This window comes from Mycobacterium sp. (assembly GCF_036488105.1).
Classification (GTDB): Bacteria; Actinomycetota; Actinomycetes; order Mycobacteriales; family Mycobacteriaceae; genus Mycobacterium.
Map to the genome: position 1 here is coordinate 1 of NZ_DASXHW010000466.1, position 40381 is coordinate 40381.

Annotated in this window: 32 protein-coding genes and 1 pseudogene; 17 read left to right on the top strand and 16 right to left on the bottom strand. The window is 63.5% G+C overall.

All coding sequences use genetic code 11. The annotated features are described in order from the left end of the window. Positions 1-501 precede the first annotated feature (501 nt). The 4 genes from VGH54_RS24395 (at position 502) to VGH54_RS24410 (ending at position 6998) form a co-directional block, all read left to right on the top strand. Entirely contained in the window at positions 502-3696 is a 3195-nt protein-coding gene (locus tag VGH54_RS24395) for an ATP-binding protein (protein WP_331514704.1), read from the top strand. A gap of 14 nt (positions 3697-3710) precedes the next feature. Further along, a complete protein-coding gene (locus VGH54_RS24400; protein WP_331514705.1) occupies positions 3711-3953 on the top strand; it encodes a hypothetical protein in 243 nt (80 codons plus the stop codon). A 607-nt stretch (positions 3954-4560) separates the two neighbouring features. After that, on the top strand, positions 4561-5793 hold the full coding sequence (locus tag VGH54_RS24405) for an acyl-CoA dehydrogenase family protein (RefSeq protein ID WP_331514706.1): 1233 nt from the start codon (positions 4561-4563) through the stop codon (positions 5791-5793). Next, positions 5793-6998, top strand: a complete 1206-nt coding sequence (locus VGH54_RS24410) for an acyl-CoA dehydrogenase family protein (protein WP_331514707.1) — start codon at positions 5793-5795, stop codon at positions 6996-6998. Before VGH54_RS24405 ends, VGH54_RS24410 begins: the two co-directional genes overlap by 1 nt. Positions 6999-7212: 214 nt before the next feature. Here the strand turns inward: VGH54_RS24410 and VGH54_RS24415 are convergent, their stop codons facing one another. Then, entirely contained in the window at positions 7213-10389 is a 3177-nt protein-coding gene (locus VGH54_RS24415; protein WP_331514708.1) for an ATP-binding protein, read from the bottom strand. Between the two features lie 323 nt (positions 10390-10712). Between VGH54_RS24415 and VGH54_RS24420 the strand changes: the two genes are divergently transcribed. The 3 genes and pseudogenes from VGH54_RS24420 to VGH54_RS24430 all read left to right on the top strand — a co-directional run. Further along, positions 10713-12029, top strand: coding sequence for a class I SAM-dependent methyltransferase (locus VGH54_RS24420; RefSeq protein ID WP_331514709.1), 1317 nt, complete (start codon positions 10713-10715; stop codon positions 12027-12029). 137 nt (positions 12030-12166) lie between these two features. Then, entirely contained in the window at positions 12167-13687 is a 1521-nt protein-coding gene (locus tag VGH54_RS24425; protein WP_331514710.1) for a CoA-acylating methylmalonate-semialdehyde dehydrogenase, read from the top strand. 17 nt (positions 13688-13704) lie between these two features. Continuing rightward, positions 13705-13797 (top strand): annotated as a pseudogene (locus VGH54_RS24430) (3-hydroxyisobutyrate dehydrogenase); the annotation flags it as partial. Between the two features lie 33 nt (positions 13798-13830). Here the strand turns inward: VGH54_RS24430 and VGH54_RS24435 are convergent. The 8 genes from VGH54_RS24435 to VGH54_RS24470 all read right to left on the bottom strand — a co-directional run bounded on the left by VGH54_RS24435 (position 13831) and on the right by VGH54_RS24470 (position 22848). Continuing rightward, positions 13831-14925: an aromatic ring-hydroxylating dioxygenase subunit alpha gene (locus VGH54_RS24435; RefSeq protein ID WP_331514711.1), complete on the bottom strand. Its 1095-nt coding sequence runs from the start codon at positions 14923-14925 to the stop codon at positions 13831-13833. Beyond that, positions 14922-15917: a PDR/VanB family oxidoreductase gene (locus VGH54_RS24440; protein WP_331514712.1), complete on the bottom strand. Its 996-nt coding sequence runs from the start codon at positions 15915-15917 to the stop codon at positions 14922-14924. Before VGH54_RS24440 ends, VGH54_RS24435 begins: the two co-directional genes overlap by 4 nt. A gap of 59 nt (positions 15918-15976) precedes the next feature. Further along, a complete protein-coding gene (locus tag VGH54_RS24445) occupies positions 15977-17434 on the bottom strand; it encodes an aldehyde dehydrogenase (RefSeq protein WP_331514713.1) in 1458 nt (485 codons plus the stop codon). 15 nt (positions 17435-17449) lie between these two features. Next, positions 17450-18781, bottom strand: coding sequence for a cytochrome P450 (locus VGH54_RS24450; RefSeq protein ID WP_331514714.1), 1332 nt, complete (start codon positions 18779-18781; stop codon positions 17450-17452). A 188-nt stretch (positions 18782-18969) separates the two neighbouring features. After that, complete coding sequence (locus VGH54_RS24455; RefSeq protein ID WP_331514715.1) at positions 18970-19299, bottom strand: hypothetical protein; 330 nt, start codon at positions 19297-19299, stop codon at positions 18970-18972. 56 nt (positions 19300-19355) lie between these two features. Then, positions 19356-20771 (bottom strand): wax ester/triacylglycerol synthase domain-containing protein, encoded by a 1416-nt coding sequence (locus tag VGH54_RS24460; RefSeq protein WP_331514717.1) that lies wholly within the window; start codon positions 20769-20771, stop codon positions 19356-19358. After that, positions 20764-21696 (bottom strand): alpha/beta fold hydrolase, encoded by a 933-nt coding sequence (locus VGH54_RS24465; protein WP_331514718.1) that lies wholly within the window; start codon positions 21694-21696, stop codon positions 20764-20766. Before VGH54_RS24465 ends, VGH54_RS24460 begins: the two co-directional genes overlap by 8 nt. A gap of 51 nt (positions 21697-21747) precedes the next feature. After that, complete coding sequence (locus tag VGH54_RS24470) at positions 21748-22848, bottom strand: NAD(P)-dependent alcohol dehydrogenase (RefSeq protein WP_331514719.1); 1101 nt, start codon at positions 22846-22848, stop codon at positions 21748-21750. A 533-nt stretch (positions 22849-23381) separates the two neighbouring features. Between VGH54_RS24470 and VGH54_RS24475 the strand changes: the two genes are divergently transcribed. From VGH54_RS24475 to VGH54_RS24505, 7 genes are all read left to right on the top strand, one after another. Next, the gene (locus tag VGH54_RS24475; RefSeq protein ID WP_331514720.1) at positions 23382-24890 is read left to right on the top strand and encodes an HAD-IB family hydrolase; all 1509 of its coding nucleotides are present in this window, start codon (positions 23382-23384) and stop codon (positions 24888-24890) included. Further along, positions 24851-26737 carry a 1-acyl-sn-glycerol-3-phosphate acyltransferase gene (locus tag VGH54_RS24480; protein ID WP_331514721.1) on the top strand — a complete coding sequence of 629 codons (1887 nt, stop codon included), beginning with the start codon at positions 24851-24853 and terminating at the stop codon, positions 26735-26737. Before VGH54_RS24475 ends, VGH54_RS24480 begins: the two co-directional genes overlap by 40 nt. Positions 26738-26848: 111 nt before the next feature. Next, a complete protein-coding gene (locus tag VGH54_RS24485) occupies positions 26849-27643 on the top strand; it encodes an enoyl-CoA hydratase-related protein (RefSeq protein WP_331514722.1) in 795 nt (264 codons plus the stop codon). Between the two features lie 42 nt (positions 27644-27685). Beyond that, positions 27686-28579 carry an SDR family oxidoreductase gene (locus VGH54_RS24490; RefSeq protein WP_331514723.1) on the top strand — a complete coding sequence of 298 codons (894 nt, stop codon included), beginning with the start codon at positions 27686-27688 and terminating at the stop codon, positions 28577-28579. A gap of 15 nt (positions 28580-28594) precedes the next feature. Beyond that, a complete protein-coding gene (locus tag VGH54_RS24495; RefSeq protein ID WP_331514724.1) occupies positions 28595-28819 on the top strand; it encodes a hypothetical protein in 225 nt (74 codons plus the stop codon). Between the two features lie 46 nt (positions 28820-28865). After that, positions 28866-29324 carry a MaoC family dehydratase gene (locus VGH54_RS24500; protein ID WP_331514725.1) on the top strand — a complete coding sequence of 153 codons (459 nt, stop codon included), beginning with the start codon at positions 28866-28868 and terminating at the stop codon, positions 29322-29324. Positions 29325-29489: 165 nt separating this feature from the next. After that, positions 29490-30260 (top strand): FadR/GntR family transcriptional regulator, encoded by a 771-nt coding sequence (locus VGH54_RS24505; RefSeq protein ID WP_331514726.1) that lies wholly within the window; start codon positions 29490-29492, stop codon positions 30258-30260. A gap of 3 nt (positions 30261-30263) precedes the next feature. On the opposite strand, the gene VGH54_RS24510 is transcribed toward VGH54_RS24505, so the two are convergent. The 6 genes from VGH54_RS24510 to VGH54_RS24535 form a co-directional block, all read right to left on the bottom strand. Beyond that, positions 30264-30905, bottom strand: a complete 642-nt coding sequence (locus VGH54_RS24510) for a CoA transferase subunit B (RefSeq protein ID WP_331514727.1) — start codon at positions 30903-30905, stop codon at positions 30264-30266. 19 nt (positions 30906-30924) lie between these two features. Then, complete coding sequence (locus tag VGH54_RS24515) at positions 30925-31668, bottom strand: CoA transferase subunit A (RefSeq protein WP_331514728.1); 744 nt, start codon at positions 31666-31668, stop codon at positions 30925-30927. A 22-nt stretch (positions 31669-31690) separates the two neighbouring features. Further along, positions 31691-32884 carry an acyl-CoA dehydrogenase family protein gene (locus VGH54_RS24520; RefSeq protein ID WP_331514729.1) on the bottom strand — a complete coding sequence of 398 codons (1194 nt, stop codon included), beginning with the start codon at positions 32882-32884 and terminating at the stop codon, positions 31691-31693. Then, positions 32884-34587, bottom strand: a complete 1704-nt coding sequence (locus tag VGH54_RS24525) for an AMP-binding protein (protein ID WP_331514730.1) — start codon at positions 34585-34587, stop codon at positions 32884-32886. The genes VGH54_RS24520 and VGH54_RS24525 overlap by 1 nt, the downstream gene beginning before the upstream one ends. A gap of 124 nt (positions 34588-34711) precedes the next feature. After that, a complete protein-coding gene (locus tag VGH54_RS24530; protein WP_331514736.1) occupies positions 34712-35497 on the bottom strand; it encodes an enoyl-CoA hydratase/isomerase family protein in 786 nt (261 codons plus the stop codon). 34 nt (positions 35498-35531) lie between these two features. Beyond that, on the bottom strand, positions 35532-36509 hold the full coding sequence (locus tag VGH54_RS24535) for a quinone oxidoreductase family protein (protein WP_331514731.1): 978 nt from the start codon (positions 36507-36509) through the stop codon (positions 35532-35534). A gap of 228 nt (positions 36510-36737) precedes the next feature. On the opposite strand from VGH54_RS24535, the gene VGH54_RS24540 reads away from it, so the two are divergent. Genes VGH54_RS24540 through VGH54_RS24550 form a run of 3 tightly spaced genes read left to right on the top strand, consistent with a single transcriptional unit; the run spans position 36738 to position 39874 of the window. Beyond that, entirely contained in the window at positions 36738-37871 is a 1134-nt protein-coding gene (locus VGH54_RS24540; RefSeq protein ID WP_331514732.1) for a LuxR C-terminal-related transcriptional regulator, read from the top strand. Positions 37872-37886: 15 nt separating this feature from the next. Continuing rightward, the gene (locus VGH54_RS24545) at positions 37887-38969 is read left to right on the top strand and encodes a LuxR C-terminal-related transcriptional regulator (RefSeq protein WP_331514733.1); all 1083 of its coding nucleotides are present in this window, start codon (positions 37887-37889) and stop codon (positions 38967-38969) included. A 2-nt stretch (positions 38970-38971) separates the two neighbouring features. Then, positions 38972-39874, top strand: coding sequence for a 1,4-dihydroxy-2-naphthoyl-CoA synthase (locus VGH54_RS24550; RefSeq protein ID WP_331514734.1), 903 nt, complete (start codon positions 38972-38974; stop codon positions 39872-39874). A gap of 35 nt (positions 39875-39909) precedes the next feature. On the opposite strand, the gene VGH54_RS24555 is transcribed toward VGH54_RS24550, so the two are convergent. Next, the coding region (locus tag VGH54_RS24555; RefSeq protein WP_331514735.1) for an enoyl-CoA hydratase-related protein at positions 39910-40381 on the bottom strand (472 nt) is incomplete at its 5' end.

Here is a 40381-nt window from a genome sequence, read left to right on the forward strand (position 1 = left end):
GACGAGTTGCGCCGACGTGGTCAGTGCGATGTGGTTCACCGAGCGGATCGGGTCAGTCCGGGGCTGGAGTGATGACGGTGTACAGATCGGTGATGCGCTCGTCGTGTCTTCTAGCTAGAGCTTCGTCGTCAGAGGGTAACGAACGAGACCGCAGAGCTCGACTCAGATGTTAGTGGCGTGCTGACGGTGGTCAGCACCTAGCTCATGTCCGTCCGTGTTTTCCCATGTCGCGCAGTGATGACGCATGTTTCATTATCGCAGCTCAACCGCGTTATATGCGTCTTCGATTCCCGGCAGCTCCACTGAGAAAGTGCTGGTCAGGCCATAAAACTGCCGCATACCGCGACTACGTCAAAAAGATTGTTCCATTAGTGGAGGTACAGGCCGAACGGCGGGGCGGTCCAGAACTGCGTGAACGCCACCGGCCCTCGTGAAAGGGGTCAACCGCCTATCCTTTAAGAACCCAGGAGTGGCTGGGGCCCAGGATCGGCGGAGGGTCGGATGACGGCCATAGCAGCGTGCCGGACGTGTGGCACTGAGCCTCTAGAGAACGCCCGGTTTTGTCATGGCTGTGGCTCACCAGTCAAAGACGGCGATACCCGGGCGGAGTACAAGCAGGTCACGATTCTGTTCGCCGACGTAGTCCATTCGATGGACATCGCTGCGGCGGTGGGCACAGAGCGGCTACGGGAGATCATGACCGAGCTGGTCACCCGTGCTTCGGTGGTGGTGCAGCGTTACGGCGGCACGGTGGACAAGTTCACCGGTGACGGCATCATGGCGGTGTTCGGTGCGCCAGTTGCCTTGGAAGACCACGCTCTTCGTGCCTGTCTCGCGGCGCTGGGCATCCAAGAGGAGACCATCCGGTTGGCTACTGAGGTCAAGGACCGCGACGGTATAGACCTGCGGTTGCGTGTTGGTCTCAATTCGGGTCAGGTCATCGCTGGCGAAGTCGGCTCAACGTCGTTGGGCTATACCGCGATCGGCGAGCAAGTGGGTATGGCGCAACGGATGGAATCGGTCGCTCCGCCCGGTGGAGTGATGGTGAGTGCGTCGACTGCGCGGCTGGTCGAAGACGCGGTCGCGTTGGGTGCGGTTGAGCTTGTGCACATCAAGGGCACCGATCGAGCCATTTACGCCCAGCGGTTGCTGAGCATGTCGGAAGAGCGTCGCCCTGTTGGTCGTGCTGAGTCGAAGCTGGTGGGTCGCGGGTGGGAAATGTCCACCGTAGAGGGCTTATTGGACCGCGCACTCGGTGGACATGGCGCTGTGGTTGAGGTGGTGGGCGAACCCGGCATCGGCAAGAGTCGTCTGGTGCGCGAGGTCGCCGCGATGGCAGCGGTCCGGGATGTGGAGGTGTTCAGCGCCTTCTGTGAATCACACACCAGCCAGGTCCCATTTCATGCCGTGGCGCGTCTGCTGCGGGCGGCCACCGGCGTCGAGGGTCTTGACGGGCAGGCGGCCCGCACCCGAGTGCGAGACCAAATTCCAGACGCAGACCCTGAGGACGTGCTGCTGCTTGATGATCTGCTCGGCATCGCCGACCCGATTACTGCCATACCGGCGATTGATCCGGATGCCCGTCGGCGGCGGTTGGCCGCGCTGTTGAAAGCCGCCAGATTGTCCCGCCAGAGGTTGGCGATCTATGTCGTTGAGGACGCCCACTGGATCGATGAGGTCAGCGAGTCGATGCTGACCGATTTCCTGATCCCTCAGACGCCTGCACTGGTACTGGTCACCTACCGACCCGAATATCAAGGCGCATTCACCAGAGTGGCCGGTGCCCACACCGTAGCCCTTGCGCCGCTGAGTGATTCAGAAACCGCGGCACTAGTCACACATCTGCTCGGCGCGGAGCCGTCGGTTGATGCACTGGGCCGAAGAGTCGCCGAAAGGGCCGGCGGTAATCCGTTTTTCGCCGAGGAGTTGGTGCGCGATCTTGCCGAGCGCGGTGTGCTGCAAGGGGAGCCTGGCGCCTACGCGTCGGCAGCGGAGGTCAGCGAGGTGAGCGTGCCCGCCACGTTGCAGGCGACTATTGCCGCGCGCATCGACCGGCTCGATCCGAAAGCCAAACGCACGCTCAGGGCGGCGGCGGTCGTCGGCTCGCGGTTCGGCCTCGACCTGCTCACGGTGCTGGGTGTTGAGCCGGTGACTGCTGACTTGGTGGCAGCCCAGCTCGTCGATCAGGTCGAGGTCACTGGACAACCGGAATATGTCTTTCACCATCCGCTCATTCGTGCGGTGGCCTACGAGGCTCAGCTCAAATCGGATCGCGCCGAGCTGCACCGGCGGCTGGCCGCCGCGATCGAAGCCCGCGAGCCGGAATCGGCCGACCAGAATGCGGCGCTCATCGCCGAACATCTTGAGGCCGCTGGCGATTTGCACGCCGCCTACGGCTGGCACATGCGGGCCGCAGCATGGGCGACCAACCGCGACATCGCGACGGCGCGGCTGAGCTGGGGGCGCGCCCAGAAGATCGCCGACGCCCTGCCCGCCGAAGACCCCAACAGGACAGCCATGCGCATCGCCCCGCGCACCATGCTGTGCGGGACCGCCTGGCGAGTGCATGTGAATGTGACCGGGGACCGCTTCGACGAGTTGCGTGAGTTGTGCGCTGCCGCCGGGGACAAGGCGTCACTGGCCATCGGCATGGCGGGGCTGGTGATGGATCACGCGCATCAGGACCGGATGCGTGAGGTGTCGCAGCTGACATCGGAAGCGATGGACCTCGCTGAATCGGTCGGCGATGCGACCTTGACAGTGGGACTGTCGTTTCCGCTGATTTACGGCAAGATCGAGAGCGCCGAGTGGTGTGAGGTGCTGCGATGGTCACAGGCCGTTGTCGACCTAGCCGACGGTGACCCATCTAGCGGCAACTTTCTTGTCGGGTGTCCATTAGCGCTGGCCATCACCACGCGGGGTATGGCCCGGTATTGGTTGGGTCGTCCCGGATGGCTCGACGACCTGCGCGACGGCCAGCCGATGGCCCGCGGCGCTGACCCCGCGTCCTACGCCGGGGTTGTCGGCTATACCTACTTGATGGGGATACCTCTTGGCGTGCTGACGCCCGATGACCGAGCGCTGCACGAGATCGAGGATGCGCTACGTATCGCCGAGCGATCCAGTGATGACACCGTGGTGGGCTACATCCGGGCGGCGTTGGCGCTTGCGCTGATGCACTGTCAAAAGGCTGCAGAGCGTGATCGCGGACAGAAGCTCGCGGCCGAGGTCGGCGAAGTGCTCCGCAACCAAGGACGCAACCTGTGCGATTTGCCGATCATCGAGGTCTACCTGGCACGCGAAAGGGCTAGAGCGGGGTACCGCGATGACGCAATAGCGCTCATGCGCTCCACCGTCGACCATCTGTTCCGCACAGGACGACTGCTGATGTGGGGCCTCGCTGCGACAGGTGTTCTGGTGCAGACCCTGCTAGACCGCGCGGGGGACGGCGACGCGGCCGAGGCCGAGGCCGCGGTCGAACGGTTAGCGGCAGCGCCAGCAGATGAGGGTCTGGTGATACGCGAGATCTGGCTGCTGCGGCTGCACGGTCTGCTGGCGCGGGCTCGCGGCGACGATTCCGTCTACCGCGAATACCGGGATCGCTATAGCGACATGGCGAGAACGCTTGGATTCGAGGGGCATTCCGCTTGGGCCGAGGCGATGCCGCGAGACGGGCAGACCCGAGGGCTGCCCTAGCGTCTCGGAACGCTGTGTTCGACCGGCTCGGACGCCGCGAGTTGGCGGCCACCATCGCCGGTTTCGCACTTAGCCCGCTCACCGCACTAGGAACCCCCGAAATTAACACCGCGATCACCTACCTCCGCGATGTTCTCGGCGACCAGACCTACGAACAACTCGCCCGCAAGGGCGAGACCATGACCACCGCCGAGATGGTGAGGTATGCCTACGACCAAATCGACCAGGCCCGAATAGAACTCGAACACCCTGGTTGAGTTGCGCGAGTTGCGTGTCCAACCCGAGAGCGGCGCAGCATGTTCTCAATCGCCTTCGTCGCTCCCGGTCGGGTCGGAGGCCGCGGTTTGAACGAGCGACCAGTAGTTTCTTTCGCGCTCGGTTAGCTCGTTTGACGTGATAGCAGCGAAGGCGGCGGCGTCGCGCTCGAATCGGTCCGGCGCATCGGGCAGCGCGTCTGGGCCCTCGAGTCGAAAACAGCTGTAATAATCACTCGCACAACATCTCTGAGTGAAGGTGAGGCGGGTTATCAAAAGCTCCCTGTGCAAACTGTGTAAAACGTTGGAGTTCAACAAGATTGGATACGCATGGGCGAGCAGTGCTGTAGGGTAACGGAAAAGGCCCCGGCGAATTTCACCGCGCCGGGTCGCAGGGTCAGAAAGTTTGAACCCCGACGCTGCTACGAACAACCCGGGGAACGCCCCGATCGAGAAGGGATCGGACAGGTGCAATCACTGCGCCAGCGCTGCTGTGGCAGACGCCAGGCGGTATCGGGGAACTGCGCGAGGTGGCTGGCCAACGGTCGGCTGCTGTAGCAACATTGAAGCCAGAGCGGGACAAACGGGGAGCGCACATAAAGGAGCGCACATGAATCTGGACTGGTCGGCGTCCGACCTGGCGTTCCGCGACGAGGTCCGCAGCTTCCTGGATGAGAAGTTGACGCCGGACTTGCGGCAGGCCGGTCGTTTGATGACAAGTTTTTATTCCGACCACGAGGCCAGCATGCAGTGGCAGCGGATCCTGCACGAGCGGGGCTGGGCAGCGCCGGCCTGGCCGGTCGAATACGGCGGGTGCGACTGGAGCCTGACTCAGCACTACATTTTCAGCCGCGAGTCGACGCTGGCCGGAGCTCCGGTGTTGTCGCCGATGGGGATTCGGATGGTCGCCTACGCGATCTTGGCGTACGGTACGCCGCAGCAGAAGGAGTTCTTTCTGCCCCGCATCCTGACCGGTGAGGTTTTCTTCTGTCAGGGCTACTCCGAACCCGAAGCGGGTTCGGATCTGGCCTCGCTGTCGATGGCCGCTGTCGATGACGGCGACAACCTGGTGTGCACCGGCAGCAAGATCTGGACGACACACGCACGCGAGGCGAACTGGATGTTCGGTCTGGTCCGTACCTCGCGCATGCAGCGCAAACAACAGGGCATCACGTTTGTGCTGATCGACATGACCTCCCCGGGCATCCAGATCCGCCCGCTGGTGATGACCTCCGGCGAGCAGATCCAGAACCAGGTGTTCTTCGACGGTGTCCGGGTGCCCAAGGACAACGTGGTTGGCGAGATCGACGACGGCTGGACCGTGGCCAAGTACCTGTTGGAGTTCGAACGCGGCGGAGGTGCGACCGCACCGGGGATGCAGGTGATGGCCGACGACATCGCTACCGTCGCCGCTGCGCAACCGGGACCCGCCGGCGGCGAGCTGCTCGACGACCCGGCCTTCGCGCACAAGCTCGCGGATGTGCGGATCCGGACCGAGGTGCTCGAGATACTCGAATACCGAACGTTGGCGACAGTGGCTGAAGGCAAGAACCCCGGCGCCGCGTCGTCAATGCTGAAGATCCTGGCTACCGAGCTGAGCCAGATGCTCACCGAACTCGCCCTGGAGGCGGCCGGGCCTCGTGGCCGGATATATCAACCGCATGCGACGCGGCCCGGCGGGCCGGTCTCCGAATTCGAGCCACCCGCCGACGGATACATCAGCGGGGAACCGTGGCAGGCGGTCGCGCCGCTGCACTACTTCAATGACCGGGCGGGCTCAATCTTTGCCGGCAGCAACGAAATTCAGCGCAACATTCTCGCCAAATGGGCTTTGGGGCTCTGATGGATTTCAACCTGACCAAGGAACAAGAACTGCTGCGCGACGGGCTCGGAAGGTTCCTCGCGACCCGCTACGACCTCGACAAGAGCCGCACTGCCGCCAAATCCGGCGCCGGTTGGCAACCGGATATCTGGCGAGGGTTTGCCGATGAACTCGGCATCCTGGGCGCCACCCTGCCCGAAGATGTCGGCGGAATGGGCGGCGGCCCAGTGGAACTCATGGTCATCACCGAAGCGCTGGGTCAGGCACTGGTCGTCGAGCCTTACGTCGACACCGTCGTGGTGGCGGGCGGACTGTTGCGCCGTGCCCGCGGGGAGGCAGCCACCTCGGTACTGCAACGGATCGTGGCCGGCACCGCGATCGTCGCCTTGGCCGCAGCCGAACCGACATCCGGCGATCGTTGGCAACACGTGGCGACCACAGCGGAACGTCACGGCGACGACTGGGTGCTGAATGGGACCAAGATCGTCTCCGTCGGCGCGCCCCTGGCCACACATCTGCTGGTAACCGCGCAGACCTCCAGCCCCGGGTTGCTTCCCGTCGGCATCTCGCTCTTCCTCGTCGATTTGGACAGAGCGGGTCCCGGCCTTGGGATCCACAGTTACCCAACGATCGATGACCGTCGCGCGGCCGACTTGGTGGTCGACGGTCTGCGGCTGCCCGCCGGCGCGCTACTCGGCGACGAGGGACAGGCCTGGTCGTCCGTTGCGCAGGCGCGTGATGAGGGAGCGGCGGCGATCTGCTCAGAAGCAGTGGGCTGCATGCGAAAAGTGTTGAACGACACCGTCCAGTACTGCAAACAGCGCCAGCAATTCGGGCAGCCGATCGGTAGCTTTCAGGTCCTGCAACACCGGATGGTTGACATGTACATGGAGCTCGAGCAGGCGATTGCGGCCGTATACCTCGCGATCCTGCACCTGTCGGCCGAGCCGGCCAGCCGCGCGCGGGCCGTTTCGGCCGCAAAGGCGACGATCGGGCGCGCGGCTCGCTTCATCGGGCAGAACGCCGTGCAACTGCACGGCGGCATGGGCATGACGGAGGAACTGGCGATCGGGCACTACTTCAAACGACTGACCGCCATCCAGTACGAGTTCGGATCAGCCGACTATCACCTCGCACGGTATGCAGAGCTAACCAACGCAACTGACGAAGTAGTCGGGGCACCTCACGCAGGCGGGGTCGAATCGGCGGGTGTGACGAACCGGTAGACCCGATCTGCGGTTACGACAGTTCCAATGACCGGGTCGGCGACATGCATGCCGAAGACGCTTATTTCCGCGTCGGCGAGCCCTATCAACAACTTCCGAAAACTGACCCCGAGATTCCACTCGGGAGCTTCGACCTCCTTCGCCAATTCGGCGCTATACGCACAGCGTTAGGCCAAAGCGCAAGAAGCCGTTCGCAGGGGGGTGCAACCCACCGTTATGGCATTGCCTGGGCCCAGGGAATGTGCCCCTCAAAGCCAAGCGATGTCGCCATGTCGCGGTAGCGATCCCGATCGTCTCGGTAGGCGGCCTCGTCACCGCGCGCCCGCGCCAGTAGAGCCCGCAGTCGCAACAGGGTGACTTCTCGTATAGCCAAGCCGTCGTCGGCTGGCGCCGCCGCTAACCGCTCGATCGCGGCGTCGGCTTCGGCCACGTCAGCGTCGGCCCCGCGGTCGAGCAGTGTTTCCACCAGAACACCCGTCGCAGGAACACCCCACATCAGCAGATGTCCATCGCGGAACAGAGGGTCGGTTTGGGCGCGCATGAGCGATATGGCGTCATCGCGATCTCCACCTCTCGCCCTCTCACGCGCCAAGTACATGTCGAGGGCCGGTAACTCGGCCAGGTTGTAACCGTCCTGGCGTAGGAACACGTCGCTGACCTCGGCCAGCAGCTTGTGTCCGCGGTCACGCTCGGCAGCCGTTGGGCGGTGCACCAGCGCAACGCCCAGCGTCAGCCGGGCGGCGGCCACCGCGAGTCCAGTAGCGGATCGTTCGGCAATCCCTAGGGCATTCTCGATCTCGCGCACCGCGCGATCGTCGGGCCTCAGCACGCCAACCGGTATTGCTAATACGTAGACGTAGGTGACGGCCCTGGCGTAGGACAGGGGGTCAGCACTGCGTGCCATGTCAAGGCCGTGGAGCAGGTCGTCTCGCCATCCGGGACGACCCAGGCAGTAACGGGCCATACCCCGCGTCGCAAAGGCGAGTGCTAACGGAGATCCGAAGATGAAGTCGCCTTTGGACGGGTCACCGTCGGCCAGGTCGATAACTGCCTGTGACCACTGCAGCACGTCACACCACTGGGTGCTCTCAACCTTGGCGTAGATCGGGGCGAAGGACAGCCCCACCGTCAAGGTCGGATCGCCGATGGACTCGATGAGGGCCATGGCTTCCGACGCCAGCTGCGACGCCGTGGGGATCCGGGCGTGATACGCGTGATCCATCACCAGCCCCGCCATGGCGATGGCCAGTGACGCCTTGTCCCCGGCGGCGGTGCACAACTGTCGCAATTCATCAAAGCGGTCACCGGCAACATTTACCTGGACGCGCCAGGCGATCCCGCACAACATGGTGCGCGGGGCAATGCGCATGGCCGCTCGGTTCGGGTCATCGGCGGGCAGGGCGTCGGCGATCTTTTGGGACCGCTCCCAACTGAGCCATGCTGCGGCGATGTCGCGGTTGGTCGCCCACGTCGCCGCGCGCATGTGCCAGCCGTAAGCGGCCCGCAGATCACCGGCGGCCTCCCGATGTTCGGCGATCAGCGCCGCGCTCTGGTCGGCCGATTGCGGCTCGCGGGCTTCGATCGCGGCGGCCAGCCGCCGGTGCAGCTGGGCGCGATCCGACTTGAGCTGTGATTCGTAGGCCACCGTGCGGATCAGCGGATGGTGGAATACATACTCGGGGTGCCGGGTGAAGCTGACCTGATCGATGAACTGGCCGCTCGCCAGGCTCTCAAGGACAGGATCAATCCCCAGCGTTTCCAGCAGTTCCCGGCTGAACCGTGAGCCGACGACCGCCGCAGCACTCAAGGTTCGCTTGGCCGCCGGGTCAAGGCGGTCGATGCGTGCGGCAATGGTGGCCTGCACGGTGGCGGGCACGCTGACCTCAGCAGCGCCGACGGTCGAAACGTAGGCGGTGTGGTTTCCGCGCAGGACACCTCGCTCGGCCAGTTCGCGCACCATCTCCTCCACGAAAAATGGGTTACCGGCAGCCCTTTCGACGATGATGGGGGCCAACCCCGCAACCGAGGAGTCCGACCCCAAAAGCTCGCTGACCAGTGCCGCGGTCTCCGGATCGCTTAGCGGCGCAAGGGCGATGCTCTGAGCACCGGGCACCCGGCTCAACGCGCCCCGATATTCGGGGCGGTAGCTGATCAGCACCAGCGAGTGCGTCTGCGGGATCACCGCCACAAAGTCGGCAACCATGGATTCGCTGACCTCGTCGATCCAGTGCACGTCCTCAACGACATAGACTGCCGGGGCGTGGCGGGCCAACGAGGCGGCATTGACCAGCGTGGTCAATCGCCGCCGCCGGGCATCGGGATCGATCTTGGGCAGCTCAACCTCGGGATCGGCGATGCCCAACAAGTCATCGAAGAGCAGCAAGTCCTCGGGGTCTGCACCCGGCACCCGGGAGCGCACTCGCTCACGAGCGGCCGGGGCGTCCAGGCCACGCACGCCGGTGGCCGCCCGCAGCAGCCGCGCCACGACGTGGAAGGCAATGTCGGTGGCATGCGATTCGCAAAAGGCGCTGAACACCTCGACTTTGCGCCCACTAGCGATTGCGGTCGCCTCACGCACGAGACGGCTCTTGCCGATACCCGGTGATCCCACCACGGTAACCACCGCGCCCTGGCCGTCGATAACACATTCCAGCAGTCCGTCGACGGCGGCCATCTCCCAGCGCCGACCCACCAGAGCCGATTGAGAAGCAGCAACAGGCCGATCCCGGTCCGCCACACTCAACAGCCGCCGGGCAGTCACCGGCGCGTCGGCACCCTTGATCTGAACCAACTCAGCGTCGCCGATAGTCGCTGCGCCCTCAACCAGTCGTGCGGTCGATGCGCTGAGCATCACCCCACCCGGCGGTGCCACCGACTCCATCCGCTGGGCCATGCCGACTTGTTCACCAACGGCCGTGTAGCCCAGTGCACCCGAACCGATCTCACCGGCGATCACCTCACCGGAGTTGAGACCCACGCGTAACCGGAGATCCACACCGTCGCGCTCTCGCACGGTGACAGCAATCTGCTTGGCGTCCTCCTGAACGCGCAGGCCCGCCAGGCAAGCCCGAACAGCGTGGTCCTCCAACGCTATCGGCGCACCGAACACCGCCATGATGCCGTCGCCGGTGAACTTGTCCACCGTGCCGCCGTACCGTCTCACCACCGCCGCGCACTGGTCGGCGAGTTCTGCCATGATCTCGCGCAGCCGCTCGGCGCCCACAAGTGCCGCGATGTCCATGGAGTGCACCACATCTGCGAACAGGACGGTTACCTGCTTGTACTCCGCGGGGGTGTCGTGCTCCGTGACGGGTGCACCACAGCCGTCACAGAATCGCGCATCCTTCCGCGGTTCGGTGCCACACGTGCGGCACGCGGTCGCTGCGGTCATCAGACCCTCCGCCGCTTGGCCTCAGCGTCTCCAGGACTCACTCAGGATAGGCCGATCGACTCACGGACAGGCGTTTTATCGAGTCAGCGATCGGGTGGGCTGGTCGCAGTCCGGAACCGCGGTTCGCACATTTCCGTGTCGCCTGCCGGTTGGTCGGACTACATTTTGTCATGAGTCCGAAATGATTAGTCACGAGGGATTTCACACAGCGAAACGAGATGGAGCTGGTTCCGTACCGGGAGGCTCGATACTTGGCACGACGAAGACGACTTACGATCCCGATTCCTGTCTCCTCGAGCTCCGGCAAAGGCGGTGCAACGACGATGGTGACGTTCAAGGAGCCGACCCGCACGGCGACCGGCAAGCTGAGCTTGGCGCAGATCCTGGCGATCTTCGCCGAAGGCAGTCAGCAGCCGCAGTTGAGGTTCACCGCCTTCGACGGCAGCATGGCCGGACCCGACGACGCCACTGTAGGCCTGAATCTGCTGACCCCGCGGGGCGTCACCTACCTCGTCACCGCGCCTGGGGAACTGGGGTTGGCCCGCGCCTACGTCTCGGGTGACGTGGAAGCCAATGGCGTGCACCCCGGCGATCCGTACGAGCTGTTAAAGGCGCTGACCGATACGCTCATTTTTGAGCGGCCCCCGGCGCGGGTGATGGCCAACATCATCCGGTCCGTCGGCTTGAGTCGACTGCTGCCCGTCGCGCCGCCGCCGCAGGAGGTGCTTCCGCGGTGGCACCGTATCGCCCTGGGGTTGCGGCACAGCAAGGCTCGGGACGCTGCAGCCATCCACCACCACTACGACGTCTCTAGCAGGTTCTACGAGCTGGTGCTCGATCCGTTGATGGCTTATAGCTGCGCGCTATACCCGACCGCCGATGCGACGCTGGAGGAGGCGCAGGAGAATAAGTTCCGGCTGATCTTCGACAAGCTGCGCCTGCAGCCGGGGGATCGGTTGCTCGACGTGGGTTGCGGCTGGGGCGGCATGACGCGCTACGCGGCTCGCCGCGGCGTCCGCGTAATCGGTGTGACGCTGGCGGCCGAACAGGCCAAGTGGGCACAAAAGGCGATCGAGGCCGACGGGCTGAGCGAGCTGGCCGAGGTGCGACACTGCGACTACCGCGATGTCGACGAGACGGGCTTCGACGCCGTCTCGTCGATCGGGCTGACCGAGCACATCGGCGTCGGACAGTATCCCGCTTATTTCGGCTTCCTCAAGTCCAAATTGCGCACCGGCGGGTTACTGCTCAATCACTGCATCACCCGGCACGACAACAAGTCCAAATTCGATGCAGACCCTTTCCTGGACCGGTACGTATTCCCCGACGGGGAAGAGACCGGCTCGGGACGCATCATCACTGAGATGCAGGACGTCGGCCTGGAGGTGCTGCACGTGGAGAACCTCCGGCACCACTACGAGATGACCCTGCGCGACTGGTGCCGCAAACTAGTGGCGCATTGGGACGAAGCCGTCGCCGAGGTCGGTCTGGGTACTGCCAAAGTGTGGGGTCTGTACCTGGCGGGGTCGCGATTAGGGTTCGAGCACAACGTTGTTCAGATACATCAAGTGCTAGCGACGAAGCTTGACGACCGCGGAATCGACACCGCTCTGCCGTTGCGGCAGTGGTGGCGACCGTAAGTCGTCAGTATGGAAGCTCAGGGCATCACTCCAAAGGAAGAGACAAATACCCTCCGTTGGGTCTATAGCCTCGGACGCTTCCATTACTAGGATGTCCCAGTAACCCATCGACACCTTTTGCGCATCCGAGGGCATCCATGACCGCACAGATCTCCCACTTTATCGACGGCCAGCGCACCGCCGGCAAGTCCGGTCGCACCGCCGACGTGCTCAACCCCAACACGGGCCAGGTCCAGGCAGTGGTGCCCATGGGCAGCAAGAGCGAGGTCGACGCCGCGGTGGCCTCCGCGGCGCGGGCGCAACAGGAGTGGGCGGCGTTCAACCCTCAGCGCCGGGCACGGGTGATGATGCGGTTTATCCAGTTGGCCAACGAGCATGTCGACGAACTCGCCGAGATGCTGTCGCGCGAGCACGGTAAGACGCTGCCGGACGCGCGTGGAGACATTCAGCGCGGTATCGACGTCATCGAGTTTTGTGTCGGCATCCCGCATCTGCTCAAGGGTGAATATAGCGAGGGCGCCGGCCCGGGCATTGACGTGTATTCGTTGCGTCAGCCGCTGGGTGTGGTGGCCGGCATCACCCCGTTCAACTTCCCGGCAATGATCCCTTTGTGGAAGGCCGGTCCCGCGCTCGCATGCGGAAACGCGTTTATCCTCAAGCCTTCTGAGCGCGACCCGTCGGTGCCGGTGCGCCTGGCCGAATTGTTCCTCGAAGCCGGTCTGCCCGCAGGCGTGTTCCAGGTGGTCCAAGGCGACAAGGAAGCCGTCGACGCCATCCTGACCCACCCCGACATTCAAGCCGTCGGGTTCGTCGGCAGTTCAGATATCGCCCAGTACATTTACGCGACGGCGACGAGCACCGGCAAGCGTGCGCAGTGCTTCGGCGGCGCGAAAAATCACATGATCGTGATGCCCGACGCAGACCTGAATCAGGCCGTCGATGCACTGATCGGCGCCGGCTATGGCAGTGCCGGGGAGCGGTGCATGGCGATCTCCGTCGCGGTGCCGGTCGGCGAGGAGACGGCAAACCGGTTGCGCAACAGGCTTGTTGAGCGCATCAAGCAGCTGCGGGTCGGGCACAGCCTGGACCCCAAAGCGGACTACGGGCCTTTGGTCACCGGGGCCGCCCTTAACCGGGTCCGCCACTACATCGGCCAGGGCGTCGAGGCGGGTGCCGACCTCGTCGTCGACGGCCGCGAGCGCACCAGCGACGATCTGACGTTCGGCGATGCCAACCTAGAGGGCGGCTATTTCATCGGGCCCACATTGTTTGACCACGTTAGCCCGGACATGTCGATCTACACCGACGAGATCTTCGGCCCGGTGCTGTGCATCGTCCGGGCCCATGACTACGAGGAGGCCTTGCGGCTGCCGACCGAGCATGAGTACGGCAACGGAGTGGCGATCTTCACCCGCGACGGCGACACAGCCCGTGATTTCGTCTCGGGGGTGCAGGTGGGCATGGTCGGGGTCAACGTACCCATCCCGGTCCCGGTGGGCTACCACACGTTTGGCGGCTGGAAGCGTTCCGGCTTCGGTGATCTCAACCAGCACGGCCCGGCTTCGATCGAGTTCTACACCAAGGTCAAGACCGTCACGTCTCGCTGGCCGTCGGGCATCAAGGACGGCGCGGAGTTCAGCATCCCGACGATGAAGTAGGGCACCATCAATTTCCGGTCAACTCGACCGGCTCAGCCGCGCCACTGGGTAGCCACGCCGCCGACATCTGCGCGAAATTCGCAACGACCCACGCCGACAAGGACTTCAGCAATATGACCGCGGCCTTCTCAACCGTGGATTCCTCAACCCTTCACGGGCTGACGCGGGCTGAGCGAGTCCTTCCTGCTGCTCGGAGCCAAACCGGGGCGTATCGTCGAGCGACCCGCTTCTTTGGCCAACATCACCCCAACGATGCGACGCGCCCGCAAGGCGGCGGCGTCCGCCTGAAACTCCACACCGCCTCTCCAACCGTCGTAGCCCGAGTGATTTGACGCCATCTCGAGTATGGCGGTATCGCGTTGAGAAACCTCAGCCAGGAACGATGCCAGCCGAGCGGTCACCGCACCACTATCGAGTCTGTAGTCACGCGATCCCTGCATGAACACATGAGTCGAAGTCTCCGTTTCGGGAGTAATGGCGTGAGTTCGGGTGGTGGTGTAGAGCTCGCCATCGGCAGCGGCGATCTCCCAATATTGGCGGTGCACCGCCGGAGAGACGAACGTGCCGCTCTCGCGACGCTTATAAGTAAGCCCGCGGTCGAGCCCGGTGGCGTCGGCCTCCCAGTCTGTGAGCTGAGCATCCGGTAGGAGTCGAGTGTAGGACACGGTGGTCTCGCTGACTTCGACATCATTGAAGGCGGGCATGCTGCTGATCTCTTCTGGCACATCACGCCTGTGCAGGATGGGAGCGTAGCTGAAGTCCAAGTAATGTTCGTGCACCATCATGTAGTTCGCGTTTATTTGCCAGGTGCTTGCGAATGTTGTCCACGCGGGGTCGTTGATCCATCTCAGGTTTGGCGGCTGGCCGCCCGCGGCGGCCGCAGGCGTTCCAAGCCAGATCCAGATGAATGGTGGCTGCTCGAGGACGGGGAAGACAGGCACCCTCATGCCCGTCGGGACTTGGGGTTGGGCGGGTGTGTATATGCACTTGCCATCAGGATCGTAGGTGCATCCGTGGTAGCCGCACACCAGTTGATCGCCTTGGATCGTGCTATGCGACAGCGGGAATGCTCGGTGTGCGCAACGGTTTTCGAACGCGTGGACGTCACCGTTGCCACTACGCCACAGCACGACCTCCTCACCGAGTAAACGACGCCCGAGCGGCGACATTCCGATCTCGTCGGAGGTGGCCGCGACGTACCAGCACTTCTTCGGGTAATTGGTCTTAACAGTCTTCACAGGTCCAGCACCAGCCTTTCGGTGCGAGAACGCGACACGCAGATCAACATGACTTCGCCGGCAGCTTTTTCAGCATCGGTGAGCACGGAGTCGCGGTGGTCGGGTGTTCCCTCCAGAACTCTCGCTTCGCAGGTGCCGCAGACACCTTCATAGCAGCTACCGAGAATTGGGATGCCTTCTTCCTCAAGGACTTCCAAAATTGACTGGTCCGAAGTTATCTCGAAGTTCGACCCTGACCGCTGGCATACGACCTCGAACTGGTCGAGCGCTTCGGCCGCCTCCTCGGCGGTTGGCGCCTTGGCGGCGAACCGTTCGATATGAAGGATCCCGGCCGGCCAGTGAGTGGAGTGCTGCTCGACCGCAGACAACAATGGCTCGGGTCCACAGCAGTAGGCCAAGGTGTTGTCTTCGGGCTCTTTGAAAAGCGATTCCAGGTCGAGAAGACCGCGTTCGTCCTGTGGCCACACAGTTACCCGCTCGGGATAGCGCTTGGCGAGGTCCTCCGCGAAGGCCATGGATGCCCTGGTTCGTCCGCCGTACAGCAACGTCCAGTCCCCGCCTGCTCGCTCCACGGCTTCGAGCATCGCGAAAATCGGTGTGATACCGATACCTCCCGCAATGAACCGATAGCGCGGCGCGTCAACCAAGGGAAAATGGTTGCGCGGGCCACGTACTCGCACCTTGGCACCTTCGTCGAGGTTGTCGTGAACGTAGCGCGAGCCGCCGCGACTGTTGGGATCGAGCAAGACCCCAATGCGCCACAGACTCGAATCGTGGGGGTCACCGCACAACGAGTATTGGCGCGTTAATCCGTCGTCGAGAATCAAGTCGATATGGGCTCCCGGTTCCCAGCGCGGCAGGTCTTCGTTTTCTGGATGGGCAAGGTCGAGCATCACCACGCCGTCTGCCGGTGTGCTACGGCGTCGAACGATCAAATCTGATGTGAACTCATGTACGTTGGCACCGGGTGTGGTGACGGCGGGCGCAGACATTGTTGACTTGCTCCGATCGTGGCACGAAATCAGTTCGACGCCAGTCGTATTGCCTGCGCTTAACCAGCGCTCGGCGGGGGCGGCAGGTAGATGGTCTTGTACACCTGAAACGCATTCAGACCCTCCGGACCCAATTCGCGTCCCATGCCGCTTTGCTTGATACCGCCGAACGGGGCGACAGGGTCATTGACGTAGTGATTGACCCCGACCGTTCCCGAGCGAACGCGACGGGCGACATTGGTCGCCCGTTCGGGATCTGATGACCACACCGAGCCACCTAGCCCGTAGATACTGTCGTTGGCGATCGCAACGGCTTCGCGCTCGTCGGAGTAGGGAATCAGCGACAGCACCGGCCCGAAGATCTCCTCGCGCGAGACCGTCGCGTTGTTGTCCAAGTCGGCGAATATGGTGGGTTCCAGGAACCAGCCTCGGTCAAATGGCCGCGAACCGCCGGTGGTCATTCGGGCACCTTCGCTCTTGCCTTTGGCGATGTAACCTTCGACGCGGTCGCGCTGGCGCTGCGATACCAACGGGCCGATCTTGGTCTCCGGATCGAGTGGATCGCCCACCCTCAGGGAGCGGGTGAAATCGGTTATCGCATCGACAATTTCGTTGTACCTACTACGCGGAGCCAGCACCCGGGTATTGAGCCAGCAGATTTGGCCATTGTTCAGCAGGGTGCACCCGAATAAGGACTCCATGGAGGAAGCCATATCGGCGTCGTCGAGAATAATGGCCGCGGATTTGCCGCCAAGTTCGAGGGTGACCGGTCGCAAGAGCCGCCCGCATGCTTCGGCGATCCAACGTCCCGCGCCGGTCGAACCGGTGAACGACACCTTGTCGACGCCTGGGTGCTCGACGAGGTAGGCACCCACTTCACGGCCGCCGGGAACCACATTGACGACACCATCCGGTATGCCGGCCGCGGCCGCGGCCTCGGCCATCAGGAACGCATCGAGCACCGTTTCCTCGGCCGGTTTGAGGACGAAAGTGCAACCAGCGGCCAACGCGGGAGCGATCTTCAGGAACGTAATCCCCTGCGGGACATTCCACGGCACGATCGCACCGACGACGCCGACAGGCTCCTTGGACACCAGCGAAACGCCGCCGAGCATGCCTGGACGTGACTCCTCAACGGGTGCGCTCGTCATCAGGTCGCTGTAGTAGCGCACCAGCAGCGGTGGGAAGCCAGCCTCGAACTGCTGCGCAAGCCAGATCGGCATCCCGTTCTGCATCGACACCCGTCTTGCCGTTTCAGCTCCGCGGGCTTCCAGTTCCACCGCGAATCGTTCGAGGACATCGGCGCGTTCCTTCGGATCCCAAGTCGACCAGCCGTCAGGGGCGTCGAACGCTGTCCTGGCGGCCGCAACGGCGGAGTCGATATCGGCCTCGGTGCCCCTGGGCACCGAACCGATGCGCTTCTCGGTAGCGGGGGAATGGACGCCGATGGTGTCGTGGCCAGCGGGCGCGGTCCACGTGCCGCCGATGTAGAGCTGCGGATAATCGATTGTGGTCATGGAGATCTCGCCCGTTCAGGAGATTGTGATCTTGGCGGGCAAGTGTTTCAGGCCGCCGACAAAGTTGGTCTGCGTGACACTGCCGGGTCCGCGGATCTCGATCGATTCCAGGCGGGGCAGCAGTTCTTCGAACATCACCTTCAGTTCTTGCTTCGCCAGGTGCTGGCCGACGCAGGTATGTGCTCCGAAGCCGAAAGCCAGGTGGTTGTTGGGCTTGCGGTCGATGTCGAATTCGTCGGGGTGGTCAAAGACGTCCTCGTCGCGGCAGCCCGACTGGAACAGCGGCATCACCCGGTCACCGGCCTTGATGGTCTGCCCGCGCAACGTGTAGTCCTTCACCGCTACGCGCATGAAGTGCTTAACCGGTGCCACATACCGCAAACCCTCCTGGATGAGGTCGGGCACCAAACTCGGGTCCGCTTTGACCCGCGCCAGCACGTCGGGGTGTTCAGCCAGAGCTTTGAGCGTGCCGGCCAGGGTTGCTGAGGTGGTGTCGTGACCGGCGGTGAAAATGGCTGTGTACCAACCGTAAACGAAGGTCTTGGGCCAGTACTCACCGTCGGCCAGCTTCGCGCAGGCGACCACCGTGGCCAGGTCGTCGCGCGGATTGGCGCGGCGGTCTTCGGCCAAGGTGTCGAAGTAGGCGAAGTAGTCCTGAATGGTGGCGGCGAACTGTTGGGCCATCGCCTCCGGGGTCAGCGCCTCGACGTCTTCGCGCTGATGCTCCGGATCGGCGGTGCCGAAGAACTCCTGGGTGAGCGCCATCATCCGCGGCTCGTCCTCGGGCGGTACCCCCAGCAGCGTCATTATCACGTGCAGCGGGAAGCCCAGCGCCCAGTCGTCGACGAGGTCAATTTCTCCACGGGCCGAAAGCGTCTTGAGATGGTCGACGGACTCCCCGGCGAGGTCGCGGATCTGGTCTTCCAATTTTCTGACCGACGGTGGCTTGAAATAGTTGAAAGCCATGTTCTTGGCATGGGTGTGCTCGGGCGGGTCGATATAGGGGAGGGCGTCAAGGATGCGCAAGCTGCCGCCGAGGAGCTGCTTGGTGAACGCGTCACCCGCGGCGTTCTGCAGGATCGGGTTGTGTGAGCCGGGGTGCTCTTCGCCGCCGCCGGCGGCGAAGACCTCCGACAGGCTCTCGACCTCCTGAATGTCAGCGTGTTTGGTGATCAGCCAGATGGGGTCGTAACCCTCGACTATGGCCTGTGCCACCGGCATGTTGTTGCGCATCCACTTGTAAGCGTCATATAGCGCGCCGAGGTCGGCGTGGCCCTCGGGGAGCACCAACTGCCGAGCGATTTTTTCGGGAAGAACTGCCGGTTCGGCTTGCTGAGCGGTCGTCATCGACGTCCTCTTTCTGTGTTCTTGGGTGCCCTACAGCCTTCGTCCACGAGCCGTTGTGGGCGAGGGTTCTGGTGACTCAAGTCTCATCGCGATAGGCTGCTTTGTGCGTCACCATGACGGGGGGTGATGGCTCCCACATTGGGGGTAATCGGTGCCGGTCGACACTCGAATTGACACTTCACGGTCGCTCAGTCGGCTGGGCAACCGTCGTCTATCCATTGCTCGATGGCCTTGACGTCGTCCGCCGGCATCGGATCGAGGTAGGCGGGCATGGCGGGCGTCACGGCTCCCGCGGGAGGGTCGTCCAGGTCGGAGCCAAATGGTGCTTCGCCTTTCAGCGACAACACCAGATTTGAGTTCGCCCCGTCACCGAGGCTCACGAGTCTGCGTCCGCCGACCTTCATGTCGACAAAGCGGTCTCGAGTGACGCCACGCCAGAAGGGACCGTGAGAAGCGACGTCGGCGTCCGCTCCCCCAACCGATTTATCAAGGAGTGCGACGACGTCATCAAATTTCATGACCCTGTCCTTTCGCCAGTCGTGTTCGTTAATTCATCCGCCTGTACAAATTCGCATTAAGCGGTTCGCGCGAGGGAAATCACCTCGTCGAAACCTTCGCGCAGGCAACTTGAGAATGCTGCTGCGTCGACGATGGCGTCTGGATCAAAGTTGACTGCGATGCAACAGGTTCCGTCGTAAGTCAACATCGCCACCATGGCCGGGATGCCGGGACGGGGTCCCATCGGGTAGACCCGTGTCACCCGCGCGCCTGCCAGATACAGCGGACGACCGATCGCGCCCAGGTTAGAAGCCTGCAGGTCGGAAAGTCCGGTCATCCCACCGGCGAGGCGAGAGAGCACAATCCCCGGTAGGCGGCTCAACACCGGCGCGAGGAGATCGAGAAATCCGAGCGCGGGCTCCATGCGCGCATCGGCGATGAAGTCGTGGATGGCGGCGATACGAGTTGCGGGATCGACTTCACCGACCGGTGCGACAAACCGTGCGCCGGCGAACTTGTTGGCGCCCATCGGATCGGCGTCGGTGCGCAGGCTCACCGGTATCGCCACGGGCATGGAATCGACTGAAAGAGAAAGCTTTTCATGGTAGCGCCGTACCCCGCCGAGCAGACTAGCCAGGAATGCGTCGTTGACCGAACCTCCGGCAGCTCGGCCCGCCGCTTTCAGGTCGTCGAACGCGACGTCGAAGGTGTCCAGCCGGTAACCCGATCCACTGCCGGTCAGCGCGGGGGAATGCGGTGTGTCTGGCGGTGTCAGCACGCGCCGCAGCGACATCGCGAATTTAACGGCTTCGCTCGTTGTTCCGATGGGATCGCCGACAAACCGGCCGGCGAGGCGGACGGTCTCGCGCAGCGCGTCCGCGGGAGCACCGGCGATCTTGCCTGCCAACCGGTTTACCAGGAGGCCCTCCGGTGATTCTGCCCGTCGCGGCTCGGGCATCGGCCGATCGTCGGCGGGTCCGGGATCCTGGCTGTGCCCGTGAGCCAGGTCCAGCAATTGCAGCAGACCGATTCCGTCGCTCAGACTGTGATGCGGCTTGAACAGGTAGGCGGCCCGACCTTCGGTTATGCCGAGCACTAGCAGCGCCTCCCAGGGTGGACGCTCGGGATCTAGCGGGCGCGCAGCGAATTGGGCGGCCAGATCGTGCAATTCGGCCATTGACCCGCCGCCCGGTAGTCGCACCCGCTGCAGGTGGTACTCCAGGTCGAAATGCGGGTCGGGTGACCATGCCGGTGCAACCAAGGGCACCGCCGGCTCGACGACCCGTTCCCGCAGCCGCGGCACTCGCTGGGTAAACCGATCATGGGCGGCCACCAATCGATCCCAATCGGGCTCAGTGTCGAGCAACTCGACCATGACACCGGTCGACCGCGTTCGGTAGTCGCCACCGGTGCGCCACATCAATGCTTCCCACGCGCTGAGGTCTTGTCCCCCTCCCCACGAGGCAAGCGTGTCGTCGTCGGCGTTAGGCATGGTCATCGCCCATTTCGGTTGACGCTGCTGCGTTGTCCACCGCACGTGTCACTTCAAGGATCAGTTTCGCGACGGTGACCGGGTCGTCGGACATCGGGACATGTCCAACGCCGTGAAGGTGGATCAGCTCCGCCCCGGGCAGCCGTTCCAGCATCGGCGCGCCGAAACCGTCGAACGGCAGCACCCGGTCCTGGCCGGCCCACACCAGCCGGACGGGGTAGTCCCGAACAGCTGGCAGGGGCTGTACCTGCTGAATCGGGAATTCCCGAAGTAAGGGAGCGACTACCGGCGCCAGGCCCCCGGCCCGGATGGAAGCCGCCAGCGCCTCGGGTAGGACGCGATCCGGGTGCGCGACCTGCCCGGCCAATAGTGATCGGCGCAGCACGCCATTTGCCGCGATCGCGTCGGCGCGCGACGCGTAGCGACTGAGCGCGCCGAGCGAGAGCCGTACCCCGGTTGCCCGTAACTCAATGCTGCGCTGTGAGCGCCAGGCCCCTGGGGGGCTGAATAACACCAGGGATCGCGCCCGGCCGCGGCGCGCGAGCTCGATTCCGATCCTCCCGCCCAGGGAATTGCCGGCGATGTGCACTTGCTGCAGACCCAGCCGGTCCAGATCGTCCTCGATGCGGTCGGTCAAGGCCTGAATCGAGGGCGCAGTTTGTGGATCCAATGGTGGCGCGCCGCCGTGGCCCGGCAGGGTCGGCGCGATGACGTCATGGTGAGGTTCGAGATACGGCAGTACCGGCGACCAGACCCGCCAGATGGTGCCTATGCCGTGTAGCAACAGCAGGGGCGTTCCGGTTCCACCGCGATGGCTAGGGGTCAGTTCCAGCACGGGCAACACCTCGCGAGGTCGCTGGTGTTCGCGCAGGGCACGTGTAGCCACCGCGGCCGCGACGCTGCCGGCCAGGAGCGCCGTGGCCACGGTGGTTGCCCGTCGTCGCCTGTTGGTCGTCATTGTTGTCTCAGAACTCGATCAGGGTGTCAGCACGGCTTTGAGGACCTCGCCGCGGTGCTGAGCCGCGACCGCTTCGTTGATCTGGGCCAGCGGCATTGTGGTGATCAGCTTGTCGAACGGGAACTTGCCCTGATCATGCAGAGCAAGCAAGTAGGGGATGAACGTCTGCGGGTCGGCATCGCCTTCGACGATGCCCCGGATGGTGAGCCCGAGCAGCGGCGGCTGAAATAGCCCGACCGAAAAGATGGCTTGTGGGTCGGCAGGCACGCCGATCAACCCGAGCATCCCCCGCATCCCGAGGGAGGCAAGCAGCTGTTCGACGACGGGTCGCACAGCGGTGGTGTCGACGGCGTAATCGGCGCCCGCGGGTGCGATTTCACGGATCTGGTCGGCCAATGGCCCGGCCTGCGGGTCAACAGCGTGGGTGGCCCCGAGCTCGGTGGCCAGTGCCCGCCTGCTCTCATGGAGATCGACGGCGATAATCGACGAGGCGTCGCGCACCACAGCAGCCATTACGGCGGACAGGCCCACCGCTCCCGCGCCGGCGATGACCACGGTCGTGCCAGGCTGCACGTCCAGTGAGTTCAGCACTGCGCCGGCCCCGGTCTGGATGCCGCAGCCAAGCGGGCCGACGAGCTCGACCGGAGCGCCCGGCGGGAGCTTGACCACGTTGCGTTCGTGAGCCAGCGCGTGCGTCGCCAGTGACGACTGTCCGAAGAAGTTGGCTCCCAATTTCGTTCCGCCAGAAGCTAACCCGGACGAACCGTCGGGACGCACCCCGCCGAAGTTGTATTCCAGGAAGTTATGGCAATACGCCGGCTCTCCCTTGGTGCACCGCGGGCAGGCGGCGCAGCTATTGAAACTGATCGCGACGTGATCGCCAACGGCGACAGTCGTTACGTGCTCACCGACCGCCACCACGGTTCCGCTACCCTCATGACCCAGCACGCCGGGTAACGGAAACGGTAGGTGCCCGTGCTGGACGGCGATGTCGGTGTGACAGATGCCGGCTCCGGCGATCTCTACCACGACTTCGTCGGGGGCTGGCTCTTGAAGCTCCACTTCGGTGAGGGTGAACGGCGCACCGATCTCCTGAACCACAGCGGCTGAGATCTGCATCCGTGCCCCTTTTCTTTCCGGCGGCGGTGGGTCCGAACTGGCTCTGCTCGCGATTAACAGCCGAGCCAGTAGAAGTCGGATTCAACTGCGCTGATCCCGATGGAGCGAGTGTGGCCGAACTGACGGAGCGGGCGCGTCACCACATCGGGCGGTTCTCTACCCCACAGAAGGGGTATTTCGCTCCAATACTCTTGGCCGCACGATTTTGACTCTTCATAGTGAGATGGCCAGAGCCAAGGTGACTGTCGCAAGCTACCCGCCCCGATAGCGTGCCGGTGTGCCCTCCGTCCCAAACTCCAGGCATGCGGGCGCGGTGTCGGGGCCGGGTTTGCGGTCAACGGAGACCGCAATCCCGCGGCACGGCCGTCACGACGGCGACGCAGGGGAGATGAAGTGAGAATCGCAGTACGCCCACCAGCTGCGCTGGGACGAGAACCTGCGTCCGAGCCGAGGCAAGATGTGGATGCTCAGGGGCTGCGTCGAGGACAACGGGGTCCTCGAGGCAGCTCACGACGCTGGCAGCGTGATGTGAAATGACCAGCACTACTCCGCCGCTGATAACGGTCAACGAGCTCATCGAGCAGATCAAAGCGGCGCCTGACGGTCCGAAAGTCGCCGCGTTCTTCGACTTTGACGGAACCCTGATTGACGGCTACTCGGCCGGCGCGCTCTACGCTCATCGCGCCCGCAATTTTGAACTCGGACCAGATGAGTTCGTCCGCACACTGCGTGCCGCGCTCGGGGGGCCCCTCGACGAAGCCGCGTTCGAAGACCTCCTGGTGCAAGGAATCCGCGGCTGGGTGGGCCGCACCGAAGACGACCTGATGGAACTCGGCGAACAGCTTTTCAGCCAAGACATCGCCGGGTCGCTCTTTTACGGGGCGTGGCGACTGGTACGCGCCCACCAAAACCGCGGCCACACCGTTGTCATCGCCACATCGGCGACGCGGATGCAGGCCCAGCCGATGGCCCGCGAACTGGGTATCGAGCACGTCTTGTGCACCCAGCTCGAAACCGAGCAAGGCGTGCTCACCGGGGAGCTGGCAGGACGTACGCTATGGGGCGACGGTAAGGCCGCCGCGGTCAAGGAATTCGCGAGACGGCAACGCATCTCGTTGAGAAACTGCTACGGCTATGCCAATGGCGATGAGGACGTCGCGATGCTCGATAGCGTTGGATTCCCGCATCCGGTCAACCCGGCGCCGATCCTGGCCAAACACGCCGCGGAGCACGGCTGGGATGTCGTGCGGTTCCGGGGCAAGCGTGGCCGACTGAACCCGGTGGCGCTGGCCCGGACGACCGCGTTGTACGGCAGCTTCGCCGCGGCGGTGGGCGCCGGAGCGATCGTCGGAGTATTGACGAACGACAGCCGTGGTGGAGTGGACCTGGCCACGTCCCTGTTCGGCAGGGCCGCAGGCCAATTCGGCAATATCAAGATTGACGTCGTCGGTCGGGAGCACACGACGCACCGGCCGGCCGTGTTCTTCATCAATCACCAGAGCACGCTGATTGACGCGCTTGTCACCTCCAACGTCGTGCAGCGGGGGTTCACCGTTGTGGCGAAGGCCGAAGTAAAGCAGATACCCGTGCTAGGACCGCTACTCACGCTGGCCGACGTGGCGTTCCTCGACCGCGCCGACACGTCGAAGGCCATCTCCGAAATGCAGCCGGCGATCGACAAGCTGAGCACAGGCGTTTCGATCGTGATTTCGCCAGAAGGCACCCGGTCGCTCAGCCCCCGGGTCGGGGCTTTCAAAAAGGGGGGCTTTCACCTGGCTCGTGATGCCGGAGTTCCGATCGTTCCGATTGTGATCCGCAATGCCGGCGAAATCATGTGGCGCAATGCAAAGGTGGCTCAGGAAGGCACGATCGAAGTCGTTGTCCACGAGCCACTTCCGACTGTCGACTGGACGAAAGCCGATCTCGATGAGTGGGTGCCCCGAATGCGCCAACTCTACGTAGACACCCTCGACGACTGGCCGGGCAGCCAGGCGGGACAGCGATGGTCCGAGATGATCGCGAAGGCACCGGTGCGGAAATGACGGTGCTGGCGGATCGCCTCGCGCGCCTACTGCGCGCCAACGGGTCCGCCTCCACGCAGTCACCGGATGAGGCCGGCGCTCTACTCAGTTCCAACGAATTCTCCAAAAGCACAGCGCAATTAGCATCGCGGCTGGGCCGCGACGTTGCCGACGTTCGGGCCGAGGCTGCCGTCTACGTGCGCGAGATGGCAGCAACCCATGTTCCGGGTGTGGTGCGCGCCTGGCAGGCCTGGTCCGCATGGATGGTGCGCGGATTCCAAGTCGTTGTCGATGACGACGATCTGGCCAAATTGCGGGAACTCGACCGTGACCACGCTTTGATCTTCTTGATCTCACACCGTTCCTACCTGGACCAGTTTTCGTTTCCCCCACGCCTTGCGCAGGAGGGCATTTCGCCGACGTTCGGACTGGCCGGCGCGAACCTTAACTTTTTTCCAATGGGTACATTCGCTCGGCGTAACGGCTTCATTCCGGTGCGACGCTCGACGGGGGATATGCCGGTGTACCGATTGGCGTTGCGCGCACTCGTTGGCCAGATGGTAGCCAGCGGTCGCAACCTAGTGTGGTCGATCGAAGGAGGCCGGACGCGCACCGGCAAGTTACGGCCGCCGCGATACGGGTTGCTGCGTTATGTGACCGACGCGGTCGAGTCGGTCCGATCAGAGCGCACCCTCGCTGTACCGGTCTCTATCCTTTTCGACCAACTGCCGCTGCACGAAGTAAAACTGATGACGGAAGAGTCGCGCGGACTTCCGAAGAGGCCCGAGAATGCGCGCTGGCTACTCAGTTATGTGCGCGGCCTGCGGGATCGCTTGGGACGCATATACATCAACTTCGGGTCACCTGTGGCGTTGTATGCGCGAATGGCTGAGTTGCGCGGAGAGGGCCTGAACGAGCAGCAGGTGGTTGAACGGATCGCGTTGGAAATCTGTCACCGGCTAAATCAAGCCACGCCGGTGACTGCGACGGCGGCCGTGTGCGTTGCGATGCTCGGCGCAGACCGCGCCCTGACCCTCGACGAAGTGTGCGCCACCGTCGCACCGCTGGCTCGGTACTTGCACGACCGCGACTGGCCCGTCGCCGGGGGAGCAGATCTCACTGAGCGCGCCACCGTATCGCAAACGCTGCACGACTTGGTGGGCTCGGGTGTGTTGACGTCCTACTCCGAAGGGCCGACGACAGTGTGGGGCATCGGCGCTGACCAGCATCTGATCGTTGCGGTCTATCGCAATAGCGCAATCCATGTTCTGGTGATGAGGGCGATCGCCGAACTCGCCTTGCTGGCGATCGTGCGAACGCCAGGAGCCACCAAGCGCATTGGCTGGGAGCGAGCCTTAGCGGTCCGCGAACTGCTCAAGTTCGACTTTTTCTTCGCCGGACGGGCTGAATTCGCCGATGAGCTGTGGAATGAGTTTGCGATCATGACCGGCCGCAGCCACGACCCGGACGTACCGATTGACATCGATGAGGCCACGCGAAGTCTGAATGAAAGTGATCTGCTGGTAGCTCATCTGGTGCTCAGGCCGTTCATCGACGCCTACCGAGTGGTGGCCGAGGAGTTACTGAACCTCGGTGCGGGCCGCCACGTCGACGAACAGGAATTTCTGACGAGGTGCCTTCGCCTCGCTCGGCAGTGGTCACTGCAACATCGCATCACCGAGGAATCGGTATCAGGCGATATGTTTGCCACCGCGTTGAAGATGGCGCGTCACCGGGGGCTCCTCGATACCGAGACCGCTTCGACCGACATAGCGGATGGTCGGGCAGCGCTCGTCGCCGAGCTCGAGGACCTGCAGCGCTCGATCGGCGAACTGGCCCAGCAGCGCCGGGATTTCGCACCGGCTTGAGGGGGCCCCCGGAAGAATAGGATTTCGCCAACCGATGTGGTTTTGGTAATATGGTAAGACCATAACCGTGGCGACCACCGTGCTGTGGCTTTCAACGAAGAGAGGCAACCGATGACCGAGTTCACCGACATCACCTACGAGGTCGACAACGGCCTGGCCTGGATCACGATCAACAGGCCCGATCGGTACAACGCGTTTCGGGCGCGAACGCTCGACGAGCTGATCCGTGCTTTCAAAACCGCTTGGGCAAGTTCAGAAGTCGGTGTGATCTGTCTGACCGGGGCAGGGGAGAAAGCCTTCTGCACCGGCGGTGACCAGAAGCAGCGCGCCGAAACTGGTGACTACGGGCCGTCCGATACCGGGCTGTTCGAGGTGGACACCTTGCATCGGGTCATCCGCGACGTGCCAAAACCGGTTATCGCTGCGGTAAACGGCTTTGCGATCGGCGGCGGCCATGTCCTGCACGTGCTGTGTGACCTGACGATCGCGGCGGACACCGCGGTCTTCGGTCAGAACGGTCCACGGGTCGGATCCTTCGACGCGGGCTTCGGCACCGGCTTCCTCGCACGCGTGGTGGGAGAAAAGCGTGCCCGCGAGATCTGGTTTTTGTGCCGCAGGTATTCGGCGGAGCAAGCAGCAGAGTGGGGACTGGTCAACAAGGTGGTGCCTGCCGACGAGCTCAAGTCAGAGGTGCGGGCGTGGGCGGACGAGATTTTGATGCTTTCGCCGACCTCGCTGAAGGTTCTCAAGCAGTCGTTCAACACCGATACCGAACAATTCGCATCAGTAGGCCAGATGGCTTACTCGACTCTGAAGATGTTCGGCGAGACACCCGAAGCGCAGGAAGGCATTACCGCGTTCAACGAGAAGCGCGTGCCGGAATTCGCCGCCTACCGCGGCAACTGAGCCGATCGTCGACTGGCGCAATCATCGGAAAGAGTATGGGCTATGACGCGCATCTTTGACCCCATGGTGCTGGATGGCAAGCGCATCCTCATCACCGGCGGCGGCACGGGGCTGGGCCGTGGGGTGGCTGGGCAGCTGGTCGCGCATGGCGCCCAAGTCCATTTATGGGGTAGACGCGAAACGGTGCTGGCGGAGGCCGCCGCAGAGATCTCGGCCGGCCAGCCCGGCCGCGTCCACTACCAGGCGGTGAATGTCCGGGACTTCGATCAGGTGGCCGCTGCCATCGCCGAAATTTGGCATCGGCAAGGACCTTTGACCGGCTTACTGAACAACGCCGCGGCGAACTTCATCGCGCCCACTGTCAGTTTGAGCCCTCGCGCATTCGACGCGGTCACTTCTACCGTGATGACCGGTTCGTTCAACACGACGCTGGCCGTCGGCAGGCGTTGGATCGCCGAAGGCCTGCATGGATCGGTGCTGTCAAACCTGACCACATGGGTGTGGAGCGGTTCGGCGTTCGTGGTTCCGTCGGCCATGGCAAAGGCGGCCATACATGCGATGACAATGTCACTTGCCGTCGAGTGGGGACGCTACGGCATTCGTCTCAATGCCCTTGCGCCGGGACCGATTCCGACCGAGTACGCCTGGGAAATGCTGAATCCCACCGATAAGAGCTCGGTCGGTGCTACCCAATCAGAGCAGATCCCACTCGGTCGTCCAGGGACGATCGACGAACTCGCGAATTTGACGATCTTCGCGTTCTCCGACGCCTGCGACTATCTGACCGGGGAGACCATCGCGATGGACGGGGGCCAACGGCTCGCCGGGCCGAACACGTTCGCCGGCCTAACGGCGATGACGGACGAGGATTGGGCGGCCGCACGCGAGCGCAGCCGGGCGGCGTCGGAGACGGCCAAGGCCGCCCGTTCGGTGTAACTGATCGGCACCACGATGACAGAGGCAACGAATACGGCGGTACGCGAGTGCGGCGCGCCCCCACTGCGGTTAGGCATGGCGGTGGTTATAGCGCTCGCCGGATTCTCCCTCGCAGTACTGGGTTTCGCGATGGACAACACGGCGATGATCGTTGTGGGTGTGGTCGTCGGCGGCTCTGGCTCGACCGCGGTCAACGCACTGGCGAACGCGGATAACCAATGGCGCCAGCGTAGAGATTGATAGTTGTGAGCCGGGTCCGGTTCATCCCCGACCAGGAAGGTGCGCAGTGCGAGTCATTTCATCGATCGAGGACGCTATTGAGGCGATCGGCCAAGAGCTAGGCGTCAGCGACTGGACGGGAATCGACCAGAAGCGCATCGACGCGTTCGCCGACGTCACAGGGGATCACCAATGGATTCACGTCGATCCGGACCGCGCGAGCGCCGAAAGTCCCTACGGTGGAACAATTGCCCACGGATTCCTGACGCTTTCGTTGATTCCCGCCCTCAGTAAGGCCAACTACCGTGTCGAAAACGCGAAGATGGGCATCAACTACGGACTCAACAGGGTGCGGTTCCTTGCGCCTGTTCCGGCTCGCAGTCGCATCCGCGTTCGATCTGAGGTCGTCGACGCTGCCAAGGTGGACGACACCACCGTTGACCTGATAGTGCGGCACACGGTCGAGCTGGACGGTTCTCAGAAGCCGGCCGCTGTGGCGGAGCTTATTGCCCGCATGATTTTTTAGCCGCCACCCTGTAACGCGCAGCCGATTGGAGAAGGGACGATTCGACCTGTGACGTGCGGTATATCGCGAGTAGGTAACGGCCGAATGCGGTCAGCGGCTTCGGGTAATAAAATAACCATATAATAGGTCTTACCTTTATACCGAAGCTTAGAAGGGCGAAGGACGATGGAACCAGGCGCGACGAGCTCGGCCCCAATACGTTCAACCGTGTTGCTCAAGCCGGTGGATGTTCCCAAGGCGTCTGATGTGTTAGCCCGCGAACTTCGCGAGCGGATCCTGTCCGGCGAGCTGGTTGAGGGTACGGCGCTTCCGGCGGAGCGTGAGCTGGTCAAACAGACACAGATGAGCCGGGCTACGGTCCGGGAGGCATTACGCATCCTGGAGGTGCAGAACCTGGTTCGGGTCAGGGCGGGCCGGGCCGGTGGGGCATTCGTCCAGCGGCCGACGACCAACGGGATGGCAAGCTCGGTGAGCATGCTGATCCGCGGCCAGAGGATCAAGCTCGAGGACCTGATGGAAACCCGTGAGGCGCTGGAGCCGTTCTGCGCTGAGTCGGCAGCCCGCAAACGGACCGACGACGATCTGGAATTGCTGGATCGTGCCAACGAAGAGATCGCCGATCCCGACGCCGACCTGTCGACGTTTCTGCAGTCCAACCTTGACTGGCATGTGGGGGTGGCGATGGCCAGTCATAACGAACTGTTGATCGGCTTCATGACCGCGTTGTCAAACGCTATCTACGCCGGGACCGAGAATGCGGCCTTCGTCGACGAAAACGTGCGAATAGTCACGGCGCGGGCGCATCGGTCGATTACCACCGCAATCCGTAGCCGCGACGCCGATACGGCCGGTCGGCGCATGCGTCGGCATGTGCACAGCTACGCGAAGGCCGCACTGGCTGTGGATAAACGCGAGGCGATCGAGGTCGACGACTGAGGATCAAGTCAGCGCAGAAACAACAAGGCGCGGTTCGGTTTTCGCGACAACTTCGTCGACGCTGACATCCGGCGCGGTCTCGATCAGGTGCAGACCATCGTCGGCGACGTCGATGACGGCAAGGTCGGTGAAGATTCGGCTCACACAGCGCTTGCCGGTCAGTGGTAGCGAGCATTGCTCGACGATCTTCGCGCTGCCGTCCTTGGCGGTGTGTTCCATCATCACGAAAACCTTTTCCACTCCGTGGACCAGGTCCATCGCCCCGCCCATGCCTTTGATCATCTTGCCGGGGATGGTCCAGTTGGCCAGGTCGCCGGCGGCCGAGACCTGCATGGCGCCGAGCACCGCAATGTCCAGGTGCCGGCCGCGGATGATCCCGAACGAGGACGACGAGCAGAAGAACGCCGCACCAGGCAACGTGGTAACCGTCTCCTTGCCCGCGTTGATCAGGTCGGCGTCGAGGTCCTCGCGCTGGGGGTAGGGCCCGACGCCGAGAATCCCGTTTTCTGAATGCAAGACGACGGTGATATCGGCGGGGATGTGGCTCGGAATCAGGGTGGGCAATCCGATGCCGAGGTTGACGTACTGGCCGTCGTGCAGTTCCGCGGCGACGCGTGCCGCCAGCTCGTCTCGGCTCCAGCTCATCGTTGCTGCTCCATCGTCATCACCGGACGGTCTCCTTTTCGATCTGCTTCACCGGGTTGGGTACGTGGACCACCCGGTGCACGTAGATCCCCGGGGTGTGCACGTGGGCCGGGTTGATTTCGCCCGGTTCGACCAGGTGCTCAACCTGAGCGATAGTGATCCGGCCTGCCACGGCGCAGTCCGGATTGAAGTTGGCGGCGGCCGCGTGGTAGACGAGGTTGCCGTGCCGGTCGCCTTTGAAAGCGTGCACCAGTGCGAAGTCAGTGCGGATCGCTCGTTCCAATACGTAAGCGACACCGTCGAATTCGCGGGTTTCCTTCGGCGGCGAGGCAACGGCCACAGTACCGTCTGCGTGGTAGCGCCACGCCAGACCCCCGTCGGCCACCTGTGTCCCTACCCCCGTGGGGGTGTAGAAGGCGGGTATCCCGGCGCCGCCGGCGCGCAGTCGCTCGGCCAATGTGCCCTGTGGGGTTAACTCCAGCTCAAGCTCACCGCTCATGTATTGGCGGGCGAATTCCTTGTTCTCCCCGACGTAGGAGTTGATAGTGCGCCGAATTCGCTTGTGTTGTAACAAGACTCCCAAGCCGATCCCGTCAACTCCCAGGTTGTTCGAGACCGTTTCCAGATCGCGGACTCCGAGCTCCAGCACCGCCGCGATCAGCGCCTGGGGGATGCCGCACAGCCCGAACCCGCCGACTGCCAGCGACGACCCGTCCGTCACGTCGGCAACGGCTTCCGCCGTCGTTGCTACGACTTTGTCCATCGTCACAAGCCTCCTCGCGATTTCAGCTCTTGGGCATGCCGAGGATGCGCTCGGCGACGATGTTGCGCTGGATGAACGTGGAGCCGCCCGCGATGGCAGTGCCCCGAGCCTGATAGGCAAGGCGCAGCCACCGCTGACCGTCGGCCGGTGACAAATCAGCCGCGGTCTTCTCGGCGAGCGAGAACTGCCCACCCATCTCATCGAGCTCTAGCCCGAAATCGGCGATGTCTTCGACCAGTGGGCAAAAGTACAGCTTGCCGATCGAGGTCACCGGGCCCGGGGGACCGTCACCGGCGGCTCCGGTGATGACTCGCTGTCCGATCAGGTAGTGCACGAGCGCCCGACCGTACAGATCCGCGATGCGTTGCCGCACCAGCGGGTCGGTCCCCAGCGGTGTGCCGTCATCTTTTGTACGACAAGAGATCTGATTGATCAGATCGTGGACGGCCCCTGTGGTGTTCACCCGGCCGGTGGCAATGGCCACTCGCTCGAACGCCAGGGTGCCCATCGCGACCTGCCATCCGCCATCCACGCTACCGAGGACGCAGTCATCAGGGATGAAGACCTCGTCGAGAAATACTTCGTTGAACTCGGCCTCTCCCAGCATGTGTGCCAGCGGACGGACCTCGACGCCCGGACTGTGCATCGTGAGTAGGAAATACGTGATCCCGCGGTGACGGGGTCCGCCGCCCGTGCGGGCGAGCAGGATCGCGTGCGCCGCCAACTGGGCGCGGCTTGTCCAGATTTTCTGTCCCTGGATCCGCCAGCCGCCGTCCACCTTGGTGGCGGTCGTGCGCAAGGACGCCAGGTCCGAACCGGCCTCCGGTTCGGAGAACAACTGGCACCAGATCTCATCACCGGTCAGGATCGGTTGAAGAAAGCGTTGCTGCTGGGCCGGCGTACCGAACTCGATGATCGTCGGTCCGGCGAAATCCTCGCCAATGATGTTGAGCCGCTCAGGTGCACCGGCTCGATCGAGTTCCTCGTTGAAGATCGCGCGCAGCTTCGCGTCGGCGCCGCCGCCACCGTATTGCTTCGGCCATGACAGACCGGCATACCCGGCATCGTAAAGCAAGCGCTGCCACGTGCGCCAGTAGTCCAGCTTGTCCTCGAGGCGTTCTGGTTCGGGCCCGCCCAACTGCGGCACGGTGGCGTGTAACCACGCCCGCGCCTGTGCACGGAATTCAGCTTCGGCGGGACTGTCTTTCAATTCCATCAGGGAGCACCAGCCGTTTGCTGGGTATGCGCGCTTTCCTTTTTGAGGCGTTGTTCGATGTCTTTGCGCAACTCGTGTTTAAGGACTTTGCCGGTTGCGGTCATCGGCAGCGCGTCGAGGGTGACGACCCGCTCGGGTGTCTTTTGGATGGGCATGCCCTCGCCGAGCAAGAACTCCCGGAGTCCCTCCACCGTCGGCGGCTCGTTCCCCGGTTTGGCGACCACGTAGCAGCACACCTTCTCGCCGAGCTTCTCGTCGGGCATGCCCACCACCGAGAACGCCTGCAACGCAGGGTGATGCGCCAAGTGCTCCTCGATCTCGCGAACGCTGATGTTCATCCCGCCGCGAATGACGATGTCTTTGGTGCGGCCGGTAACCCGCACGAATCCGTCGTCGGTCATGGTTCCCAGGTCGCCCGACTTGGAAAAGCCGTCAGCGGTGAAAAGGGCCGCGGTTTCTTGAGGATTCGCAAGGTATTCGATCATATGGGCGGGGCCGCGGTAAGCGATGTCGCCCTCGGTACCGCGGGGCACCTCGTGGCCTTTTTCATCGACGATCTTGACCTCTGCACCCGGCGTAGGCTTGCCATCCGAGGTTAGCGCGCGCGAAACGTCGTCGGTGACGGAACATGTTGTGGTGACTAGGTTTTCGCTTCGCCCGTAGAGGCTGAGGACCTTCATGTTGGGAAGTGCTGCGCTGGCCTGCTGAACTACCGCCGCAGGAATGGGCGCGCCCGCACATGTCCACAACCGCAGCGTGGATAGGTCGTGACGCTCGGCGTTGTACTCAGATATCAAGGTGTGCAGGAAGGTTGGTGCCGTTACTGCCGCTGTGCAGCCGAAGCGCTGAATCTCGTCAATGCCGCGGGCCGGGTCCCACTTGGCCATGATGTGTGTCGACCCCCCTGTCAGCAGGGGCAGCAACACGCTGGTGACCAGCCCGGTGGTGTGGGCTATCGGCGAGGGGCCAAACTGGACATCGGTCTCGGTGTAGCCGAATGGTCCGGCCAGCGCGCGTGATCCCGCACAGTATGTGTTGAACGTGTGCACGCATCCTTTCGGCCGCGAGGTGGTGCCCGAGGTGTAGACGATGACGAACGGCTCATCCGGATTGGGCGGAGCGTCGAGCTCCCGGCGGGCGCTCTCGTCGTCGGTATCGGCCTCCAGCTGCTGCAGGGTGAACACATCGGCATCGGCGTCGGCGACTTCCTCTGCGGTGCTGTCGGGCCTGGCGACGACGAGCGTGAGTGTCGGATGTTCCTTGCGTAGGCCGAGATACATGTCCAAATAGTCGAATTTTCCGAAGTTCGCAGGAGTGAACACCGCTCGGACGCCGGCATTAGCGAGGACATAGCTGACGTCGTCGCGTCGATAAATCGGCATGATCGGGACCATGACGACACCGAGTCGCGACAGTGCGGTCAGCACCTGGATAAATTCGACCCAGTTGGGCAGCTGGACGGCGGCAGTGTCGCCGCGTCGCAAGCCCTGCCGGTGTAGACCGACGGCCAACCTTTGGCCGGCTTCGAAGAGCTCTCGGTACGTCAGCGATCTCGTCCCGTCGGTCGCGAAGATCTTGTCGGGGTTTTGTTGGACGCGCCGAACCAACAAGTCATGAAAGGTCTCGGTCGCCCAGATTCCCGATTCGTAGTAGTGGTCGATTTCCTGCTGGCTGTAGCGGTCGGTGTACGGGCTCGGCTTCATCGCGCTGTTCCTCGGTTTCGGGATCCCGCCCTCCAGGCACTGGTTGCCCCGGAGGCATAATTCTTCAAATCATAGAATGGTCAGACCGAAACGGCAAGGAGTGCGTGTCGGCGAGATGCGGTCTTCAGGTGTTGCGCCAGTGGGGGGAGCGCTTCTCCTTGAAGGCCAGGACCCCTTCAGCCAGATCATCGGTGGTGAAGGCCAAGGCCAGCTGTGCCTGCAGGTAGTCCAGCGCCGATTCCAGCGGCATGTCGCGGGTCGCCGCCAGCGCCGTCTTGCCCATACCGAGCAGCAACGGTGATTTGCCGGCAATGTCGGTGATCCACTGACGCAGGGCGTCGTCGAACTCACCGTCGGGTACCACCTTGTTGACCAACCCGGCGGCCGCAGCCTCCGCGGCACTGACCAGCCGGCCGGTCATCATGAGTTCGTTGGCGACCAGGCGACCGGTGGCGCGGAAGATCAAAGCCGAGATCATGAACGGGAAGGCGCCGACGTTGATCTCGGGGCAGCCAAGTCGTATCGACTCTTTGGCGATGATCAGATCGCAGGCCAACGCGATGCCGAGCGCACCAGCAAGCACGTCACCGTTGGCCGCGCAGATCACCGGCTTCTCGATTCCAGTAAGCGTGCGGAAGAGGGTAGGGAAGCGCGAGAGGCCAGCGTATTTAACGATTGTTGCGCGATCGTCGGCGAATGCGTCAAGGTTGCCGCCCGAGGAGAAGATCCGCGGGTGAGACGATGTCAGGACGACCACTCTCACCCGCGGGTCGGCTGCCGCGCGTTGCAGCGATGCGCTCAGCTGATCGAGGAGCGCGTCCGACAAGGCATTGCGTCGCGCCGGGTCATTCATCGTCAGGTAAGCCGCCAGGGCATCGCCCTCGGGGGTGGCGGCTTCGAGCCGGTACATAATCAGTTCGGCTTGCTCGCTCACCGCGGGCCTCCTAGTCGTGTGTCAGTACGCATTTGCCGAACGTGCGCCCGCGCTCCAGGTATTCGTGTGCCTCGGCGGCCCGATCCAGCGGGAACTTACGGTCGATGGCCGGCGGGCGCACCGAGCATCGATCCATCATGTGGAGCAGGCCTGCGAAGTCCCTGCCGCTGCCCATGGTCGTTCCCAGCAGATCGAACTGACCGAAGTAGAAGCTGCGGATGTCCATGACGGCGGTCTGTGCGGCATTGGCACCAAGGACCACCAACCGGCCCCCGGGGCGCAACGCCCGCACTGACTCGGTCCAACGGCCAACCGGGTCGAGGACCAGATCAAACCCGTGGTCCGGCGACATAGCGCGAGCCTGCTCCGGCCATCCCTCTTCGCTGTGCAGCACGCCATCGCGGGCCCCCGCGGCCACGGCGCGCTCGATGGTTTTGGCCGAGGAGGACGTCACGGTGATGCTCGCCCCGGCGGCGACCGCGAGGGCGATCGCCATCGTGGCGATCCCGCCGCCGGCACCGACCACCAGCATCGACTCGCCTGCTTGCAGCCGTCCGCGGGCGAACAGTGCGCGGTATGTCGTCAATCCGACCAAGGGCAGCGCCGCGGCCTCGGCCCAGCTGAGACCGTGCGGTTTGGGTGCCAGGCAGTCAGCAGGCACGCTGACCAGCTCAGCATATGTGCCAGGGCTGTAGTCGCCGAGGATTTCCCAGTGAGTGCCCGGCGCTTCTTCGCGATCGCCCCAGTTGAGCGAGGGCAGCACCACCACTTCCTCTCCGGTGTCGGCGCGCACGCCGGCGCCGTCTGCGCCGATGATATGTGGCAGCGGCGATTTGTAACGGCCCTGGCGAACGAGGACGTCATGCCAGTTCAACGCGCTGGCGCGTAGCGCTACAGTTACCCATCCCGGCCTTGTCGCGGGGCCGGGAAATTCGCCGGGTCGCAACACTGCGGCGGTCCCGAACTCCTGCATGATCACAGCGTGCAAAGTCCACCTCCTATGGCCTGACCATTAGACCATTGCCTAAGTTTGCGCACAAGCGCCTTTGCGGTCGGATGAGTTGGACGAAAATTCCGGTCTGTTGGACTGCGGGGCACTGTGATCAAGCCAATGTTTGCGGATGCGTTGTGGCGCGCGTTACATGTGCTCTATACTTCGGTCTAATGGTATGACCAATCGCCGCGATGGCCGGCTCACGAGAACAGAGGAGCAGCGATGAGTTTGCGGGTGCCTATGGCCTCCATCGCGGAGGATCCCATGGTGATTGCGCGTGCCGAGGCGGCCGTCGCGGCCGCCGCCGACCACCTCAAAGTGCCGCCTCCCGAGCTGACGCCGGCCGCGTTAGCGCACCAGTTGGACAGCCTGAGGCAACGCCTGGAACAACGGATTTCGCTGCCATCCGATCCGACAGCGGACGCGGCGACAACCGCCGAAATTCTGGTCACGATCCTGAGGTTGCAGTGCGAACTGCTCGACCACGATCTGGCTCGCCGGGTCAAATCCATGTCGGAGATCCGTCAGGCCCTGGGGTACCTACGGGGTCTGCCGCCGCGCAAAATGATCCACGCCGCCCCGGACGTATTGAGCCGGGAGTTGGATTTTGCGCGGACGCTGATCTCCATCGTGCGCGGTTCGCTGTGGCTGCCCCAGCACCTGCACATCGAAGAGGAAAAGGCCGATCCCCATGGGCGACAGTTTCTCGAATACATAACTGACCGCCACATCCCGTTGGCGGACGCTCCGCTGGAGACAGAAGTCGTCCGCAAACGGTGCGGCGCATTTGCGCCGTCACCGATGGATGACAAACGTACTTTCAAGGGGCTCGTCGAGGCCTCCGGCTGCTTTGGCTATATCGCCGCCCCGATCACCGTTCAGGGCAGGGCAATCGGCATTCTGCATGTCGACCGCCCCGAACCCCACGGAATCGTGACGATGGACCATCTCGAACAGTTGGAGGCCTTCGCCGAGTGTCTGTCGGTGGCGTTCGAGAGCGCGGCGCTCGAAGAGAAGGCCGCGCAACAACGCGTCGAAGTCGACAATGTGTGCGACAACGTCGACGAACTGCTCAGCGGGTCAGCCCGATCGGTGTTGTGGTCATTGCCAGGCGCGGTGCCGATACAGCTACACGATGCCTATCACCGCGGCGAGGAACCCGCTGTCCCCGCGTTGACCGCCCGCGAACGAGAGATCATGTCGCATGTGGCGACCGGCGCCACCAATCACCAGATTGCCCGGTGCCTGGTGATCTCCGAAGGGACAGTGAAGTCGCATCTGAAACACATTGCCAAGAAGCTCAATACGTCCAGCAGGGCAGCGGCGGTCGCGATCTATGCTGGCATCGCCAGCTGATGTAGGGGAGTCTCGATGAACAACCGCGCGATGGTCGCCAGGCTCAACGAACTCGACGAACAACTATGCAGCGCGTTTGGCACCCACCGATCGGGTGACGCGACGACACTCGATGAGGCCGTCACGATGTCGGCCGCCACCACCGAGCGGCTGCTGACCCACCAACGCTGCGTCCGCGACGACACCGCGTCACCGATCGGACCGAGCCTCCTGACAGATTTCCTGCAGGCCCAGGTCGAAGCGCGCCAGGTGCGAGCCGGTGACCGCGTCGATGTGGTGCGGTCGTTGACCGCTGGCATCCGTCGCATGAAGAAGGCCGGATCGCTGCAAGGGCTCGGCCGCCAAGCCTGTACCGAACTGTGTGACGTGCTGGGTTTCGACGGCGCGTTGCTGTCGTTCGTCGAAGACGACGGATTCGTCGTCGAGGAATCCGACCACGGCCTGGGCGGCCCCACCGTGATCCCGCGTCGTGAGTGTGAACCCGAGCGGGCCTGTATTCGCCACCGGGACACCGTCCAGACGAATGAGGCCGACATGCCCGCCTCGCCGGGCTATCGGGAGCTGCTCGGCTCCGTGCACTATCTCGTTGCCCCGATCATCGCGAAATCGCGGGTGGTCGCGCTCCTGCACGTCGGGCGCCGCGGTGAAGGCGGGGTTTCTACCGCTGACATCGATGTGCTCGACGCGTTCGCCTCCGCCTATTCGTTGCTTCATGAGCGCATGCTGAATACCGAATGGGTGCAGCAACAGCGGACCTCGATCGCCCGCGCGGCTGCGCGGCTGACCGAGCAAGCAGACCGCATCGCCGCAGCAGCCATTAGCTTTGATGTCGAAGACGACACTCGGGTCGAGCCCCCGACCATAGCGGCGGATTCCGCGTTGGCAGCCACGCTGTCGGACCGTGAGCGCCAAGTGTTCGAGAGGCTGGTCCTGGGAGCCTCCAACGCCGAGATCGCCGACGAGCTTGTCATCACGGTTGAAACGGTCAAGACCCACGTGAAGCGGATCCTACGCAAGATCGGCGCCATCAACCGGTCGGAGGCGATCGCCCTCTACATAGACGACGCCAGAACGGCGTTTCGGCGACGCAACCGGTAACTGTGAGCGACAATCCTTTTCACGCGTCGGCGTGGCGTTCCGTCGATGGATTCGCCGATCTGACCGACATCACCTATCACGGCCATGTCAGCGACGCGACGGCACGGGTCGCGTTCAACCGTCCAAAGGTACGCAATGCGTTTCGCCCGCACACGGTGGACGAGCTATACCGGGTTCTGGACCACGCCCGGATGTCGCCCGACGTCGGGGTGGTGCTGTTGACCGGGAACGGGCCGTCGCCCAAGGACGGGGTTTGGGCGTTCTGCTCGGGCGGGGATCAGCGCATTCGTGGACGCACCGGTTACCAATACGCCGTCGGTGAGACCGCTGCGACCGTCGATATTGCGCGGGCGGGACGGCTGCACATCCTGGAGGTGCAGCGGCTGATCCGGTTTATGCCCAAGGTGGTGATCTGCCTGGTCAACGGGTGGGCCGCCGGCGGCGGGCACAGCCTGCACTCGACCTGTGATCTGACGCTGGCCAGCCGCGAGCACGCTCGGTTCAAGCAGACCGACGCCGACGTCGGCAGTTTCGACGGCAGCTACGGCAGCGCGTATTTGGCCCGACAAGTGGGCCAGAAGTTCGCGCGCGAGATCTTCTTTCTTGGTCGGGCCTACACCGCCGAGCAGATGCATCGCATGGGTGCGGTCAACGAGGTCGTCGATCACGCCGACCTGGAGTCAGTGGGCGTGCAGTGGGCAGCTGAGATCAACGCGAAATCGCCTCAAGCACAACGGATGCTGAAGTATGCGCTCAACCTGCTCGACGACGGGCTGGTGGGCCAGCAGTTGTTCGCCGGCGAGGCGACCCGCTTGGCCTACATGACCGATGAGGCCGTCGAGGGCCGCGACGCATTTCTGGAGAAGCGCGATCCGGACTATGGCCGCTTCCCGCGTTACTTCTGATTTCCAGCGAGCAATTCTGAACGGACTCAATGTGTTTAGCGGTGGGTGAAGTTCGGTGCACGCTTCTCGATGAACGCGGCCATTCCTTCGGACTGGTCGTCAGTCGCGAAAGCCGAATGAAATAGCCGACGTTCATACAGCAGGCCCTCGGTCAGCGTGGACTCGAAGGCGCGGTTGACCGCTTCCTTGGCCATCCGAGACGCCGACCGCGACATCTGCGAGATCGTGGTGGCGAGGGCCTTGGCCTCGGTCAGCAGATCGTCGGCGGGCACGACCCGTGCCACCAGACCGCTGCGCTCGGCCTCTTCGGCGTCCATGTTGCGTCCGGTCAGGATCAGGTCCATCGCCTTGGCCTTGCCGATGGCGCGGGTCAGCCGCTGCGAGCCGCCCATGCCCGGCAGCACGCCCAGCTTGATTTCCGGCTGGCCGAATTTCGCGGTGTCGGCGGCGATCAGCACGTCGCACATCATCGCGAGCTCGCAGCCACCACCGAGCGCGTAACCGGCG

What these genes read in the sequence shown, in the direction of transcription:
- VGH54_RS24410 (WP_331514707.1), top strand. Translation starts at nt 5,793, where the DNA reads ATGGATTTCAACCTGACCAAGGAACAAGAACTGCTGCGCGACGGGCTC.
- VGH54_RS24515 (WP_331514728.1), bottom strand. Translation starts at nt 31,668, where the DNA reads ATGGACAAAGTCGTAGCAACGACGGCGGAAGCCGTTGCCGACGTGACG.
- VGH54_RS24480 (WP_331514721.1), top strand. Translation starts at nt 24,851, where the DNA reads ATGGTCCGAGATGATCGCGAAGGCACCGGTGCGGAAATGACGGTGCTG.
- VGH54_RS24415 (WP_331514708.1), bottom strand. Translation starts at nt 10,389, where the DNA reads ATGACCGCAGCGACCGCGTGCCGCACGTGTGGCACCGAACCGCGGAAG.
- VGH54_RS24395 (WP_331514704.1), top strand. Translation starts at nt 502, where the DNA reads ATGACGGCCATAGCAGCGTGCCGGACGTGTGGCACTGAGCCTCTAGAG.
- VGH54_RS24530 (WP_331514736.1), bottom strand. Translation starts at nt 35,497, where the DNA reads ATGTACCGGCTCGAAGCCGCCACCCCCGAGGGCGATGCCCTGGCGGCT.
- VGH54_RS24495 (WP_331514724.1), top strand. Translation starts at nt 28,595, where the DNA reads ATGACAGAGGCAACGAATACGGCGGTACGCGAGTGCGGCGCGCCCCCA.
- VGH54_RS24485 (WP_331514722.1), top strand. Translation starts at nt 26,849, where the DNA reads ATGACCGAGTTCACCGACATCACCTACGAGGTCGACAACGGCCTGGCC.
- VGH54_RS24475 (WP_331514720.1), top strand. Translation starts at nt 23,382, where the DNA reads ATGACCAGCACTACTCCGCCGCTGATAACGGTCAACGAGCTCATCGAG.
- VGH54_RS24420 (WP_331514709.1), top strand. Translation starts at nt 10,713, where the DNA reads ATGGTGACGTTCAAGGAGCCGACCCGCACGGCGACCGGCAAGCTGAGC.
- VGH54_RS24470 (WP_331514719.1), bottom strand. Translation starts at nt 22,848, where the DNA reads ATGCAGATCTCAGCCGCTGTGGTTCAGGAGATCGGTGCGCCGTTCACC.
- VGH54_RS24490 (WP_331514723.1), top strand. Translation starts at nt 27,686, where the DNA reads ATGACGCGCATCTTTGACCCCATGGTGCTGGATGGCAAGCGCATCCTC.
- VGH54_RS24540 (WP_331514732.1), top strand. Translation starts at nt 36,738, where the DNA reads ATGAGTTTGCGGGTGCCTATGGCCTCCATCGCGGAGGATCCCATGGTG.
- VGH54_RS24460 (WP_331514717.1), bottom strand. Translation starts at nt 20,771, where the DNA reads ATGCCTAACGCCGACGACGACACGCTTGCCTCGTGGGGAGGGGGACAA.
- VGH54_RS24505 (WP_331514726.1), top strand. Translation starts at nt 29,490, where the DNA reads ATGGAACCAGGCGCGACGAGCTCGGCCCCAATACGTTCAACCGTGTTG.
- VGH54_RS24545 (WP_331514733.1), top strand. Translation starts at nt 37,887, where the DNA reads ATGAACAACCGCGCGATGGTCGCCAGGCTCAACGAACTCGACGAACAA.
- VGH54_RS24455 (WP_331514715.1), bottom strand. Translation starts at nt 19,299, where the DNA reads ATGAAATTTGATGACGTCGTCGCACTCCTTGATAAATCGGTTGGGGGA.
- VGH54_RS24525 (WP_331514730.1), bottom strand. Translation starts at nt 34,587, where the DNA reads ATGAAGCCGAGCCCGTACACCGACCGCTACAGCCAGCAGGAAATCGAC.
- VGH54_RS24405 (WP_331514706.1), top strand. Translation starts at nt 4,561, where the DNA reads ATGAATCTGGACTGGTCGGCGTCCGACCTGGCGTTCCGCGACGAGGTC.
- VGH54_RS24445 (WP_331514713.1), bottom strand. Translation starts at nt 17,434, where the DNA reads ATGACCACAATCGATTATCCGCAGCTCTACATCGGCGGCACGTGGACC.
- VGH54_RS24440 (WP_331514712.1), bottom strand. Translation starts at nt 15,917, where the DNA reads ATGTCTGCGCCCGCCGTCACCACACCCGGTGCCAACGTACATGAGTTC.
- VGH54_RS24425 (WP_331514710.1), top strand. Translation starts at nt 12,167, where the DNA reads ATGACCGCACAGATCTCCCACTTTATCGACGGCCAGCGCACCGCCGGC.
- VGH54_RS24510 (WP_331514727.1), bottom strand. Translation starts at nt 30,905, where the DNA reads ATGAGCTGGAGCCGAGACGAGCTGGCGGCACGCGTCGCCGCGGAACTG.
- VGH54_RS24520 (WP_331514729.1), bottom strand. Translation starts at nt 32,884, where the DNA reads ATGGAATTGAAAGACAGTCCCGCCGAAGCTGAATTCCGTGCACAGGCG.
- VGH54_RS24450 (WP_331514714.1), bottom strand. Translation starts at nt 18,781, where the DNA reads ATGACGACCGCTCAGCAAGCCGAACCGGCAGTTCTTCCCGAAAAAATC.